76 protein-coding genes and 1 tRNA gene (2 of these 77 cut by a window edge) are annotated in these 50,709 nt (G+C 65.7%); 31 read left to right on the top strand and 46 right to left on the bottom strand.

Annotated elements, in window-relative coordinates; all coding sequences use genetic code 11:
- Window positions 1-628: the 3' portion of a TIGR03862 family flavoprotein gene (locus VG556_RS07035; RefSeq protein ID WP_049404328.1), read on the top strand. 620 nt of this gene lie to the left of the window's left edge; the window shows 628 of its 1,248 coding nt (coding positions 621-1,248); its start codon lies off the left edge, out of view; its stop codon occupies window positions 626-628.
- Between the two features lie 92 nt (window positions 629-720).
- Here VG556_RS07035 and VG556_RS07030 read toward each other — a convergent pair whose 3' ends face one another.
- From VG556_RS07030 to VG556_RS07015, 4 genes are all read right to left on the bottom strand, one after another.
- Window positions 721-1,182 carry a GNAT family N-acetyltransferase gene (locus VG556_RS07030; RefSeq protein WP_032959291.1) on the bottom strand — a complete coding sequence of 154 codons (462 nt, stop codon included), beginning with the start codon at window positions 1,180-1,182 and terminating at the stop codon, window positions 721-723.
- Window positions 1,183-1,287: 105 nt separating this feature from the next.
- A complete protein-coding gene (locus VG556_RS07025) occupies window positions 1,288-2,910 on the bottom strand; it encodes an FMN-binding glutamate synthase family protein (RefSeq protein ID WP_100449783.1) in 1,623 nt (540 codons plus the stop codon).
- A gap of 55 nt (window positions 2,911-2,965) precedes the next feature.
- On the bottom strand, window positions 2,966-4,252 hold the full coding sequence (locus VG556_RS07020) for a nucleotide sugar dehydrogenase (RefSeq protein WP_014646680.1): 1,287 nt from the start codon (window positions 4,250-4,252) through the stop codon (window positions 2,966-2,968).
- 134 nt (window positions 4,253-4,386) lie between these two features.
- On the bottom strand, window positions 4,387-4,821 hold the full coding sequence (locus tag VG556_RS07015) for a BLUF domain-containing protein (RefSeq protein WP_014646679.1): 435 nt from the start codon (window positions 4,819-4,821) through the stop codon (window positions 4,387-4,389).
- Window positions 4,822-4,952: 131 nt separating this feature from the next.
- On the opposite strand from VG556_RS07015, the gene VG556_RS07010 reads away from it, so the two are divergent.
- Window positions 4,953-5,039, top strand: a tRNA-Leu gene (locus VG556_RS07010).
- Window positions 5,040-5,164: 125 nt separating this feature from the next.
- Here VG556_RS07010 and VG556_RS07005 read toward each other — a convergent pair.
- Together VG556_RS07005 and tmk are read right to left on the bottom strand one after the other, a co-directional pair.
- Window positions 5,165-5,668: a hypothetical protein gene (locus VG556_RS07005; protein WP_100449782.1), complete on the bottom strand. Its 504-nt coding sequence runs from the start codon at window positions 5,666-5,668 to the stop codon at window positions 5,165-5,167.
- A gap of 54 nt (window positions 5,669-5,722) precedes the next feature.
- Window positions 5,723-6,397 (bottom strand): dTMP kinase, encoded by a 675-nt coding sequence (tmk, locus tag VG556_RS07000; protein WP_065177559.1) that lies wholly within the window; start codon window positions 6,395-6,397, stop codon window positions 5,723-5,725.
- 153 nt (window positions 6,398-6,550) lie between these two features.
- Between tmk and VG556_RS06995 the strand changes: the two genes are divergently transcribed.
- Complete coding sequence (locus VG556_RS06995; protein ID WP_100449781.1) at window positions 6,551-7,216, top strand: SOS response-associated peptidase; 666 nt, start codon at window positions 6,551-6,553, stop codon at window positions 7,214-7,216.
- A gap of 3 nt (window positions 7,217-7,219) precedes the next feature.
- On the opposite strand, the gene VG556_RS06990 is transcribed toward VG556_RS06995, so the two are convergent.
- Both VG556_RS06990 and VG556_RS06985 read right to left on the bottom strand, forming a co-directional pair.
- Window positions 7,220-7,555: a tail fiber assembly protein gene (locus VG556_RS06990; protein ID WP_202909961.1), complete on the bottom strand. Its 336-nt coding sequence runs from the start codon at window positions 7,553-7,555 to the stop codon at window positions 7,220-7,222.
- Window positions 7,556-7,557: 2 nt separating this feature from the next.
- Window positions 7,558-8,841 (bottom strand): hypothetical protein, encoded by a 1,284-nt coding sequence (locus VG556_RS06985; RefSeq protein ID WP_100449780.1) that lies wholly within the window; start codon window positions 8,839-8,841, stop codon window positions 7,558-7,560.
- 26 nt (window positions 8,842-8,867) lie between these two features.
- Between VG556_RS06985 and VG556_RS06980 the strand changes: the two genes are divergently transcribed.
- Window positions 8,868-9,263 carry a hypothetical protein gene (locus VG556_RS06980; protein ID WP_157806041.1) on the top strand — a complete coding sequence of 132 codons (396 nt, stop codon included), beginning with the start codon at window positions 8,868-8,870 and terminating at the stop codon, window positions 9,261-9,263.
- A gap of 38 nt (window positions 9,264-9,301) precedes the next feature.
- Here the strand turns inward: VG556_RS06980 and VG556_RS06975 are convergent, their stop codons facing one another.
- The 3 genes from VG556_RS06975 to VG556_RS06965 are packed head-to-tail and all read right to left on the bottom strand — an operon-like array spanning window position 9,302 to window position 10,288.
- A complete protein-coding gene (locus VG556_RS06975) occupies window positions 9,302-9,775 on the bottom strand; it encodes a lysozyme (RefSeq protein WP_100449778.1) in 474 nt (157 codons plus the stop codon).
- Window positions 9,765-10,010, bottom strand: a complete 246-nt coding sequence (locus VG556_RS06970; RefSeq protein WP_146257706.1) for a hypothetical protein — start codon at window positions 10,008-10,010, stop codon at window positions 9,765-9,767. The genes VG556_RS06975 and VG556_RS06970 overlap by 11 nt, the downstream gene beginning before the upstream one ends.
- A gap of 50 nt (window positions 10,011-10,060) precedes the next feature.
- Entirely contained in the window at window positions 10,061-10,288 is a 228-nt protein-coding gene (locus VG556_RS06965) for a hypothetical protein (RefSeq protein WP_100449776.1), read from the bottom strand.
- A gap of 115 nt (window positions 10,289-10,403) precedes the next feature.
- Here VG556_RS06965 and VG556_RS06960 point away from each other — a divergent pair, with 115 nt between their 5' ends.
- Window positions 10,404-10,604 carry a hypothetical protein gene (locus VG556_RS06960; RefSeq protein WP_100449775.1) on the top strand — a complete coding sequence of 67 codons (201 nt, stop codon included), beginning with the start codon at window positions 10,404-10,406 and terminating at the stop codon, window positions 10,602-10,604.
- Between the two features lie 4 nt (window positions 10,605-10,608).
- Here the strand turns inward: VG556_RS06960 and VG556_RS06955 are convergent, their stop codons facing one another.
- The 4 genes from VG556_RS06955 to VG556_RS06940 form a co-directional block, all read right to left on the bottom strand.
- Window positions 10,609-10,887: a hypothetical protein gene (locus tag VG556_RS06955; protein ID WP_100449774.1), complete on the bottom strand. Its 279-nt coding sequence runs from the start codon at window positions 10,885-10,887 to the stop codon at window positions 10,609-10,611.
- Window positions 10,888-10,962: 75 nt separating this feature from the next.
- Window positions 10,963-11,469 (bottom strand): hypothetical protein, encoded by a 507-nt coding sequence (locus tag VG556_RS06950; protein WP_100449773.1) that lies wholly within the window; start codon window positions 11,467-11,469, stop codon window positions 10,963-10,965.
- Window positions 11,459-12,226, bottom strand: a complete 768-nt coding sequence (locus VG556_RS06945) for a phage antirepressor KilAC domain-containing protein (RefSeq protein ID WP_100449772.1) — start codon at window positions 12,224-12,226, stop codon at window positions 11,459-11,461. Before VG556_RS06945 ends, VG556_RS06950 begins: the two co-directional genes overlap by 11 nt.
- Window positions 12,223-12,387, bottom strand: coding sequence for an Arc family DNA-binding protein (locus VG556_RS06940; protein ID WP_100449771.1), 165 nt, complete (start codon window positions 12,385-12,387; stop codon window positions 12,223-12,225). Before VG556_RS06940 ends, VG556_RS06945 begins: the two co-directional genes overlap by 4 nt.
- A gap of 96 nt (window positions 12,388-12,483) precedes the next feature.
- Here VG556_RS06940 and VG556_RS06935 point away from each other — a divergent pair, with 96 nt between their 5' ends.
- A complete protein-coding gene (locus tag VG556_RS06935) occupies window positions 12,484-12,999 on the top strand; it encodes a hypothetical protein (protein ID WP_100449770.1) in 516 nt (171 codons plus the stop codon).
- Window positions 12,996-13,214, top strand: coding sequence for a hypothetical protein (locus VG556_RS06930; protein ID WP_100449769.1), 219 nt, complete (start codon window positions 12,996-12,998; stop codon window positions 13,212-13,214). Before VG556_RS06935 ends, VG556_RS06930 begins: the two co-directional genes overlap by 4 nt.
- Here VG556_RS06930 and VG556_RS06925 read toward each other — a convergent pair.
- From VG556_RS06925 to VG556_RS06790, 28 genes are all read right to left on the bottom strand, one after another.
- Complete coding sequence (locus VG556_RS06925; protein WP_100449768.1) at window positions 13,179-15,323, bottom strand: hypothetical protein; 2,145 nt, start codon at window positions 15,321-15,323, stop codon at window positions 13,179-13,181. The genes VG556_RS06930 and VG556_RS06925 overlap by 36 nt on opposite strands.
- Window positions 15,323-16,573 carry a hypothetical protein gene (locus tag VG556_RS06920; protein ID WP_100449767.1) on the bottom strand — a complete coding sequence of 417 codons (1,251 nt, stop codon included), beginning with the start codon at window positions 16,571-16,573 and terminating at the stop codon, window positions 15,323-15,325. The genes VG556_RS06925 and VG556_RS06920 overlap by 1 nt, the downstream gene beginning before the upstream one ends.
- Window positions 16,573-17,217, bottom strand: a complete 645-nt coding sequence (locus tag VG556_RS06915) for a hypothetical protein (protein ID WP_100449766.1) — start codon at window positions 17,215-17,217, stop codon at window positions 16,573-16,575. Before VG556_RS06915 ends, VG556_RS06920 begins: the two co-directional genes overlap by 1 nt.
- A gap of 3 nt (window positions 17,218-17,220) precedes the next feature.
- Window positions 17,221-17,931 (bottom strand): hypothetical protein, encoded by a 711-nt coding sequence (locus VG556_RS06910; RefSeq protein WP_100449765.1) that lies wholly within the window; start codon window positions 17,929-17,931, stop codon window positions 17,221-17,223.
- The gene (locus tag VG556_RS06905; RefSeq protein WP_100449764.1) at window positions 17,931-18,419 is read right to left on the bottom strand and encodes a hypothetical protein; all 489 of its coding nucleotides are present in this window, start codon (window positions 18,417-18,419) and stop codon (window positions 17,931-17,933) included. Before VG556_RS06905 ends, VG556_RS06910 begins: the two co-directional genes overlap by 1 nt.
- Window positions 18,416-21,178 carry a hypothetical protein gene (locus VG556_RS06900; protein ID WP_238381425.1) on the bottom strand — a complete coding sequence of 921 codons (2,763 nt, stop codon included), beginning with the start codon at window positions 21,176-21,178 and terminating at the stop codon, window positions 18,416-18,418. The genes VG556_RS06905 and VG556_RS06900 overlap by 4 nt, the downstream gene beginning before the upstream one ends.
- Entirely contained in the window at window positions 21,178-21,978 is an 801-nt protein-coding gene (locus tag VG556_RS06895) for a hypothetical protein (protein ID WP_100449763.1), read from the bottom strand. The genes VG556_RS06900 and VG556_RS06895 overlap by 1 nt, the downstream gene beginning before the upstream one ends.
- Window positions 21,975-22,721 (bottom strand): hypothetical protein, encoded by a 747-nt coding sequence (locus tag VG556_RS06890; protein ID WP_100449762.1) that lies wholly within the window; start codon window positions 22,719-22,721, stop codon window positions 21,975-21,977. Before VG556_RS06890 ends, VG556_RS06895 begins: the two co-directional genes overlap by 4 nt.
- Before the next feature lie 66 nt (window positions 22,722-22,787).
- Complete coding sequence (locus tag VG556_RS06885; protein ID WP_100449761.1) at window positions 22,788-23,333, bottom strand: hypothetical protein; 546 nt, start codon at window positions 23,331-23,333, stop codon at window positions 22,788-22,790.
- Window positions 23,334-23,383: 50 nt separating this feature from the next.
- A complete protein-coding gene (locus VG556_RS06880) occupies window positions 23,384-23,626 on the bottom strand; it encodes a hypothetical protein (protein ID WP_100449760.1) in 243 nt (80 codons plus the stop codon).
- A gap of 79 nt (window positions 23,627-23,705) precedes the next feature.
- Window positions 23,706-24,752 carry a phage major capsid protein gene (locus tag VG556_RS06875; protein WP_100449759.1) on the bottom strand — a complete coding sequence of 349 codons (1,047 nt, stop codon included), beginning with the start codon at window positions 24,750-24,752 and terminating at the stop codon, window positions 23,706-23,708.
- A gap of 212 nt (window positions 24,753-24,964) precedes the next feature.
- Window positions 24,965-26,122, bottom strand: coding sequence for a hypothetical protein (locus VG556_RS06870; protein ID WP_100449758.1), 1,158 nt, complete (start codon window positions 26,120-26,122; stop codon window positions 24,965-24,967).
- A gap of 70 nt (window positions 26,123-26,192) precedes the next feature.
- The gene (locus tag VG556_RS06865) at window positions 26,193-26,492 is read right to left on the bottom strand and encodes a hypothetical protein (RefSeq protein WP_100449757.1); all 300 of its coding nucleotides are present in this window, start codon (window positions 26,490-26,492) and stop codon (window positions 26,193-26,195) included.
- 12 nt (window positions 26,493-26,504) lie between these two features.
- A complete protein-coding gene (locus tag VG556_RS06860; protein WP_100449756.1) occupies window positions 26,505-28,832 on the bottom strand; it encodes a hypothetical protein in 2,328 nt (775 codons plus the stop codon).
- A 51-nt stretch (window positions 28,833-28,883) separates the two neighbouring features.
- A complete protein-coding gene (locus tag VG556_RS06855; RefSeq protein ID WP_100449755.1) occupies window positions 28,884-30,251 on the bottom strand; it encodes a PBSX family phage terminase large subunit in 1,368 nt (455 codons plus the stop codon).
- Window positions 30,248-30,784 (bottom strand): hypothetical protein, encoded by a 537-nt coding sequence (locus VG556_RS06850; protein WP_100449754.1) that lies wholly within the window; start codon window positions 30,782-30,784, stop codon window positions 30,248-30,250. Before VG556_RS06850 ends, VG556_RS06855 begins: the two co-directional genes overlap by 4 nt.
- Window positions 30,774-30,947 carry a hypothetical protein gene (locus VG556_RS06845; RefSeq protein ID WP_157806040.1) on the bottom strand — a complete coding sequence of 58 codons (174 nt, stop codon included), beginning with the start codon at window positions 30,945-30,947 and terminating at the stop codon, window positions 30,774-30,776. Before VG556_RS06845 ends, VG556_RS06850 begins: the two co-directional genes overlap by 11 nt.
- 107 nt (window positions 30,948-31,054) lie before the next feature.
- A complete protein-coding gene (locus VG556_RS06840) occupies window positions 31,055-31,261 on the bottom strand; it encodes a hypothetical protein (protein ID WP_100449753.1) in 207 nt (68 codons plus the stop codon).
- A 163-nt stretch (window positions 31,262-31,424) separates the two neighbouring features.
- Window positions 31,425-31,865, bottom strand: a complete 441-nt coding sequence (locus tag VG556_RS06835) for a hypothetical protein (RefSeq protein ID WP_100449752.1) — start codon at window positions 31,863-31,865, stop codon at window positions 31,425-31,427.
- 35 nt (window positions 31,866-31,900) lie between these two features.
- Window positions 31,901-32,098, bottom strand: coding sequence for a hypothetical protein (locus VG556_RS06830; RefSeq protein ID WP_100449751.1), 198 nt, complete (start codon window positions 32,096-32,098; stop codon window positions 31,901-31,903).
- Window positions 32,095-32,565, bottom strand: coding sequence for a hypothetical protein (locus VG556_RS06825; RefSeq protein ID WP_100449750.1), 471 nt, complete (start codon window positions 32,563-32,565; stop codon window positions 32,095-32,097). Before VG556_RS06825 ends, VG556_RS06830 begins: the two co-directional genes overlap by 4 nt.
- The gene (locus tag VG556_RS06820) at window positions 32,562-32,864 is read right to left on the bottom strand and encodes a nuclease domain-containing protein (RefSeq protein ID WP_100449749.1); all 303 of its coding nucleotides are present in this window, start codon (window positions 32,862-32,864) and stop codon (window positions 32,562-32,564) included. The genes VG556_RS06825 and VG556_RS06820 overlap by 4 nt, the downstream gene beginning before the upstream one ends.
- Before the next feature lie 340 nt (window positions 32,865-33,204).
- Window positions 33,205-33,501, bottom strand: coding sequence for a hypothetical protein (locus tag VG556_RS06815; protein ID WP_100449747.1), 297 nt, complete (start codon window positions 33,499-33,501; stop codon window positions 33,205-33,207).
- A complete protein-coding gene (locus VG556_RS06810; RefSeq protein ID WP_100449746.1) occupies window positions 33,501-33,968 on the bottom strand; it encodes a recombination protein NinB in 468 nt (155 codons plus the stop codon). The genes VG556_RS06815 and VG556_RS06810 overlap by 1 nt, the downstream gene beginning before the upstream one ends.
- Window positions 33,969-34,116: 148 nt before the next feature.
- Entirely contained in the window at window positions 34,117-34,296 is a 180-nt protein-coding gene (locus VG556_RS06805) for a hypothetical protein (protein WP_100449745.1), read from the bottom strand.
- Window positions 34,296-35,567 (bottom strand): replicative DNA helicase, encoded by a 1,272-nt coding sequence (locus VG556_RS06800; protein ID WP_111144175.1) that lies wholly within the window; start codon window positions 35,565-35,567, stop codon window positions 34,296-34,298. The genes VG556_RS06805 and VG556_RS06800 overlap by 1 nt, the downstream gene beginning before the upstream one ends.
- On the bottom strand, window positions 35,564-36,298 hold the full coding sequence (locus VG556_RS06795; RefSeq protein ID WP_100449743.1) for a hypothetical protein: 735 nt from the start codon (window positions 36,296-36,298) through the stop codon (window positions 35,564-35,566). The genes VG556_RS06800 and VG556_RS06795 overlap by 4 nt, the downstream gene beginning before the upstream one ends.
- Window positions 36,299-36,316: 18 nt before the next feature.
- Window positions 36,317-36,823, bottom strand: coding sequence for a hypothetical protein (locus VG556_RS06790; RefSeq protein WP_100449742.1), 507 nt, complete (start codon window positions 36,821-36,823; stop codon window positions 36,317-36,319).
- Window positions 36,824-37,156: 333 nt separating this feature from the next.
- On the opposite strand from VG556_RS06790, the gene VG556_RS06785 reads away from it, so the two are divergent.
- The gene (locus VG556_RS06785; protein ID WP_146257707.1) at window positions 37,157-37,378 is read left to right on the top strand and encodes a hypothetical protein; all 222 of its coding nucleotides are present in this window, start codon (window positions 37,157-37,159) and stop codon (window positions 37,376-37,378) included.
- Between the two features lie 284 nt (window positions 37,379-37,662).
- On the opposite strand, the gene VG556_RS06780 is transcribed toward VG556_RS06785, so the two are convergent.
- Entirely contained in the window at window positions 37,663-37,878 is a 216-nt protein-coding gene (locus VG556_RS06780) for a hypothetical protein (protein WP_279923138.1), read from the bottom strand.
- A gap of 85 nt (window positions 37,879-37,963) precedes the next feature.
- Here VG556_RS06780 and VG556_RS06775 point away from each other — a divergent pair, with 85 nt between their 5' ends.
- The 21 genes from VG556_RS06775 (at window position 37,964) to VG556_RS06675 (ending at window position 47,895) form a co-directional block, all read left to right on the top strand.
- Window positions 37,964-38,425: a helix-turn-helix domain-containing protein gene (locus tag VG556_RS06775; protein WP_052304226.1), complete on the top strand. Its 462-nt coding sequence runs from the start codon at window positions 37,964-37,966 to the stop codon at window positions 38,423-38,425.
- Between the two features lie 10 nt (window positions 38,426-38,435).
- Window positions 38,436-38,798: a hypothetical protein gene (locus VG556_RS06770; RefSeq protein ID WP_052304225.1), complete on the top strand. Its 363-nt coding sequence runs from the start codon at window positions 38,436-38,438 to the stop codon at window positions 38,796-38,798.
- The gene (locus VG556_RS06765; RefSeq protein ID WP_157355488.1) at window positions 38,795-39,166 is read left to right on the top strand and encodes a surface-adhesin E family protein; all 372 of its coding nucleotides are present in this window, start codon (window positions 38,795-38,797) and stop codon (window positions 39,164-39,166) included. The genes VG556_RS06770 and VG556_RS06765 overlap by 4 nt, the downstream gene beginning before the upstream one ends.
- 140 nt (window positions 39,167-39,306) lie before the next feature.
- Window positions 39,307-39,780 (top strand): hypothetical protein, encoded by a 474-nt coding sequence (locus VG556_RS06760; RefSeq protein ID WP_100449738.1) that lies wholly within the window; start codon window positions 39,307-39,309, stop codon window positions 39,778-39,780.
- A gap of 109 nt (window positions 39,781-39,889) precedes the next feature.
- Window positions 39,890-40,141 (top strand): hypothetical protein, encoded by a 252-nt coding sequence (locus tag VG556_RS06755; protein WP_100449737.1) that lies wholly within the window; start codon window positions 39,890-39,892, stop codon window positions 40,139-40,141.
- Window positions 40,128-40,277, top strand: a complete 150-nt coding sequence (locus tag VG556_RS06750; RefSeq protein WP_157806039.1) for a hypothetical protein — start codon at window positions 40,128-40,130, stop codon at window positions 40,275-40,277. Before VG556_RS06755 ends, VG556_RS06750 begins: the two co-directional genes overlap by 14 nt.
- Window positions 40,270-40,419 carry a hypothetical protein gene (locus VG556_RS06745; RefSeq protein ID WP_172412131.1) on the top strand — a complete coding sequence of 50 codons (150 nt, stop codon included), beginning with the start codon at window positions 40,270-40,272 and terminating at the stop codon, window positions 40,417-40,419. The genes VG556_RS06750 and VG556_RS06745 overlap by 8 nt, the downstream gene beginning before the upstream one ends.
- 80 nt (window positions 40,420-40,499) lie before the next feature.
- Window positions 40,500-41,438 carry a hypothetical protein gene (locus tag VG556_RS06740; protein ID WP_100449736.1) on the top strand — a complete coding sequence of 313 codons (939 nt, stop codon included), beginning with the start codon at window positions 40,500-40,502 and terminating at the stop codon, window positions 41,436-41,438.
- 7 nt (window positions 41,439-41,445) lie between these two features.
- Complete coding sequence (gene bet, locus VG556_RS06735; RefSeq protein WP_202909960.1) at window positions 41,446-42,408, top strand: phage recombination protein Bet; 963 nt, start codon at window positions 41,446-41,448, stop codon at window positions 42,406-42,408.
- Entirely contained in the window at window positions 42,405-43,184 is a 780-nt protein-coding gene (locus tag VG556_RS06730) for a lambda exonuclease family protein (RefSeq protein ID WP_100449735.1), read from the top strand. The genes bet and VG556_RS06730 overlap by 4 nt, the downstream gene beginning before the upstream one ends.
- On the top strand, window positions 43,184-43,399 hold the full coding sequence (locus VG556_RS06725; RefSeq protein WP_087786640.1) for a helix-turn-helix domain-containing protein: 216 nt from the start codon (window positions 43,184-43,186) through the stop codon (window positions 43,397-43,399). Before VG556_RS06730 ends, VG556_RS06725 begins: the two co-directional genes overlap by 1 nt.
- Window positions 43,396-43,617 carry a hypothetical protein gene (locus VG556_RS06720; protein WP_032962321.1) on the top strand — a complete coding sequence of 74 codons (222 nt, stop codon included), beginning with the start codon at window positions 43,396-43,398 and terminating at the stop codon, window positions 43,615-43,617. Before VG556_RS06725 ends, VG556_RS06720 begins: the two co-directional genes overlap by 4 nt.
- A complete protein-coding gene (locus VG556_RS06715) occupies window positions 43,614-43,820 on the top strand; it encodes a hypothetical protein (protein ID WP_100449734.1) in 207 nt (68 codons plus the stop codon). The genes VG556_RS06720 and VG556_RS06715 overlap by 4 nt, the downstream gene beginning before the upstream one ends.
- Window positions 43,817-44,035, top strand: a complete 219-nt coding sequence (locus VG556_RS06710; protein ID WP_100449733.1) for a hypothetical protein — start codon at window positions 43,817-43,819, stop codon at window positions 44,033-44,035. The genes VG556_RS06715 and VG556_RS06710 overlap by 4 nt, the downstream gene beginning before the upstream one ends.
- The gene (locus VG556_RS06705; protein WP_100449732.1) at window positions 44,032-44,400 is read left to right on the top strand and encodes a hypothetical protein; all 369 of its coding nucleotides are present in this window, start codon (window positions 44,032-44,034) and stop codon (window positions 44,398-44,400) included. The genes VG556_RS06710 and VG556_RS06705 overlap by 4 nt, the downstream gene beginning before the upstream one ends.
- Window positions 44,397-44,903: a Lar family restriction alleviation protein gene (locus tag VG556_RS06700; protein ID WP_100449731.1), complete on the top strand. Its 507-nt coding sequence runs from the start codon at window positions 44,397-44,399 to the stop codon at window positions 44,901-44,903. The genes VG556_RS06705 and VG556_RS06700 overlap by 4 nt, the downstream gene beginning before the upstream one ends.
- Window positions 44,904-45,105: 202 nt before the next feature.
- Entirely contained in the window at window positions 45,106-45,672 is a 567-nt protein-coding gene (locus tag VG556_RS06695; protein ID WP_238381424.1) for a hypothetical protein, read from the top strand.
- Window positions 45,665-45,817, top strand: coding sequence for a hypothetical protein (locus VG556_RS06690; protein ID WP_181452926.1), 153 nt, complete (start codon window positions 45,665-45,667; stop codon window positions 45,815-45,817). Before VG556_RS06695 ends, VG556_RS06690 begins: the two co-directional genes overlap by 8 nt.
- The gene (locus VG556_RS06685) at window positions 45,810-46,604 is read left to right on the top strand and encodes a hypothetical protein (protein WP_100449730.1); all 795 of its coding nucleotides are present in this window, start codon (window positions 45,810-45,812) and stop codon (window positions 46,602-46,604) included. The genes VG556_RS06690 and VG556_RS06685 overlap by 8 nt, the downstream gene beginning before the upstream one ends.
- An 11-nt stretch (window positions 46,605-46,615) precedes the next feature.
- Window positions 46,616-46,864: a DUF4224 domain-containing protein gene (locus VG556_RS06680; RefSeq protein ID WP_100449729.1), complete on the top strand. Its 249-nt coding sequence runs from the start codon at window positions 46,616-46,618 to the stop codon at window positions 46,862-46,864.
- Between the two features lie 2 nt (window positions 46,865-46,866).
- A complete protein-coding gene (locus VG556_RS06675; RefSeq protein ID WP_100449728.1) occupies window positions 46,867-47,895 on the top strand; it encodes a tyrosine-type recombinase/integrase in 1,029 nt (342 codons plus the stop codon).
- A gap of 198 nt (window positions 47,896-48,093) precedes the next feature.
- On the opposite strand, the gene hemN is transcribed toward VG556_RS06675, so the two are convergent.
- Window positions 48,094-49,503, bottom strand: a complete 1,410-nt coding sequence (gene hemN, locus VG556_RS06670) for an oxygen-independent coproporphyrinogen III oxidase (protein ID WP_041864131.1) — start codon at window positions 49,501-49,503, stop codon at window positions 48,094-48,096.
- 44 nt (window positions 49,504-49,547) lie between these two features.
- Window positions 49,548-49,988, bottom strand: a complete 441-nt coding sequence (locus VG556_RS06665; protein ID WP_053494909.1) for a group III truncated hemoglobin — start codon at window positions 49,986-49,988, stop codon at window positions 49,548-49,550.
- Between the two features lie 180 nt (window positions 49,989-50,168).
- Between VG556_RS06665 and VG556_RS06660 the strand changes: the two genes are divergently transcribed.
- A complete protein-coding gene (locus tag VG556_RS06660; RefSeq protein ID WP_032959293.1) occupies window positions 50,169-50,456 on the top strand; it encodes a hypothetical protein in 288 nt (95 codons plus the stop codon).
- Window positions 50,453-50,709 carry the 5' end (the start) of a 4Fe-4S dicluster domain-containing protein gene (locus tag VG556_RS06655; RefSeq protein WP_049442294.1) on the top strand. 799 nt of this gene lie beyond the right edge of the window, so the window shows 257 of its 1,056 coding nt (coding positions 1-257); its start codon is at window positions 50,453-50,455; its stop codon lies off the right edge, out of view. Before VG556_RS06660 ends, VG556_RS06655 begins: the two co-directional genes overlap by 4 nt.

The following is a 50,709-nucleotide window of genomic DNA, read 5'->3' as shown; positions in this document are numbered from 1 at the left end:
CTGGACGCCGTTCTTCGCCCAGCGCAATGCAGGCGCACCGTTGAAGCCGGTGGTCGCGCACTGGCTCGACCTGGCCGGACAACCGCAGTCGCTGCAGGGCGAATGCGTAGCCAGCGAGTACGGCATCGAAGGCAGCCTGATCTACGCGCTGGCCGCAGACCTGCGCGAGACCATCAACCGTGATGGCCATGCCATGCTGTGGCTGGACCTGGTGCCGGGACGCGATGAAGCACGCCTGCTGGCCGATCTTTCGCGGCCGCGCAAGGGTCGCAGTTTTGGTGAGCATCTGCGCCGCCAGGCCGGACTGGATGCGGTGAAGGCCACCCTGGTGTTCGAGATCCTTGGCAAGGATGCGGGCCACGACCTGCCTGCCGTGGCTACCACGCTCAAGCGCCTGCCGTTGCGCCTTCTGCGTCCACGGCCGATGGCCGAGGTGATCAGCACTGCCGGCGGCGTGCGCCTGGATGCGCTGGATGATGGCCTGATGCTGCGGGCAGTACCCGGCGCGTTCTGTGCCGGCGAGATGCTGGACTGGGAGGCCCCCACGGGGGGCTACCTGCTGACGGCGTGCTATGCCAGTGGCCTGCGCGCCGCCGAGGGCGTGATCGGGTGGCTGGCTGGGCGGTGACGCCCGCATTGTGGAGTCTAGCCATCCTCGACTGCCTTTGATTCAGACGATGAAGCAGTCGAGCATGGCTCGACTCTCCAATCCCCGGGCGCTCACCACGGCCTGCGCATGCTCACCGAAGCCAGCGCCACGCCGCTGGGATGCGGGTAGGCTTCCTCCCGCACGGCAATGAATCCCTGCCGTTGGTAGAACGGCACGGCGTTTAGCGAGGCTGACAGCACCACCTCGCGCTCACGATCGGCCATCGCCAGCAGACGCTGCATCAGCGCCTGGCCGATGCCCGTGCCGCCACGATCCGGATCGACGAACAGCGCATCGACTTCATTGGCGTCGGTATCAAACACGCCGAACCCGAGCAGGACACCCTGCCCGTCCTCGGCCACCACGCAGCCTCCCTGCCCCAGCAGCCGTGCGTACTGCGACGGCGGCGGCGAAGCAGACCACGGATCGATCACCTCCGCCGGATAATGGCTGCTGCACGTCTCGCGAACGCAACGCGTGCGCAGTGCCCACAGCATGGCGACATCGTCGATGGTGCCGGTCCTGAACCGCATGACATCCCCCTGTAGGGCCGAGCCCATGCTCGGCTCGGCTGTTCTTCGTTCCAATATTGCGATGAGAGAAGCAGCCGAGCATGGGCTCGGCTCTACAGCAACACATTATCGCGACTTGCTGGCGCGCAGCGCCTGGATCTTCGGCGGCGGCTGGAACGAATCGCTGCGTGCATCGGCCCAGAATGCATGGAACACCGCATGATCCGGCACCTTGTGCAGCAGCTCGCCCGGTTCCAGGTAGCGGTACAGCGACGCCAGCGAGCGGATCTCGACAGGCGAAACACGACGCAGGATGTGCTCCGGCCCCAGTTCGGCCGGATCGTTCAGGCCGGCCGCACACAACAGCTCCTTCAGGGCGTGCAGCGTGTGCTCGTGGTAGCTGTACACGCGGGTGGCCTTGTCCGGCGCATCCAGGTGCTTCCAGCGCGCCGGGTCCTGGGTGGCGATGCCGGTCGGGCACTTGTCGGTATGGCAGCTCAGCGACTGGATGCAGCCCAGCGCGAACATGAAGCCACGGCCGGCATTGCACCAGTCGGCACCCAGCGCGATGGTGCGCGCGATGTCGAAGGCGCTGGTGATCTTGCCCGCCGCGCCGATGCGGATCCGCTCGCGAAGGTCCAGGCCGACCAGCGTGTTGTGCACCAGCAGCAGTGCTTCGTGCATCGGCACGCCGACATGGTCGACGAACTCCGCCGGTGCTGCGCCAGTACCGCCTTCGGCACCGTCGACCACGATGAAGTCCGGCAGCAGGCCGGTTTCCTGCATCGCCTTGGCAATGCCGAACCACTCCCACGGGTGGCCGATGGCCAGCTTGAAACCGACCGGCTTGCCGCCGGACAGTTCGCGCAGACGGGCGACGAACTGCAGCAGTTCGACCGGCGTCGAGAACGCCGAGTGACGCGACGGCGATACGCAGTCCACGCCCATCGGCACGCCACGGGTGACCGAGATCTCGGCGGTCACCTTTGGCGCCGGCAGCACGCCGCCATGACCGGGCTTGGCGCCCTGCGACAGCTTGATCTCGATCATCTTGACCTGATCATGGGTGGCGTTGGCGACGAAGCGCTCTTCACTGAAACCGCCCTTTTCGTCACGGCAACCGAAGTAGCCCGAGCCGATCTCCCACACCAGATCGCCGCCCATCTCGCGGTGGTATGGCGAAATCGAACCTTCACCGGTGTCGTGGTAGAAGCCACCACGCCGCGCGCCTTCGTTCAGTGCGCGGATCGCGTTGGCCGACAGCGAGCCAAAGCTCATCGCCGAAATATTGAACACGCTCGCCGAATACGGCTTTGCACAATTGGCGCCGATCAGCACGCGGAAATCGTGCTTGGCGATGGCGGTCGGCGCCAGCGAGTGGTTGATCCACTCGTAATCCACCGCGTAGGTGCTGCGCAGGGTGCCGAACGGCACCGTGTCCATCTCGTTCTTGGCCCGCTGGTAGATCAGTGCACGCTGCTGGCGCGAGAACGGCACGTCCTCCAGGTCGCTCTGCACGAAGTACTGGCGGATTTCCGGACCGATCGATTCCAGGCCGTAGCGGAAGTGCGCCATCACCGGATAGTTGCGGCGCAGCGTGCTGCGCTTCTGCAGCAGGTCCCAGGTCCCCAGTGCCACCATCGCGGCGGTCAGGCCGACGCCCCAGTACCAGGCCGGCCAGATCGTGGCCAACCACAGGCAGATGGGGAACATCAGGATGGCGAGCAGGTAGACGATATACCGGTGCATGGCGTTCCTTGGTTGCAACTGCCTGCGAGTCTACCGTGCTGCCCGCCGCCCGGGTTTACAGGCGATCGTCAACCACGTTGCGTGGCCAGGCCGATTTGACGTCGTAGACCAGGCCGCCCGGCGCCAGCAGCGACCGGATACCCGCCTCATCCATCGCCTTGAAGCGGGCATGGGCAACCGCCAGCACCACCGCGTCATAGGCCCCTGCCACGGGTTCGGCCAGCCACTGCACGCCCTCATCGGCCAATGCCGCCGGGCCGACCCAGGGATCACTGACCTCGACCTGAGCGCCGGCATCACGCAGGCGCTGCGCCAGCTCCAGCGCGCGGCTGTTGCGCAGGTCCGGGCAATCCTCCTTGAAGGTCACACCGAGCACCAGGATGCGCGACTGCACTGGTTCACGGCCGCGTTCGGCCAGCATCGCCAGCACCCGCGACGCCACATGCTCACCGACGCGGTTGTTGACCTGCCGCGCCGTGTGGATCAGGTCCGGGTGGTAGCCCACGCTCTCGGACTTGTGCAGCAGGTAATACGGGTCCACGCCGATGCAATGGCCGCCGACCAGGCCCGGCCGGAATGGCAGGAAGTTCCACTTGCTGCCGGCGGCATCGAGCACATCCTGGGTATCGATGCCCAGCCTGTCGAAGATCAGCGCCAACTCATTGACCAGCGCGATGTTCACATCGCGCTGGATGTTCTCGACCACCTTGGCCGCCTCGGCCACGCGCATCGATGGCGCGGGGAACGTGCCGGCGGCAATGATGCGCTGGTACAGGCCATCGATCACCGCAGCCACTTCCGCTGTCGACCCCGAGGTGATCTTGCGGATGTCGGCCAGGCGCCGCTGGCGGTCACCGGGACTGACCCGCTCCGGGCTGTAGCCGCAGTAGAAGTCTTCGTTGAAGCGCAGGCCCGAGCCTTCTTCCAGCAGCGGCACGCAGACTTCTTCAGTGGTGCCGGGGTACACCGTGGATTCGTAGATCACCAGGTCACCCGCGCGCAGATGGCTGGCGATCAGCCGCGTCGCCGAACGCAACGGCTCCAGATCGGGCTGCTCATAGGCATCGATCGGCGTCGGCACGGTGACGATGTAGACGTTGCATGCATCAAGCAAGGCCGGATCGCTGCCGTACTGCAGCTGCCGAGCACTGGCCAGCTCGTCGGCCTCCACCTCCAGCGTATGGTCCTGGCCATCGCGCAGCTCGGCGATGCGATCGGCATCGATGTCGAAGCCCAGCGTCGGCCAGTGCCGACCGAAGGCCACCGCCAACGGCAGGCCGACGTAGCCCAGGCCGATCACCGCAAAACGCGGGGTCTCCGCTGCCGCAAGGGACGCGCTCACTGGCATGTCCCGCGCAACGGCATGCATGCCGCCATGGATTCGGCCGACCTGCTCATTCGCTGCACCACTCCGTGTAATTCCACGCCAGAAAGGCAACAGCGTAACGGCCCGGGCGCCTGCCCGCCAAGATGGGATCAGGAGCCCAGTGCGACCGCGGCCGGTTCCAGTTCGCCATCGGCGCCGGTCCAGGCCTGCCGCAGGCGCTCGAAGCCACCGCTGCCAAGCAGGAAGCCCGGCCACGCCGATTCAACGATCTGTGCCAGCAGCTCCGCATCAATGCGCCGGGTTCCCATCGACCAGCGCGGAAACGCCCGCTGCGCCACCGGCGCGCGGCACAGCACCTTCAGCTGGCCATGGCTGCGCGCATTGACGATGCGCTGGTACACCGAATCGATACCGTCCTCCGGGCCTTCCAGGTACTGCAGGAAACGGCTGCCATCGAACATCAGCACACCGGTGACACCGGCTACACGGTTGAATGCCGTGGCATCGGCCAGCAGGCGGTCAAGATCGGTTGTCTGCAGATCGGCGCGGGCCTCACTGGCATAGGCAATCGCGTGCAGCGACATCGTGCGGCTCCCCCCCTGGGAACGATGGTTGGGACTATGACATGAATGGGAGCGACAGTTAAACACGCTGCCGCCCCACGGCAATCCGGCTGCGATTCTGCAGCTGGGCTACAATCGGCGCCGCGCTGCAGGCCCGGATGGCGAAACTGGTAGACGCATCGGACTTAAAATCCGCCGGGGGCAACCCCATGCCGGTTCGATTCCGGCTCCGGGCACCAAGGCTTTTACGACGATCATCGATCGCGTTTTCGCTCCGCAATTTTGTCGACGCTCCGCAATCTGCTCAGACGCATGATGCCAAGCGAGCAGCAGATGATGTCTGCGACGCAATGTCGCGGATGCCTCAAACGCCGCGCCGCATCTGCTGCAGCCCTGCCCTCACCCACGCCTTGCTGCGGGCGTCCCTCGCTCGGGGTTTCGTCTCTGCCGGCGGCTTGCGCGGTTCAAGCGCCGCCTTGATCCGCTCGACCTCCTTCGCCCCTGCCTCGGCCAGGCGCCGGGCCTGTTGCTGCTGCTCACGGGTCGGCGGCAGGCCGGGCAGCGGCGGCGGCGGCTGGATCGGCGTGCTGTCGGTCAGCCGGGCGACTGCCTGGCGCAGGGGCAGATCGGGATAGAGCCTGGCCGCACACCAGCGCTCGGCGTACCGCTTCGCCTGCCGGACGTTGGCCGCGCGCACTTCCTTCACCTGCCACATTTTCTGGCCTTCCATCCATAGCCGGACCCCGGGACCGCCGTCGGGAGTCACGCTGGCCGTCTCCCGGCCGTTGTACCAAAGCGCCCAGCGCTCGCCGGTCTGGACCCAGCCAGAGGGGATCGGGGCGGTGCGGAAGCCGTAGGAAGAGCGCATGGCCGGAAGGATACGGCCGGCGGTCGCAGATGCTGCGATTGAATCCTGACCGGATTAAGCCAGCCGCCCTTCCATGAGGGTGCCGACCTTCTCGATGTTCTCCAGCGACAAGCCGCCGATGTTCTGCGCGAACTGGCGGATGAGCTGGGCATACGAGTCTTCCAATACATCCGCCTCCGACTTCGAGGCATCGATCACACACTTCGTGCGCTCGGCCATGCCCAAGAAGATCTGCCGGCACAGGGCCAGATTCTCTTCGTTCTCGAAGTGGTTCGGCCTGTCGCCACGTGCGCGGATACGTTCCAGGCCAGTGGCCGGCTCAACGTCGAGCAGGAGCATCAGGTGTGGCCGGGGCGCGAAGTCGTTGGCCTTCGACAGGTCCTCCACCGGCAGCCCGGCAGCCCCCTGGTAGGCGACCATCGACGGGAAATAGCGGTCGAGGATCACCACCTCTCCGCGCTGCAGAGCCGGTTCGATGAACTGCTCCACGTGATCGCGGCGGTCAGCCAGCAGGTATTCGACCTCCTGCTCCGGGCTCAGGCGGCCCGATTCAGCGGACTGACGAAGTTTGGTGCCCCACGGCCCATTGGTCGGCTCTTTACTAGTCGAAACGGCCACGCCATGGGCGCGAAGCCGCTCGGTCAGGCCCTTGGCCAAGGTCGACTTGCCGGCCCCATCGATTCCCTCGATGGCAACCAGCAGGCCACCGGGGATGGTGATGCTCGTCATGCGGGGTAGTGTATCCAATTGCCCCGGCACCGCCAGAGGGGGACGGGATGCTAACGCGGACGGGCGCCACAGGGCCAGTCTTGACAGTGATCCGGTCATGCGACGGCACGCTCTACACGCCCCGGCCACGGCCGGCAGGGCTACCCTCCGGCCATGTGCGGCCGATTCGTCCAGCTCCCCGTGATCGACTTCGGCCAGCCGGGGCTGGCTGACCTTGCCCCCGGCCTGGCCGAGATCCAGCCGAGCTACAACCTCGCGCCGACACAGCGCGCCTCGGTGATTCTGGACAGGGGCGAAGGCCGGCAGGTGACCCGATTGGCGTGGGGCCTGCTGCCTTTCTGGGCCAAGGCCAAGGGCCTGCAGGGCTCGACCATCAACGCGCGGATCGAGACGGTGGCCACCAAACCGGCCTTCCGGTCGGCATTCAAGAAGCGCCGCTGCGTCATCCCAATGGCCGGCTACTACGAGTGGTCGGTGAGCCCGATCGACGAGAAGAAAGATCCCTGGTTCATCCACGCCACCGGGCCGCTGCTGGCGGCTGGCCTGTGGGAGGACACCAGCCCTCTGCTGCCCGAGGGCAACCTGGGCACCTTCACCATCATCACCGGCGACAGCAGCGGCGTCTCGGCCGACATTCACGACCGCATGCCGGTGTGGCTGCAGGCCAACCAGATCGATGACTGGATGGCCGCGAGTCCCGACGACGCCATGGCAATGCTGCTGGCCAGCGAGCCGCCGGCGATGGAGGCGTACCGCGTCAGCCGCGCGGTGAACACGCCTCGCAACAACCGCGAGGATCTGCTGCAAAAGATCGCCTAGCGATCAGGAATACACAGCGCCCTCTCCAGAGCTGGCCGTGCCGTCCCTGATGGTCGGTAACGTCGGCCAGGGCACGTCGGGGAACCCTGGAACGCTGGGCAAATCTCGCAGCGCCTGTCGGTAGGTCTGATAGGCGGCCTTCTCCAGCGCGGTCAGTGGCGCGTCGGGCATCTGGGTCCAGTCGGTGCCGCGCAATGCCATGTCACGGCGGCGGCGTATCTTTCCCGTCTCCAGCGCCTCTTCCAAAGGTGGCGGGATAGCCATTGCGAATTCTTCGCCGGCCTCCAGCTCGTCAAAGGAAGAGATCGTCCTGTAACTACCTCCTTTTATGGCGTACATAGCTATCTCTCAAAGTAGTATCCAAGGCAGTCCACGTATAGGCCGCCAGTAGGTGTCACAATGTAGTTGTAATTGAAGGAGTTTGATGCATCGAGTGGAACTGGGATAGCAGCGAAGCTATTGGGGTTCGAGGTGTATGCGAATGCATCGCTATTTATCAGCGCTGCCACTGCGGCGTCGATATTGGTTATGCCGAAATTAGCGATACTACTGGTTGTCGGCACAATAGAAGCTACGGAAACAGTTGCAGCCGTTGTTTGCTGGCCATTTGCAAGGACACGGAAAGGTGCATTCTCCAGCGTAACCATGTATGTGATTTGCGCACCTACATGCATGAACATGTAAACATCGCCAAGTGAATCAGTTAGAACAGTTCCTAGATAACGACAGCTGCTGTCCCCGGTTTTCGTCCTAGCCGTGCCGCTATATGCAGCAGATGGAGATGTCGAATCTACCTCCGTACTTCCATCGGCACGGAGATAGACATGGCCAAAAGCGTTCGTGCCTACAGACACCGAAGGCGCGGATGGCAGGGCGGAAACGATCCCCCCGACACTGGGTACATACGCATTCCCGCTGGAAACTGATACTTGCCCAGCCCCGGAATATGAAAGTTTGAAGCCATCGATATAGCCATCGGGAGTACCCATTGCTGAGACAATCGGCCGACGCGGGTCGGTGTTGTCCACGGTCACGTTCGCCCCTGGGCGGACCTCCTGCACGGCGCTGTCGGCCTTCCCCAGCGAGTCAAGTACTTCGGAAGCCAGCTCCAGCGTGGGCATACCGGCCGCCGCGTTCCCATTGGCCACGTCGATCTGCTGAGCGGTGCCGGTGATCGTGGCCGGCCGTGTTCCGGTCACCCTGCCCTTTCCGTCGCGCGTGACCGCCAGAAGCGTGCCAGTACCCGAGTTCGCGACGTCCTTCAGCCCGATCGTCGGATTCCCTGCATCGCCGTCGGGGTTGGCGATGTCTATACCGGTACCTTCCTGGAGCGACCGCAACGCCCAATCACCGTTGCTCTGCCTCGCGGCGAAGCCGGCGCCGATCAGCGCGGCCAGCTTCTGGATGTTGGACGGGACCTCCCTGATCAGCTTCCAGATGGTCGACGCGATGCTGCTCGGGCCGCCGCTGCTGCCGCCGGTGGGGTTGATCACCTGCGCCGCCGTCAGGATCTGGCCGTCTGGCCCCCGAAGGTTCACGCCCACCTGTGCGCCGTTGGTTGCGTCGGGGTCGACGTCAACGAAGCCGCGGGGATTCTGGTGCAGCGGTACGCGCTTCTTGGCCATTACCGCCCCAGCGCGCGGACTACGGCTTGGCAGGCCGCGAGTTGGTCGTCGGCGTCTCGCCCGACTCGAACAACAGCGCCCGCAAACTTTGCTCGGCGCTCGGCGGCCGCATCACGTTCGCTGGCGGCGGCGACGGCATCGGACAGACGCTGGGTCTCGCAGCTCGCCCACCCGTCGCGCAGCCGGAGATCGCCAGCACGCACACCAGCCACAACAACATCAGCGACGGCCGGGGCCGCGGCACGATCTTCTTCATGCTTCTCTCCGATGGCGGCCAGAGCGTCGGCCTGTTGGTGTTCAGTCGTCCGCGTCTGATTGACCTGCTCAACCTGGGCGGCACTGGCGCCGGCCTGCTGCCTGGCTTCCGCGCCCTCTGCGCGATCGCCGCGCCACGCCCAGCCCGCGCCGAACATCGCCGCTGACCAGAGGGCGAAGGCACAGATGGCGATCACCGCGCGGTTCACGACTTGCCCTCACACAGGCGGCGCTCCGCCGCGCGACGGTTGGCCAGGCCCTGCACACGCTTCCCGCCTGCGTACACCCACTTGTCCAGCTCAGGACACCAGGCCGACGCCGGCTGGCCAGTGTTGATCTTGCGGACCAAGGTCGACTTGCATGCGGCATCCACGCCGACGTTGTAGGTCCAGCTCAGCACCGCCGCCCACTCGTTCTCGTGGAGTGGCAGGACGATGCAGCTGCTGATGCCGGCCATGTACTGCCCTAGCCTGCTGTTCAGCCGCTGGGCACACTCCTGCTCGGTATATCGGGCCTTTTCCGGCCGACCGGTGTCGCCGTAGCAGTAGGTCGCCACGCCAACCATGTCGATGTAGGGAGTCGGCGAGTAGCCCTCCCACGGACGGACCAGGGCGGTGCTGGCCAGGGCAATCACACTGGCCACCGTCCCGCCAATCACCACGCCGCGCTTAGTGGCCACGGATCCACTCCCAGAACCGGCGCAAGGCCGCGAAACGGGCGCCCAGCCACTGCGACCAATCGCCCCAGTTCCGCATCACCGTCGTGGCAGTCAGGACGCACGTGTAAACCAGCGTCGAGATCGCCACCAGGTCAGCCCACGACAGTCCCTGCGCCGTGGTGGTGATCGTCCCCACCACCGGTGGCACGAGCTTGTAGGCGGCCGCAGCCACCTCTTGGGAAACCGGATCTTTCATTGCACGCCCCTGTGGAAGTCAGGGCAATGCTCGCGCTCCGCGCAGATGCTTCAACGGAGCGAGGCTCCCCGCCAAGCATCGTCATTCGCCCGGTCGGCGGTGATGCGCTGCAGCTCCGAAAGCTCCTCGCTCCAGCTCGGCTCACTTGGCAGCGCGTACTTCTTGCTCCTGCTACCCAGCGGGAACCCCTGGACATGCACCAAGACCCCAACCGCCTTCGCCACGATGTGGATCAGCCACAGGCGCCAAGTCGGGATGTGCGGCGTGTTGTTGTACACGTGACCTCTCCTCTAGCCAGGAGAGGTCACCCTACCCCCGCACCGGGCGGCTTCAACGGAGGGTGATACCCTGCACATAGGCCCCGGATTGGCCGTGGCCCACAAGGAGATTGTGATGAATCACGTAGAACAGTTGGCTGCCGAGAAGATCGCTGAGCAAATTTACATCCGAATTGTCAGCGAGGGGCTTTCGGTTATTGGCCAGAGCGTCGACCTCTCTGAGGCCACTAAGGCTGCTCGCGCTGCTGGACAGGCTTACATAACCGGGGGCTCCGGGAAAGTTAACTCGCCTGTCAGCCTGCCAATCAAGCGCTAGGGAGCTATGCCGCCTTTCTCAGGACATCGTTGACCGGCGAGCTGAGAAGTCGTTCAACATCCAACTGAGCAGAGTCGGTAATTTCCTCCCACTCATTGGCCACGTATCGGCCAAGCGCAGCAAGTTCCTGCGTCTCGCCGCCGCACTTCTGAATGGCTTGAAACAAGGCCGACAGCTGGCGGAACAGGTCGCTTGCGTGCTGCAATGACCCCTTTGATTCATGCAGCATCTCGACCAACTGAACCTCACGCTCGCTGTTAGCGGCTACACTGGTTCTCGCCATGATCAATCTCCACTGGATGGGTTTTGGCACTGAAGCCCCGGGGTTGCCTCCCTGGGGCTTCTCTTTTGGGATGTATCACGCCGGTTTCTTCTGCGAATCAGCGTGGATCTTCAGGATTACTGCCCAGGCAGGGTCGTCGCCGGACATTTCGAAGCTGACCTCGCGGACCTCATAAACTGCGGCCTCAATGCCTTCGAAGTTCTTCTCCCAGCCTGCAACCATCTCTTGCAGCCAATCCACGAAATGCACCGCCCGTTCAACTGCAACGGTGAACGAGATGCTTCGAGGATCGGCAACGTAGGGCTCTTTCTTGCTCCGCTCATACAGTGCTTCCATGCCGCTGATGGATTCCTGCATGACGAACTTGACGGCGTCAGCCTCTTCCAGAACCCGTTCTTTCAGGCCGCCGAGAGTGAGATTTTCGCTTTCGCTCACACCCCACAAAACGTCCCCTGACCACCAGATCTGCGTGTAGATCTTGCCTACATGCCCTGTGTAGTCGCGGGTACACAACCTTTCATCCCGGGGCTTGGCTCGGGAGCGACTGGGAAAGTCGATGACCTTGCTCTTGTCAGTGGACATCGCGGCTCGCCCTCTCGTCAGCCTTGGTTACCAGGGCTGCGCTATGAGCAGTACCCGAGAGCGGGAAATGCTCGTCGGTCAGGAGCTTGTGCAGCCTGGCAAGCCCCTTTCCAGTGACAAGCGGCGTCATCGAGCGCTGAACCCCACGCTTGGGATGCGTCCATTCCTTGCTGACCTTGAAATCAAGCAGGCCGGCGTTGATCTTGTCCTGGTATGGCTGATTGTCGCGGCGCAGCCAGCCAGATCGGCGCATCCACTTCATCAACGTGTTGCGCCCTGTTCCAAGCAGCTTGGCAGCCTCGTCCATCATCAGCACGTCGTCGCCTTCAACCACCCTGTCGTGGAATTCGACCTTGGGGGCCTGCTCGGCCACTTTGTCTTCCAGAGCAATGACCTTTTCCGTGTAGGTCAGCAGCAGGCCGCGCATCGCGGCCGGGTCAGCCAGCACCCTCATTGGGTCCGGGGCGACCACATTCGACTCCAGCTCCTGCCAGCGGTCGACCAGCCGTGCCGTGAACTCGGGGGAGAGCTGGGCAACCACAACGATGCTGTCGCGCTTGCCCTGCTCGCCGGAGAAGACGTATTCGGAGACAGGGCGGCCTGCTGTGGGCTTTTCCGCCATTGGCGGAGAACCAATGACCCCTTTTGCGACCAGCCTTTCAATGGACCGCTTCACGTCGTCGTGCCGGGAGTCGACCAGATCGGCGATTTCTCGGCTGGTGATCGAGGCAGTCCCATTCAGGATCAGTCCGTTCATGCGACTGCCCTCCGCTCTTCTTGCGCGCGCGTACCTGCAAGGCGATGCTCGATTTCGCTATTCAGGGAACGCCGGTTGTCAGCCGCCTTGTCCTTCAGCCACTGCTTCAGCTCCGGGGAGAGCCGCAAACCGAAGGGGGTAACCAGTCGCTTCTGCTTCATATTGCCTCCAATGGCTTCACCATGAAGCCCGCAGCTTCACTATGAAGCCGCTCCTCCCGGCTGTCAACACCAATTTGAAGCCGATAGACTCTCCCCATGAAAAAGAACACCCAAGAGGACTACGTCCGCACGGCCCTCCGGGTTCCCCCTGAGCTTCACGCCCAGGTCCACGAAGAGGCCCGCAAGGCTGGGCGCACCTTTAACGCCCAACTGGTCCACATGCTTCAGGGGTACATGGAGCAGGAGCTGGAAGAGTCCGAAGAGCGCGAACGCGGCATCGAACTGGAGAGAAGCATTGGCGTTAGCTATGGGCTGACCGATCCGCTCGACCGGGCTGCAGTTCTGAAGGTGCTACTGTTCCCAGAGCGTACGGTTCTGCGTCAACGCGTGGCGGAGCTTGGCGGCAAGGACGCTGTGTTGCAGCTGGACGATGCCGAGATCAAGCGGCGTGTCACTGGCCCACGCATCACTGGCACGGACGCCGAGAAGCGGTCGCACATGTCCAGGGCGCTAGAGACGTTCCCGCTCACTACCCTGCTGACCGACGGCGAACTGGAAAAGCTCGCCGAGCGCGTCATCACCATCCAGAAGGCCATGGGGCAGCTGAAATGACCGACGACCGATTCAAAGACGCAGGGCAGTTCCACCCGGACAAGACCTGGGCGAAGCTTGATCGTGAGGCCAAGGACCGAGCATTCGACGCCAAGCATCCTCCGAAGTGGTGGCATTCCCTTGCCTTCCCGTGGGGCGTGGCCCTGTTGCTCCTCGGCCTGGCCGGTTGCGTCATCTACCTACTGCTGTGGGCCTTCAGCGCTCCGTTCGCCTGACGCTTCCAACGCTGCGGCAACCTCGCCGATCGAATCATCATCGTTCTCTGCGCTCATGCGCTTCAGCACGTTGATCTGTGCGGGGATAGCTCCAATCGGAAGCTCCGTCGACCGTGCAAGCCACTTCACGAAACGGGGATTCGTCATAGCGCGTGCCAACACGTTAGCTCCTGCGCCGCCGCCGACGGCAACCGCCGCAGGCCCAACCTGCCCCGTGATGAGAAGGCCGCCGATGGTGGCTGGGTACGCAAACGCCGCGCCTCGGTTGGCGGTGCCGCTGGGATTCCGGAACACCTCGGACCCCTCCTTGATCCTCTCCGCCACGCGAGCGATCTTGTCCATGTCCTCGCTGAAGCCGGCGCCGTATCGCCCGAACAGGGTCCGGCGCGCTTCGGGGCTCAGGCTGCCCCAGTTCGTCAGGAAGGTGTTCGGGCTGAAGGCATCGCCGGCCGCGTTCTGCGCCCCCGGACTGGCCAGGCCCATGCGCTTGATTACTGCAGCGCTGACCGCCTTCTGGCCGTCTTCAGGCAGCGAGCGCATCACCGCGCGCAGCGTCGTCGCACCGTCCTTCGTGCCAGACATTGCCGCCTGGAACACCTTTTCGGGGCCGCCGTTCTTATCGACCACGCGCTCCAGCGTTTCCAGACGGTCGGCCGACGCCTTGAAGTAGTTGTTGGCGCGGCGGACTGCGGCCACCGCGCTCGGGCCCTGTGCCTGAGCGGCAGCCTCCAGGTCCTGAGACAAGGATCCGTAGAGGCGCTTCAGCTGTGCCGTCGGCCGGTCAGTGGAAAGCGAGAAATCAGACAACTCCTCACCGATCTGGGTGCGAATCCGCTTCACGGCCTCATAGGGGATGCCGGCGAGACCGGCCTGCTGCGCTGCTGCGACGTCCTGAGCCAGGTTCTCGGCCATCTGCTGGATCTTCGGGCTGATCTGGGCACCGGTGGTGGCCTCAGCACCTGCAATAGGCGTAGTGAGGTCGGCAAGCGCCCGCTGGGTGTTCGACACACCGATCGGCGTGTCGCTGGGGATGTGCTGGTCAGCCTGCCAGTAGAGCGCCTTGCGCATGGCGTTCGTGTTCTTGGAGAACGTCTGGACGCCGCGCTCGATCGCGCGGCCAGCACGCTCGCCGCTGATGTTCCTGGCCAGCTGATTGCTGACGTCAGCCAGCCCGCTGCCGATCTGCTCGTTCTGCGCCTCAGCAAAGCGGCGCATCACGCCGCCGCTGGTCGGACCGCCGCTCAGCAGGCTTTCCGCCCCCTGCATCGACCACCTGCCAGTCCCCTGTCCCACTGATGGGGTCGCGCCCAGGACAGCAAAGTCATCGATGGCCTGTTCCAGCTGCTGGCGACCAGCCTCACCGCCACGCATCAGGCCACGAACGCCGGACTGCGCTCCGGTCAGGGCCGCAGAGGGGGCCAAGCCGCCGAGCAGGCCCGCGACTGCCTGAGCACCGGCGCCGCCGCCCGACTCCCGGGTGACGCCGGCGGCAGTAGACCCACCCAAGGTGCTCGCAACCTGCAGAGCAGGCTGAGCAGCCAGCAGCTCTCCGGCACGCTCACCGAGGGTAGCAATCGCTCGTGGAGCCGGCGCTGCCTGCGCAAGCGTCGGTGCTACCGCACGGCCAGCAGTGAGCGCTCCACCACCGCCAAGGGTCAAAGCGGTACCGGTCAGCGCTTCGCCAATGTCACCGAGGACGCGATCGCCGGCGGTCTGTGCCTTGGGCAGGCCCAGGGTGTCCCCCAGCGTCGCGGCGTTGTCGCGGAAGCTGGCCACGGGGCGGCCTGTGATCTTGGTCTCCAGCGCGCCGAGGGCGTCGCCGCCGACCGCACCCAGCAGGCTGCCGATGCCCTGCAGCACCGAACGAGCGCCGAACGCCAGGTCGCGCGGAACGCCGGCTTTCCAGCCGTCAGCCTGTCGGCCGTCTGCGGTGCTGGAAACGCTGCCGGTGACCTCGGAGAAATCCGGCGGCAGCGCCTTTACGGCCCCGAGGGTCGGGATGTCCTGGTACTCCGTCCAGGGGCCAGCGTCCTCGGCCGGCTGCGGCGCGCGCGGCGCAGGCTTGGCCTGCAGCTGCTGGTACTCCTCCCACGGCAGCGGACCGGCCATCAGATCTTCTCCCACGCGTTACGATCGGCGGGGTTGCCGCCCCGGAAACGGTAGCCATTGCGCACGGTTCCTGGCGTCGGGCCGCCTTGGGCCGGCTGGCCAGGGCCACGGGCGGCCGGCGGATCGCCGAGTGTCCCACCGAAGCTCCTCGGCTCAACACCAGGCGTGCTGGAGCGCCCGTAGTTTGCGTTGATGATGTCCTGCTTGCGGGTATGGAGCTCCACAGCCTGCCGGTTGAACTTGGCAAGCCTCGCGAGCGCAGCAGCAGCCGTGCGGGGGTCGTTGGCAGACATCAGCTCGTTTGCTGCACGCTGGGCGTCGCCCTCAGTCTGCACGCCCTTGTTGAGCCGCAACGACTCATTGACGATCTTGGTCAGGTCCGACTTCCACTCATTGAGAGCGACGTCGCCCTCGGTAGCGATGCCCAGACCGGTGCGGCCCCAAGAGAGCGCGGCGTTCTGTGGGCTGATCTTCAGGGTGCCATCCGCCAAGCGCGCAGCATTCTTCTGGATGATGTCATTGAGGACGGCCGTGCCGCCCAAGGCATCTTCCACGGCCAGCAGGTCCTTCAGCGCTCCGACCGGCAACGGCTTGCTGTCCCCAAGCGTGCCGGCAGACTTGCCGCCAGGGTTCCACTGGCCGCTGCGCTCCAGCCCGAACTTCGCCGCGTCGATGCCGGCCGCCTGACGGGTGCGTGCCGCGCTGGCATTGGAGCTGTTGGCGCTGGCATAGGAGGCGGCCGCGCGGGCAGCGTCGGCAGCGATACCGGCCCGGCCCTGCTCGGTGGTCGAGATCCCGCCGCCGCCCTCCTTGAAGCGGTTCTGCAGCAGGTTCTGACCCTGCACGGCCCCCAGCTCCTGCGGTCCGTTGGCCACGGCCATGAGGTTTGCATTCGCAGCCTCCCAGTTCCCGCCCAACGCGGCATCACGGGCGGAGCTGCGCGCAGCGGCACCGAGTACGTCGTTCAGCTGCCCCGCGTCGAATCGATCGTTGGCCAGCAGCGCGATGCTGCCAAGCGTTGCGCGGGCGGTGTCGTCGCCGCCCAGCACGCCGCTGACCAGCTCCGGATTCACCAGCGCCCGCTGCTCGTTGATCTGGTTGGCCAGCACGGCCTTCGAACGCGCCTGACGGGCCTCCTGCAGCGCCCGTTCGACCTGGTAGTTCCGGCCCAGCTGATCCGTGTAGGTATCGCGCGTGTTGCCGAACAGCGCGGCGCCGAGAGCCTGCCCGGCCTGGTATGGATTGGCCATCAGGCGTACCCCGTGGTGAGTGGATCGTAGGACCCGTAGAAGTTGGCGCCTGCTCGTGGGGCTGCCGCGGCGAACCCGCCGCCGCCTCCAGCCATCGCGCCGCCGGCGGAAGTGGCGAGGCCGGCCAGCAGATCGACTTCGGGCCGCCGGCGGATCTGCCGCAGGCGCAGCTGGTCGATGAACTGCTGCCCGCGGCTCGCGCGCGCTTCCATGTCCAAATCCGTGGCCAGCTTGCCGTACCCGAATGCCTCCTGCTGCCGCTGCAGCTGCGGCGCGTCGATGCGCGACATCAGGCCGGCAGTGGTCGCCGCGGCGTTGTCTGCGCCGGCGCGCGCGGCGCCGGCATCAGACTGGAAGGTCGCACCGCCGATCGGGCTGTTCAAGCCCGACAGAGCCTGCCGCTGGCCGCGCTGCAGCTGCTGCATGTACTGCCCCAGCCGCTGGGCTCGGTCATCGGCTGCCGTGCTGGTCTCCAGCTGGGCGATCTCGTCGTTCACGCGGCGATCGGCCTCCTGCTGGCGGCGCGACTGGTTCAGCAGGCCCTGTGCGGTCGCCTCGTCCTGCTTGCGCTCGACGCGCTGCGTTTCTGCTTGCTGCGCCGCCGTGCCGGCCAGAGCGATCGCGATGGGAATGAACTGGCCCATGAGTTACCCGCCGTATGCGGCACCGCCGCCGTAGAGGTTGAAATTCGCGTCCCGATTCGCCTGGCGCCGCGCCGCTTCCTCCCGGCGGTTCTTCACGAACCCGCCGATGGTCGCGAACTGGTCGCCCAGCTGCTCGCCGAAGGCCTGAGACCTCGCGTTCTCGAAGTTGGAGCGCAGACCGGCCGCAGCCTGCGACGCAGCTGTGGTTGCGTCCAAGCCAGACGTCGCCAGCTGGATGAGGCGCGCACGGGAATCCTGATCGGCAGCTTCGAGCTGCGCGCCGGCGCCCTGCGCCCTGCCCTCCACGTTGATCAGGCCCCGGTTGTATTCGTCGGTGAGCCTGCGGTTCTGGTCGACGTTGACACTGCCGCCGGACAGACCACCGCGCGCCAGCGAGAACTTCAGTTCGCGCGCCGCGTCGGTGTTCTGCCGGTTGAGGTCTTCCATCAGCTTCGAACGGGTTGCCGATACAAAATCGGCGATGTCCTTGGCCCGACGCGGGTTGTCGAACACCTGGTTGATGCGGCCCTGAGCCTCGCGGATCCGCTCCTGGCGCTCCATCTCCATGCGCGCGGCCACGTCGGCAGCGGACTCGCCCTGCTTGGCCGTCTTGGTCAGGCCCAGCGGGTCCAGAATCTTGCTGGCGCCCGACTTCTGGATCAGGCCCGTCGGGTCTGCCCAATTGCCCTTGCCGATATTGCCGCCGCCGGCCATCAGCCTGCCTCCTTGACACGTGCGAACAGGACCGCGTCGTCGCCATTGGCGCAGTAGCGGCTCAGGGTGGCTTCACGGTGGTAGCCCAGCGAACGCTCGTACCACTCGAACGTCTTGTCGCGGCCGGCCTGGCCGTAGAGCTGCAGGCGGTGCACGTTCGGCTCGGCGAGCATCCTGTCGTTGAGCCTGCGCGTGATCTTGGTGATGGCGCGCCAGTGTTTCTCCCAGCCGGCCATCGTGCCCAGCTGCCAGCCCTCCCACACCCCCGGGCGGACCTGCCAGAACCCGCCGGCAACCACAGGCACGCCGTCGGCCAGCAGGACGAACTTCGGGCCGGGCACGGCCGCCATCTTCAGGATCGCCTGCTGAGGGTCGTACTCGGCCGCGCCGGTCATCGCCAGGTCCTGCGCGATCTCGTCCGGGCGCATGTTGCGCGCCAGGTAGGCCAGATCCTCAATCAGGACGTCGCTGGAGGCGGTGACAGTCATGGCCCGTTGCCCAGGTCGAAGAAGCTCAGCGACGCCTGCGTCAGCGCCCACTTCTTGCCCGGCGCGAAGTCGACGCGCAGGCTGAAGGTCGGCGCCGACATCGGGAACGGGATCACCCCGCCCGGCAGCGTGTCGGGGTCGACCGTGTACGGGTCGGTGAACGCGGCAAGGTTCCGCTGGTCGTAGCCGATGCTGATGCTGGGCGTGCCCTGGCTCACGATGTCGAAACCCTCCATCATCTTGGTGACGCTCGGCGTCCCGAAGTCCAGCCACGGCCACCAGACCGTGCCACCGAACGGGATCGTCTGGCCGCCAACGTCGTCGCCCAAGGCAAAGTCGCTGACCGCGCTGATTTCATCCCCGTGTCGAATGTAGAGATCGTTGCCGAGCTGGCTGAAGGCATCAACGGCGAACGGGAACAAATAGCGGCTCCAGGCTCCCTGCTTTCCGGTTCCCCTCATCGTGTAAACGAAGACCGTACTGGTGTGCCTATACACCTTGATCTCGGGCGAGTACTGCACCCGGCCTACCCAGTTTCGGCACTGGATGTAGCAGGACTGGTCATCGAACAGCACGCGCGTCGACTCATTGCCGCTCATGGCTGCATTTAGGATCTTGGAGCCCTGCAGCGACCAATCTTCTACCCGTGCGAACTGGCATCCTGCCGAGCTTGTGGAGGACCCACCGTATACGGCGCAGATGATTCCCCTGTCGACGCCGAAGCCCCTGAACCCATCCAGAGACAGGCCAAAAGGCCGATCATCCAGCAGCTCCAACGCTTCGTTGAACGTCTTAAAGCGACTGTCTTGCGTGACGACGTGGATCTCGCCAGAGCGAGCGCGCGTCATCCAGAAGTAAGGCGTGGTGGCAGAACCCACTGGCGTATAGGAAGCGCTATTCGCTATGCCAGCCCCACCCGCCCCGATCGGGAAACGGTAGATAGCGTTGAATGCCTGGGAGGTGCGCCGAACGCCGATGTATACCGAATCATCGGAGAACCAAACCAATCCGCCGAATTCCGGCGCATAGCCCTGCTCGTTGTACCACCATGTCGGAACAAGCCCGGTTGGCTGGAAGTAGCCCTTGTAGGTTCCACCGGCCAGCTGCTTGCAATATCCAAAATTGTCATCGGCGCTGATCGCCGCGAGATCTTCACGCATGCCGCGAAGGAACAAACGAGAGTCGCCCGTCGACGTTCCTCCCCAGATCGACTGTTGAAAGTCTTCCTTGGGCGAAAGAACGCTGTTGTACTTCCGGTGGCCAAAAATTCCACCGCTGTCGAGTCCATCTGGCGCGGAGGCGGCACCTATGCCTCCATCCGCGAGTGGGAAGATGTACGCCGACTGATACGCGTCGGGGATGGTGATCGTGTGGCTGACCTCGGCCCCGATCACGGCCGGGATCACGCCTGTCTGCTCCGGAGCCGGGACTTCCGAGGCCGACAGCCAGTATTGCCCGGCGCTCGGGTAGTACGTCCCGAGCATCTTCCCATTGTTGGCGTCACTCTCCTGCATCGCCTCTTGGACCAGCACGTCAATCGGCGCGCCGACGTCTCCAGCCGACAGGTTCTCGGCCGCGTTCGCGATACCAACCGTCCGCACGCCAAGCGTTGCAAGGTAGAACAGGTCATTCGCCACAGGAACGGCAGCTTTCGGCCACACAGAGCCGACGCCGTCCATCTGGTCCAGGATGTCCATGGAGGCCGGATCCGGGTCCACCTGCCAGTTCTGGAAGCTGCTGGCGTTGAGCGCAACCAGATTGGCGCGGTACTGCTGCAGCACCGCCATGTTGTTCGCGTTGGCCTGCTGCAGGCCGGTCGGCAGGTAGCCGGCGTCGTCAGCCGTGGACCAGTCCAGCGGATTGGCCGTAGCGCTGTAGCGCACGATGTCCTTGTCTGCCGCGAACACCTTGCTGGCGACGATAGCCACCACCTTCGATTGGGGGCATTTTTCGTCTTCAACCCTGCGTGAGATTGCTCGCCAGTTGATCGTTCCGTCACGGACCATCGCGCCAATATCGACTGGCCACACTGGCTCGGTGGCACCGCTCACGTAACGCGGTGAGGCCGTCCACACCACACGGCTGGTGGTCACCGCCTCCCAGATCACCTCGTTGTCGATGACCTGCTGGCCGAGGATGCCCGGCCAGGCCGGCTCGCTGCTGCCCGATGTGCCCGACTCGGTCTGGACTGCTTTGTAGACCAGCCCTTCGGGCAGGCCTGCGGTTGCGCCGCTCACAACGAGGTTGTCGCCGAAGATCTCGTGGTTGTGGTCGGCCACCGAGGTCAGGTGGATTGCGGCACGGGCATAGGCCGCCGAGGCCGGTGCCGTCGCGGTGACCGTGGACTGGTGCCATGCGCCGCCAGAACCACTGTCGACCACGTTGCCCTTGTCCGTCTGCAGCAACGTGTTTAGCGAGTCATACCAGCGAATCTCGGTCCAGCCTGCCGTGGCGCCGGCGACCGACGCCCCCTGCTGGATCATCGAGTTTGCAGTCAGCTGCCCGCCGACTGGCACGACGAGCTGCGCGTTGTTCAGGGCGACACCGTCTGGCTTGTTGCCAGGCAGCTGGACGCAATTCGGGCTGCCGTAACCGTGCGACGTCGAGAGCGAAGCGTCGCCGGAGAACGTCCAGCCTGTGGTCCCTTGCTCGAAGTAACCGTTGATGACCTGCGGGTTGTTCGGTGCCGGCTGGGTGATGGGCTGGACCAGATCCCCGGGCAGATACAGGGTGCCGGGCTGCCAGAAGGGAGCGGCCATTACTGCGCCTCCTGATTGGCGTAGCGCCAAGGGCTGTTACCGCCGCTGCTGCCATAGCGGTCCGTCACATCCGGCGGGAGCTGGTTGCCGGACTGTTCACCGGGGATCGGCGTCGGGTTGGCCACATCGCTGTCTTCGAACACGGTTGCGCCCGGCGATGCCGGCCAGGACGGCTCGGTGGCGCCAGAACGGGGTGCCGGCCCGAACGCGTCGGTGACCGTGTAGGAATAGCCGTTGTCGACGGTGGGAACGACCTTGTCTCCCAGCGCGCGCGCGACGTTGCGCACCCACACCTGGAACTGCTCGGTGCCGCTGTCGAGCTGGTAGGCGATGCCGTTGGGCGATGCGGGCGTCACCAACGACCCTGGCAGGTAGATTTTCGCCGGCTCCCACGTTGTGCCGCGCTGCAGCCAGTAGTGGAAGACGTCGCCATTGACGAACTCGGGCACCACATACAGGTAGCCGAGGAACGGGCCGGCGAAGTGGATTTCCTTGATCGGCAGGTCTGGGGTGTTCGGGTGCTTCAGCACCTCACACTCGACCACCGGTGTGCTGGCTGCGATGGTCTGCGGCTCATGGCTGAAGACGATCAGCTTACCGTCGTAGGCGCACAGGCCCTTCGTCGCCCCGGTGGGGAGCGTGTTCTTGTTCTTGGTGCCCGGCCGCGACCGCGGCACGCCGTCCTGATCGACGTAGCCGTTGACCAGGTCGTACAGGGTGTTCGGGTCTGCCCCGCCCTTCGTCCGGAGCCGGTTGATGCCGCCCTTGGAGGCGTTGAGGGTGACAATGCGGCCGGTCACGGGAACGGTACCTCCGGGCGAGGCGGCACATAGACGCCCTCACCCGCCGGCGGCCCGGGGATGTACCGCGCCGTGGCGTGGGTGCCTGCAACCAGATTGGTGATCATCACCTCCAGCTGCTGGATGTAGGCCTGAGCGTCCGCCTGCCGGTAGTGCGCCTTGCCGTTGGCCAGCGCCAGCAGGAACACGATCTCGCTGTCGATCGTGGTCCGATCCGTGTCCTCGGTGAACCGGTTGAGGTCGAACTTGCCCTTGATGACCAGATTGCCCAGCGTCTCGTCGGGCGCCGGCCAGATCTCGATGCAGTTGCGGAACTCGTAGCGCTGCGGCAAGCCGGTCAGCTCACTGGTCGTGTAGCTGCGCGGGTTGATGCCCTGGTGCATCTCGGACCAGACGCCATCACGCTCACGGCCGACCCAGGTCACCTTGCGCGGGTCCAGCGTCGCCGGGCAGGACTGCGGGGCATTCTTCTCGTCGTTGTCCGGGTAGTCGTACAGCCGCTGGCCGGCCACCAGCGGCCAGGAGAACCAACGCTCGTTGCGGAACTCACCGGTGGGGCGCCGGAACAGCGCCACCTGCGCGCTCTGCAGGAAGTCGTTGAGCAGCTCCTTCATGCCCGGCGGCGGGTTGTTCGCCTGCGCGGCAAAGCCCAGCCGGATCATCAGCCGCTTGCGCAGTTCTGCCAGCGTGGCGTTCCCGTCGGTGCTGGAGCAGGCGCATTGGATGCCGTCGGTGATGCTCATGGGAGCCCTCTTGTGGAGACGGGCCGGGTTTCCCCAGCCCGTCGGGTTACCGCGTGGTGCTGGCGATCAGCCGCCCAGAGTGCCGGCGCCGGCCTGCGCGGCGTCGTACAGCGCCTGCAGCTCGGCCTTCGGCGCGTTGCCCTTGTGGTCGATGCCCAGGCGGGTCAGCTCTTCGCGCAGCTCGGCATGGGTCAGCTCGGGCTGGTCGTCGCCATCGTCTTCCGGCGCGAGACGGCTCAGGCTGGCGGCAGCGGTCGGGCGCGGCGGCAGCCGGCTTTCGATCACAGCCTCGGACTGCTTGCTGAAAGTGTCCTTGCCGACATCCATACCCAGCTCGGAAGCGACGTCGCGGGCGCCGCGCGGGAACACCTGGTCCACCACCGGCCGGTACTTGTCGGTGTACTTGGTGTAGATGCGCTGCAATTCCTGCGTGGCGTTGTTCGGAAGCTCGAATGCGAAGTAGTCCGGGTCGGTCACGACCACGTTGTCCTCGCCGTGGATCAGCTCCAGGATCGGCAGCTCATGCTTCGGGAACGAGTCGGAGATCGTGACGTACTCGCTGCGCTGGATCGTCGCCTGCACTACCGGGACGATGATGGTTTCCTTGCTCATGTTCCCTCCTCGGGAATGGGTGAGCGGCCCCGTGTAGAGGCCGCGGAAGGTCAGCCAGCCGCCATGTAGACGGTGCCGGCAGCGGACAACTTGATCCACTGCGGCAGGTTCTGGACCTCGGTCTGCCCGTTCGCAGCCAGGGTTGCCAGCGTGGTGTACGTGCCGGTCTCGGTGTCCGAGCCCTGCAGCGTTGCGGCGGTGTCGGCGAAGTTGGAGAAGGTGGCGCTGCCGCCGCGCAGGAACGGGCTGTTGCCGGTCTTGAACGCGGTGTTGGTGATCGGGGTGGACTTCATGGGGATGGCTCCTGTAGCCGGATGGGGTTCCCATGAGCGCCCGGCCGGAGCCGGGACACTCGGATCAGGCCATGCCCGATCAGGCGATGGACAGCACGGCGTGGACGTTGCGCTTCTTGGCCGTCATGCCGTACTTGTTGGTCTGCGCGTAGTAGGTCACGTAGCGGTCCGGCAGCTTTTCCGGCTTGCGCTTCTTCATCCAGTGGCCCTTCAGCGGGCGGAACTTGATGAAGTTGCGGTTCAGCAGGTAGCAGCGCTTGGTCCACGGGTAGGTGATCGCGCCCAGGCGAGCGTCCAGCAGTTCGAAGGTCGGATCCCAGATCAGCTCGATGCCCTTGTAGAACACGCGGGTGATCGACGGATCCATGCCGGTGCCGCCCTGCTGGTTGACGATGATCTGCCGGTCAACCTTGGTGGTGGTCTCAGCCTTGTAGGCGTTGAGGAACGCCTGGCCGCAGCGGATGTCGGTCGGCATGGCGCCGCCGTAGCGGATGCACGCGTCCCACATGGCGTCCAGCGCTGCGACGATGCCGCCCGAGGCGATAGCCATGCTGGCGTTGTTGCGCCAGTAGGTGCTGGTGCTGGCATTGATGCCGCCGACGATGTCGCCGGTGCCCGGGGTGGTCGAGACGATGTGGTCCAGGCCCGGAACGGCCTTGGCCGACTGCGAACCGTTCTGCAGGGTTTCCAGCGCCAGGCCTTCCTGCAGGCCATTCTTCATGGCGGTCCAGCTCGACTGCAGCAGGTTGACCAGCTGCTCCTTCTCCGACGAGGAGGGAACGCCGGCGCCGGAGTCATCGATGGTGATGCCGGCCGCGATCAGGCGGTCTTCATCGAACCAGAAGCCCTCGTGGTTGCTGTAGTACTGGAACTTGGCGAAGCGGTTCGGGTCACGCTCGTTGTAGGTGACCTGGTCGGCGCCGCTGTAGTTCTGGTAGTTGCTGTCGTTCGAGATGAACAGCTTCTCGTTGTAGATGCCGTTACCGAAGTACGACACCTCCTTATTGCTGACCAGCAGGTCCAGGGTGGTGTGGGCGATGTTGATCTGGTCGATCGGATCGTTGGTCGCGTAGGACTCGAGCGAGTAGTTCGCGCCCTGCGCAATCTGCGCGGTGGTGAACGGCATGAGGGTGTCCTCGAAGGGGAATGGGTGTCTTGCTTCCATCCACGTCCGAGGGGGGCGAGGCCTCTCACTGCCCTACCGGGCGCGACTCCGGCGTACTGCTGCGTGGCGCGGTTGTCAGCCGCAGGGCCAGATTGCCCTTGTTGCGAGATGCGTCAACGGACACAAGAAACCCCGCCGGAGCGGGGTCTTGTCAGGACAGAGCTTGGCTCTGCTCAGCGGTTGGTGGCCTGCTGGATACCGTACTCCAGCGCGTCCATCGGGCTGGCGAAGGTGGTCGGGTCCATCGCCGGACGCGGGCCGCTCGGGCGCACCGGACCCGGGCGCGGCTGGACCGGCGCGGCGGGCGCGGCAACGGCCGGCGCTGCCGCCTCCGGCGTCTGGATGCGCGCATAGGCCAGCGCCGTTCGCTGTGCCCATTCGCTGGGGTGGTACTGCTCGCGGATCTGGCGAACGGCCTCGTTCAGCTGCGGGCGCTTTGCCGCATAGCTGGGGTCTTCCTGCGCCATCTCGGCGTCGAACTGCTGCAGCCACTGGATGCCCCGCTGTTCGGCCTGCTCCGCCGCCTGCTGGCTCTCGGTGCGCTGTCGCTCGACGTTGCCCGTGTAGGCTGCACGGTCCCGCTGGCCGGCAATCTCGACGGCACGGGCGCGCGGCAGGTCGCCGGCCTCGACTTCGGCACGAAGGTCCTGGTGGTTGGCCAGCGGGTCGTGGATGCCGGGCGCCTCCTTGCCCAGCATCTTGGCGAGCGCGGCATACTCCTTGCCCATGACCTCGTAGGCCTTCTCGGCTGCGACCAGATCGCCCTGCTGCGCCTTGCCGATCAGGCCCAGGTAGTCGAGCGCCATGCCGTACTGCTCGGGGCTGGCGCCAGTCTCCACGACCATCTGCACCATGTCTTCGCCGACCTTCGAGCGCTGGACCAGCTCCGGCAGGCGGGCCACGTCCTCGATGCCCGCAGCCTTCATGGCCTCGCGCAGCGGCGCCAGCTCCTTGATCTCGGCGGCCATGCCGCGGAACCGTTCGGCCGACTTCTCCTTCAGGCCCAGCGACGCGATCTCCGCCTCGGTGTCGGCGTCGGGCTGCGGCTCATCCTCATCGGCAGCGGCCGGCTGGTCATCCGCCGGGGGAGCGCCTTCCTGCGGCTGTGCCGGAGGATGGCCGTCAGCGGGCGGAGCAGCGTTCGGGTCGTCTGCCGCGGGCGCATCCGCATCGGCGACCGGGGCGGCATCCGACGGTACTGCATCAGCGGCAGGCGCAGCCTCAGCATCGGCAGCGGCAATGCCGGCGTCCAGTGCTGCCATGACGTCGGCGGCCTGGTCGGTCGGGGTGGTGTCCGGCGCAGCGGCCGGGGTGTCTGCGTCGACGTTCATCACTTGCTCCAGGTTGCGAATACCCGCCAGATGGCGAGCGTCAGTGGGTGGTGACGCGGGGTGCTACCCATCACAGGGCAAGCCGCTGTTCGATGGAGTGCAGGTCGCGGTGCGCCTGGTAGATGCGCAGGCCCTGTCGGTGCGCTTCCTGCGCCAAGGGGCTGCGAACCGGCTGGGGCGTTGCACTGCATGCCTCGGACTTCGGATCGGCCAGTTCCGGGCGCAGAACTGGTGACAGTCGGCTGGCGAGCTGACCGATGGCGTATTCCAGCTGCGCGATCTGGCTCTCGGTAATGCGCAGGCGATCACGCAATCCTTCGGCTTCGAACTCTTCTGCCGGGGAACAAGCGGAATTGATGCTCTCGTTCATTTGTTGCTCCTATCAGGCTGCTGCGAGGGGAACGCCGGCCGGTGAGCCACCGGGAGGCGCGGGCGGTACCGGCGGCTGCTGGCCGGCGTTTCCACCCTGCGGAGGCGGCGCGCTGCCGGGCACGGCCTGTGCGGGCAGCGCCGGCTGCGTGCCGTCGTTCTGGGGAATGAGCTGGTCGATGTCGAAGCGCTCACCGCTGCGCTCGGCGGTCAGGCGCATCAGCTGCTCCAGCGCGTCGGCGATCGCGTCGGGCGACGCGCCGCGCAGCTGGCCGATCTGGGTAATGCCGGTCTGCAGCAGCGGTAGCAGGTTGGCCCACGACTGGCGCTCCATCGCGGTGTTCGGCTTACCCGACGAACCGGCGCGAATCTCGATGCGCACGAACTCGGCCAGGTCATCCGGCCCCATGTAGGGCGGCCAGAATGCGGTCGGACCAGCGATAAAGCGCACGTCCTCGTCGGTCAGGTAGACGCGGGCGATCTGGCAGGTGTATTCGGCCAGCTCGCTCAGGACCGATTCCATGTTGTCGCGGCGGCTGCTGCTGCGCGCTTGGAAACCCTGCTGCTGGATGTCCGCCTCGGTGGCGGTCTTGGCCGTGTTGATGGAGCCCGTCAGCGCCTCCTGCACGCCCCAGATGCGCTCCAGCTCGGCCAGGATGCGCGTGCGGTCGTAAACCGCCGGGTCCATCGGCGGGTAGGTGATCGGGACCAACAGCGTGCGCAGGTCTGCGCTCGGCTGGGTCACGTTGAGGGGGACCATCTCGCCGGTGTCAGCCTTGGCGAGCTTCGTCGCCTCTTCCGCCTCCATCGCGCCTGCGTGGAACGCCGTCTTGGGCTTGATGCGGCGGCGGTGTTCAGTCTCGGCCGAGCCGATGCGGTTGTACTCGTCCATGAGCTTGGTCGAACGGCTGACCAGGCTCTGCGGGTGGCGCTGGCCGTCCACTTCGGACGTGCAGATCACGAAATACGGGTAAAACCGGGTCGTGGCTGGCGGGTTGAAGGCGGGCTTGACCCAGAACGGAACGCCGGTGATCGCGGTCAGGACGGTGTTGCTCTCCGCGTCCCAGATCTCGATGCGGCGCACGTAGCACCCATTGGCGCCGCCGTCGGTGTTCGTGGTGTAGGCATCGGCCTCCTCAGCCGTGGCCGCGTTTCCGGTCAAGCCGACGCTCTCGTTCTTGCCCATGCACGGCTTGCGCGGTGCGTAGCGCACGGCCTTGCGCAGGATGTTCTCGGCGTTGCCGTCCTTGTCGAACTGCGCCAGGTACGGACCATGCTCGGCCAGCGCGTCCTCGTAGGACGGATAGGAGATCTCGGCGTTCCAGGGCGCATCGACGTGGTTGGCGATGGTGAAGCCCGGTGCCACCTGGAAGTTCTCGCCGGCCACGTTGTCGATCGCGTAGCCGCGGGCGACCACGCGCTCGGCCCCGTTCTGGATGGCGGCCAGCTGTCGCTCCAGGTCGGCGATCTTGGCCTCCTCGTTGTTCCCGAACACGCCCTTGACCGTGTCCCACGCACGGGCGCCATAGCCGGCGGTGCCGTCTTCCAGCTCCTTCTGCAGCGCCTTGGCCCGGGCGATGTTCTGCTGCAGGTCGTTGATCGCGGTCTGCGTCTCGGGCGAGATCTCGGTGCGCTCCTGCCACGTCGCCTTCAGCACCCCGGGGCCGATGGTGAGCGACGAGCGGACCCACGGACGGCCGCGGCGCTTCAGCTGCGCGTCCTTCCACATCTGGGTGCCGACGGCCTCCAGCGTCTCGGCGAACTGCTTCATCTCCCGCGAGCGCTTGGCGTACTGCTTGCGCAGCTTCAGGACCTCGTCGGCCACCAGCTTCTCCACTACGCCGGTGGCCAGGTAGCTCTCCTGCGCCTGCTGGCCCTGCTCGAAGGCCTGTTCCGGTGGCACACCCATGGCCGTTTGCTGCACGGCAATCTGCCGGCCGACCTCCATCGCGTCCTGCTCGGCCTGCTGCTGGATACCGGCCATCACCTGCTCGTCGGACTCGATGATGTCCCGCAGCTGCTCAGGCGTCGGCATGCGGTGCGCCGGGCCGGGAGAAACGTCGAAGTCCGGGTTGCGGGCGTAAAGGAACGCCTCCTGGATGTCGATGTAGGTGCCGATCAGGTTGGCGTCGACCAGGAAGCCGGAATCGCCGCGCGCCTGGCGCCGGTCCTTCACGTACTGCTGGCGGGCGTCTTTGTCGAACTCGCGGGCCTCCTCGAAGCGGGCCATCCAGCGCTTCACGTCGGCCTGCATGCGGCTGATCTGCTTGGCGCGCGCCGGATCGGGATCAGCGGCGGCCGCGATCCCGGTTTCGAGTGCTGCGATGGGTTGGTCTGCCATGGTCGGGCCGGTGTGCGAACTGGCCCCAAGGTGCCCGAGCTGCCAGAGGCATCAACGGTAGTAGCGCGCCGTCTTCTCGTCCTCGTCGCGGTCGGCGGCGTCGCGCTGCTTGAACCACGGGTCTGTGAACGGTGCAGGCGGAGCCGGCTTGGCCTCGGGCGGGAGGCTGCCATCGGCCATCAGATCGATTCCACGGCCGAACAGGCTGCACACGTCCACCATGTCGTCGCGGCGCCCGTCCTCACCGGTGAAGGCGCACAGCTGGTCGATCAGCCGGTCGCCCCATTCGGTGTTCGGGATGTGCACCGACCCGGTGGCAGCGCGGGCAGCGAAGCCCAGAGCGCGGTCGGCCTTGCTGCCGGCGCTCGCCAGCGGCACCCGGTGAACGAACGTCTGCGTGGCCTTGGCCGCGCGGCGGATGGCGCCATCAGTGGTGCGCAGGATGACGCCCATCTCCTCGAACGCCATCACCGGCTTGTTGCGCCTGCCCATCTGCATCAGGGCGGCGATCCACACCGACGGGTCTTCCTGGCCGCTCCACCAGTCCACGAACCACATGTCGCCCACGTGGTCGAGGCCGGCACAACCATGCTCGGTCCAGTCGGGGTCAGCCTCGGGGTCGTCCGGGTCCGGCGCGCCGGCGTAGTCGCTGGCCAGGTACTTGCGCAGTCCCTTCGGCTCGTCGCCCAGGTTGAAGCGCTTGAACCAGTGACGCTTGAACAGGATGCCGGCCTTAGCCCGGGGTTGGCCACCGAAGATGTGGTCGTGAAGGTCCTGCGACACGGCCAGCGTCTTCAGCCGCTCCGTCTCCATCGCCGGGTTCCACCACGGGTTATCCAGCCAGTTGATCTGGATGACGATCGCGTCCGGGTCGTTGCCCAGCACCCAGCGCTTGTAGGCGTAGTCGTCCTGCTGGTCAGGGTTGAAGGTCACCCAGATCTCGGCGCCGGTCGTGCGGACGATGGTCGGGATCAGCTTGTTCCAGCTGTTGGCCGAGACGTTGGACGCCTCCTCCACCCACACGATCGTCGCGCCCTCGAACGACTTGATGCTGTCGGCGGTGTGGTCCTGCAGGCCCGTGAAGCTGAACGTGGAACCGGTCAGGATGCAGGTGATCTGGTCCTCGCCCTGCTTGTTGATCTTGAAGTAGGCCGACAGGCCCATCCGGTTGATGTAGTCCTCGATGACCCGCTTGGAGGACTGGGCGATCGACTTCTGGATCTCGCGCACGCACAGGATGCGGTGCTTAGCCTGCATCGACAGCATCACCAGGATCTGCGCCACGGTGTGCGACTTAGCCGAGCCACGGCCGCCGTACAGCACCTTGAACTGCTTCGGCTTCAGCACCGGCAGCAGCTTGGCCGGGATGTGCACCGGAGTGTGCCGTGCCAGCGGGTTCGGCTGGGCCGACACGGTCACTCGCCCTGCTTGGCCGGGGTAACGCCCATCACGTAGAACGGCGGCGGGGCCGGCAGCTTCTCGCCATCAGCATCGGCCAGCTGCATTTTCTCCCCGTAGCGCTTCGGGTCCCACTTGGCCAGCAGCTTCAATCGCGTCTCGATGCGCAGCTTGGAGCGTTGGATATGGTCGTGGTCGGGGACGATGCGCCCGTCCGTGGTCTGCGTGTAGTCGCGGCTGCCATCATCAGCGATCTCCAGGCAGTCGGCGGCGATCGCATCGAAGCCTTCCTCGCGCGCGCGCGCGATGGCTGCGGATACGAGGCGGCCCCTCTCGCTGTCCTCGTCCATCCAGTCCTTCACGGTCCGGTAGGCAGGCATGCCGTCCTGTCGGCAGATCTGGGCCATCGGCACACCGGTGGCAAGCTGCTCGCAGATGGATTCGACCACGGCCTGGCTGTACTTGCTGGGGCGCCCCGGCTTGGCGGCGGCAGACTTCGGCTTGGCCTTCGCCCGCTTCTTGGCCGTGCCGGCCTTGGGCTGCTTACCGGCCAAGGGGCATCTCCCGCCAGCCATCCCAATACCGAATGCCGCCTCCAACCCAGTCGTAGTACTTCTGACCGTTTTCGGTCGGCAAGCTCTCGTAATCGATCCCGAGATCCACAACCACGCGCTTCAGGAACCCCTTGTGGAGGAAGACGCTGTGCAGCTCACTCATGGCGCCCTCCTCGTCCGACCATGGTGCCAACCCACACGGCCAGTCCGAGCACCACCATGCCGCAAGCCATGCCTGCGGCGAACGCGAGACTGACCCAAGGCCCACAGCTATTCACCGGCCACCTCCGCCTGCAGCCGCACCTGCCCCTGCCGGGTGATGCCGAAGCGATCGTTCTGCTCCTGCGCGTAGCCGTGGCTCACCAGCGCGTCCAGCAGCGAGTCACCGCCGCAGTGGTGGTCTCGCCACTCCTGGCGGGTCAGGCTGAACTGGCCGGCCAGGTGCTGCAGGCCCTGCGTGATCGGGTCCAGGCTCACGACAGGGCCTCCTCGGTCCCACAGGGGAAAGTGGTCACGGCCCCGGCGTGGCGTCCGGTTCCGCCGCCGCAACGCGGCACCCTGCTCCCTCGGTGCTGGCTGTTACCCACCTGCCAGCTGGGGCTACCGATACCTGCCTCGGTAGAGGGCCGCATGTACGCGGTCACGCGGCGTGCCCAGACAGGTCGAACAGGTCGAGCTGCACGGGCAACGGCCGCTTCCGTGGCGCCGGCGTGGCGATGCCCAGATGCTCCAGCATGTCCTCCAGCACGTTCGCGAAGGCCTCGGCGGTCACACGGGGGAAGCTGTACTTGCCCACCAACCACGGCCAGTACGGAGACTTCTCGCCCTTGCGGGCCATCTCCACGGCCACCGGCTTGTCCTCGGCCAGGACGAAAGCCTGCGAGGTCTCCGGGTTGATCAGTAGGAAGCTGGCTACCGTGCATCCGCGCTGGTTCTCTGCGATTCGTGGAAGGATGGCGTTCAGGGCATCTGCCGGGTTGGTCGGGTCGACCACGCAGACCACGCGCGGCTTCCAGACCTGCCGGAACGGAACACCCTCAGTTGTACCGGTGCGGCGCGGAGCTTCAACGGATGCGGCCATGTTTCGACCTCCGGTGCGGGGTTGGGATACCTGGCTCATGGGCGTGCCTTCCTGCGGTTGATCTCGCGGCGCATCAGCTGCGCCTCGGTCTTGAACGCGCGGGCCTCGTGCAGCACCTCGCGCACGTCGTAACCCTTCCGGTGCAGGCTGAAGATCTCGTTGGCCAGCTCGTGATCGATCCTGGCGACGATCTCTAGCTCCGGCGTGGTGTACTGGCTGAAGGTCGGGGTCACGCCGCCCTCCTCGACTCGGGCGTGATGCCGGCCACGGTGACGGCGACACCCAGCGCAGCCCACGCGTGTGACTTGACGCCGTAGGTCGGCCCGGGCGCCTTCTTGGTCCCCTGCGGCCCGATCAGATCCAGCAGCGCCTTCCGGATGTTGGCGTCCTTGGCCTTGGCGTTGCCGCACAGGTGCAGCTTCACGTCGCGTCGGTAGACGAGGCGGACGGCGTCCGGGTGCCGCCACACCTGCTGGAAGCGCCCGACCCACACGCAAGTCTCGAATACCTCCCGGCCTACTGCCATGCCGTAGCTGGCGATCATCTCGATGGCCAGTTGATCCTCGCCGTAGCGGCGATAGCCAGCCACTACACCCAGCAGCTCCTGGTTAGGCATCACGCCAGATTCGAGAACACTGCCGTTCTGCAGCAAGCACCACCCGCTTTCCTCGGTGCCGGGGTCTATGGCCAGGATCCTCATGCGCGCACCCGCAGGTAGCCCTGCTGCCACAGCTGCAACATGGTCAGGTCGTGGGCCCGCTGCCAGATCTCGGCCTTCTCCTCGCGGGTGAAGCGCTTCCCCTGGTCGAGCTCGCGGTGGCAGCTCCGGCAGCCGCTCGCGAAGAAGCAGTCGTGCGCCTTGATGCTGCCGCCCTTGCCGTGTCGGGACTGGTTGCTATGGCATGGCTCGCCCGGGCCGCCCTCGCACACCCCTTCGATCTGGAGGGTGCAGTTGAGCTGGTAGGCGAGGTCCAGCAGTGCGCGGTCGCGGTAGTTCATCGGCGCACCTCCCACCGGTAGCGAGGCTTCCTCATCCTCGAAAGCTCCTCACGCGTTACGCGCTTCCCGCGGAATAAGGCCTCTCGGCCGGCGAGCATCTCCAGCTGCGCTTTGGCCAAGTCAGATTTACTTCCGAAATAGCTCGGGCGCAGACGCCACCGGGCCGTCTGACAAACCTCCCTGTCGGAACGAACAACCGCGCGAAGCCGGTGCTTCGCCACCGTGGCGGAATCAAAGTTCCACGGGTGATCCAGCGGATTTAGGGAGTTCGCCATCCCGCGACTGCGGATCGCCAACTGCATGGCAATATCCGTTCGCAAAGCCTGTAGAGGGAACGGCATCACAGCTTCACCTCCGGGCGAGCGGCGAGCATGGCGGCCCAAATTTCTGGAGCTTCATAGCGGATCAGCCATGGGTTGGCTTTCTCGACTGCAATCTGCATGGCCTCTGTTGGCTCCACCGGCACCAGCACGTAGCCCTCGGGCGGCGAGAGGGCGGCGGCGATGGCGCTGATCGCGGCCTGATCGTTCCTGTCGAGGCCAGCACCGCATCCAACGTGATAGGCGTCCTCGTGCAGCCCAAGCTTTCGCAGCTCGGCATCCAGCAGCTCCCGCGCCCGCTTCTCGATGGCGTCCATCACGCTGCCCTCCTGTTGGTCGGCGCGAACTGCGCCAGTCGTTCCACCGCGCTGTCCGACCAGCGCACCCGGTCCGAGAACTCGGCGTGGATGAAGGTGAGGAAGTCGCCCATCTTCCGGCGGCTGTACTTGCTGGTCCGGGCGCCGAGCATCACCACGCCACCGCGCAGGCCGGGTGCCCACTCGGTCTCTTCCTCGAACGCTGCGGTCAGCACGTCCTTCCAGTCGTAGGGCGTGGCCTGCCTGGTGCTGCCGTCGCGGCGGGTGATCACGAGCGGCACCTGCCTAGCGATGTCGCTCAGCGCCGGCCACATCGCCGCGTTCTGGTCCAGCGTCCGCTTCGGCTCGTCCAGGGTGATCTGCACCGGGCCGCCTCTGATCCAGTCATTGATACCGCTCACGACGTTGGACAGCACCTGCGGCCAGTTGCGGTTGGTCTGCGGGTCGATCAGGAAGGTGCGCTTCATTTCCTCTCCTCGCAGTAGTCCCACAGCGCGAACACGGAGAACGCTCCACACAGAAAGGTGTTAACCCCAAAGCCTGATAAGGCGAACGGGGAATTGATCAACACCATTGCAACGCTGATCCCCGTCTTCGGGTACTTCCGCAGAAACCTCATCCCCGCTTCCTCCTGATCTGCTCGTCTCGTTCGTCGTAGCCGGCTAGCCATGCTTGGCGCAGCGCCAGCCCGTCCTCGCCCATGGCGTAGAGCGGGACCGAATTGCGGTCCTTGTGCGCGTCGCGCATCCACCGGCCGGTCTGGCGGGCGCGTTCCAGTTCGTAAGCCGGGACCATCAGAACTCCCTCCCCAGGTCGGCGAAGCGCATGGTTTCGCTGAGGAAGGCCACCTTCTTGAACCCGGTCGGCCCGTGCCGGTTCTTCTCGATCAGGATCTCGGCGATGCCGCGGTCCTGCGTTTCGCGGTTGTAGACCTCGTCCCGGTACAGCATCAGGATCTGGTCGGCCTCGCGGGTCAGCTCGTCGCTGTTGGCCAGGTCGCCGGCGGTCGGACGCTTGTCCCCTACCCGCTGGTCGACGCCCTTCACCACCTGTGCCAGCGCGACGACCGGGATCTGCAGGTCACGGGCGAGATTCTTCATGCCGCGCGCCACCTGCGAAACCTCGGTGATGCGGTCCGCGCGGGGCACAGTGATGCGTTGTGCATAGTCGATGAACAGGCAGCCGATGCCGTGGGTGTGCTTCCACTTCCGGGCGATACCGACGAGCTCGTCCAGCGTCACGGCCGAGCGGTCGTAGATCCACATGTCGCGCGCTATGGCTTGGCCCATGCTCGACTGCAGCCGGCCCCAATCCTCGTCCTCCAGCTGCCCGCTGCGAAGGCGAGAGGCGGCGACGGACGACACCAGCGACAGGCGGCGCAGGGCCAGCTGCACGGCCGGCTGCTCGGCGCTGATGACGCCAGGGCGCTTGCCGGCATCCGCCGCCGCCTCGATCAGGCCACCGAGGAACGCTGTCTTGCCCATGGCGGGCCGGCCACCGATGATCGTCAGGTCGCTGTCGTGCCAACCACCCAGGATCTCGTCCAGCGCGGCCAAGCCCGTCGGGATGCCCGGCAGACGACCGCCGGATGCGTGGTTGCGCTCGACCTCGCGCCATGCCTGCTGCAGCGCCTGCTTACCGGTGTACTCGCACGCAGTCACCACGGCGTTGAGCGCTAGCAGCCGGCCGGCGGCCACGTCGACCGCGTCCTCCTCGCCGGCGCGGGCAGCAGACACCAGCTGCAGGCCAACAGCCACGGCCTCGCGGCGGCGCCAGTTCTCGCGGACGATCTCGGCATAGGCCAGCGCGGCCGAGGCGCTCGGAACCGTAGACGCGAGGTGGACGGCGTAGTCGAAGTCTTCCGGGGAAGCCTCACCGATGGTCACGGTGTCGGCGTCTTCGCCGGCCAGCACGCGATCGCGGATCAGTCCGAAAATCCGAGCGCGCTGCGGGCTGGTGAAGTGGTCTGCGCCGATCAGCGGTGCCACGTCGTGGAACCGCTCGTTCTGCAGCAGCAGGCCGCCGATCACGGCCTCCTCGGCGAAGGCTGGGGCAACGTTGCTCACAGCGCCCTCCTTCCGCCGCCAGCCTGCTGCGGCTGGGTCAGCTGCAGCACCTGCGCCGGCACTCGCTCAGTCGCCCGGCTCAGCCAGCCGTTGATGAACTTCGGCGTGCCGCGCCGCGTCTTGCGGTTCTGCGGGTTGGCCACCGCCCACGCCCTGGCCTTGCGGATCTCGCCCACCACGTCGATCCGGGGATAAGCGGCGCGGAACTCGGCCAGCTCGGCATCGGTCACGGCGTACTCGGAACCGTCGGCCAGCGGGATGGTCAGAACCTCCCCTTGCATCCCCTCCGGAGTAGAAACAGGAACAGGAGCAGGAACAGGAGAGTTTCCTAACGGTTTGGAAACCGTTTCGGAAACTCCGATCGATGCGAGGATTTCATCCTTGAAAGCCAGCGAGTCAGGCAGAGCCTGGGCAAGCTTGGCGATCGACTTCTGCTGGTTCGGATTGTCCGGGCGGTTCCACTTCACGAACTTGACGATCCAGACGACCTTGGTCGCGCGGTCGTACTTCACGAACCCGGCTTCCGAAAGGGTTTCCAAACCGTTCTGGAACCGTTCCGAATCCCAGCCAAGATCCTCACAGGCATAGGCATCGGGCAGCCGGAATGCACCCAGCATCGTCGTGTGCTGGCTCGTCATCAGGTAGATCGCCAGCAGGCGAGCATCGGATTCCAGCCCCAGCATCGTCTCGCTGGCCCAGAACCCGGTGTGGATCTTTCCGTAGTCGCGCATTACGCCGCTCCCAACAGGTCAGGCTGCGGCGTAGCCGTGCGCCGGGCTTCCACCCTGGCCTGCTCGGCCGCGCATCGGGACAGGTGCGCGACGATCTCCTCGCGCGTCATAGGCGGGCTGGACTCGATGACCCGGATGCACTCGTCCAGATGCTGCAGCAGCTCGCGGTTCTTCATTGGCGGACCTCATCAGGTCGGCCAGGCGCTCGACCTCGCAGATGCCGTCCAGAGCGGCCTGCAGGTTGAGGAACTGGCGCAGGAGGTTGGAGCCGGTCGCGGCGCACAGCGGGCCGACCAGCTTCTCGGGGATCGGGCGGACGCCGTTCTGCATCCGCGAGATGTAGGACTTCGACTTGCCGATGCAGGCCGCCACGTATTCCAGCTTGTGGTGGCCAGCGCGGATCATCACGGCCAGCGCGTGCGCCGCCGATTCGATCTGCCGGACGATCTGCGAGGACGCGTCTTTCGGGGCGTGGTGCACGCCGAACGCGAGCCTCAGTTCTTTTTGGTTGCCAGGGGTTGCCATGCGTTGCCTATCGTTGCCAAGCCCTCTCGGGCGGAATAAAGGCCCAACCCACAACGGATTGAGCCAAGTGAATTCAGAGGTGACGCGGTCGAGCGGTGTCGTTGAACTGGTGCCGGTTGCCGGCCGGCTGTTCGTGCTGAGGCGCTACGGGGATCGGGTGCGAATCACCCAGGTGGAGCGAAAGAACCCGCCCGCTCCCGGCAGCGGCACCGTGGTGCCCTTCCCTGCCCGGGGTCGGTGAGGTGGTCATGTCATGCGCTCAAGGCCAAGGCGGGCGCCCTCTCGCGGTAGGATGCGAATGCCAGTCCGCAACCTGCCAACGAGAGGGATCCCATGAGCATTTGCCCGCACTGCAAGAAGAGCTTCAGCACCGTGACCATTGGCGAAGTAAGCGCGAGCGTTCCGTTCGGGCGAAGGACGTTCAAAGCGCTGTCGTACAACTGCCCGCACATCGGATGCGGGGTTTCCTTGGGCGTCGAAATCGACCCCATTGCAGTTCGCACAGAAATCGTGGCGCAGGTCATCGACGCGCTCCAGGATCCGAAACGGAAGTAGTTCGCCAGCACCCGCATGCACCCGGGTCGCCGCTACCGAGGCAGGTGGCGGCGTGCCCCTTGCAAGGGGCTGTGCCGGTGGCCGTGCTGTCCGACTCGCCGTGGCCGAGGACGCGGTTCAATAGGTCGATTTCCGCAACCTCAGCCACCTGGGCCAGGGTCAGCGCACCGTGCGGACTTAAGTCCTTCTCGGCGTGCAGCACGACATGGGCGGAGATCGCGTTGCCGTCGGCATCTGCGACCACTCTCAACGCAATCCATCCGAGGTGGATGGTCTTGTTGTCATCACGCTGCACGGCTGGCCCCCTTCTTGCGGCGAGCGGCTTTGCGCTCGGTAGCGGTGGCAAGGTCAACCAGCGCCTTCCCCACCTCGTAGGTCGGCTGCATCAGGCCGCGTCGGATCCGGTTGATGGTGGACTGCCGGGCGCCCACAGCAGAGCCAATGCTCTGTTCGGTCAGCCCAGCAGCGCGGAGACGTTCAATGGCGAGTGATGGGTTCATAGCGTCGGAAAATATCCCATTCGGGATACCATTGGAATCCCCAAATGCATTTTGTCCGACGAACGGTATGCGGGATCATCCCCATATGCATGCCGATGACCTGCCCCGCCGAAATCTGCGACACCTGATTGCCATCAACCGAACGACCGCTGCTGACGCCGCAGTCGCCTCGGGGGCGGGCCAGTCCTGGGTGAGCCGCTATATGACCGGGAAGATCAGCAAGCCCAACCCCGAGAAGCTGGCCCAGCTTGCAGCGCACTTCGGAGTTCCGATCAGCGACCTGATGTGGAAAGACCTGTCGAGTTCAGGTGCGCCGTCACAGTCTCAGCCGGTGGGATCCGAGCGCGCCATAGTCGAGGCCGCAGTGAAGCTGGTGCGCGAGCTGGAGGCCATATCCCCCGATGCCCCCTCCCCCGACACCTATGCGGAACGTCTCTACGTGGCCATGAAGGTGGTCCGGGATGAGGGTGCCGAAGGCGTCTTGGACGATAGCAACGTCATCGTCGCGCTACGCCGCTTTGCTGCCGAACTCCGCAAAACAGGGTGAGGACGATGACATGGCAATCAGCGACGAGCGGCTGAAGGAACTGGCAATGGAAATGGCTGTGGCGATGGGCGTCCAGCCACGGGCAAAGCCCTCACCGACTCTTGTCCGGCGAGGCCAAGTGATCGCCTTCCAGCGATCAGGGATGGATAGCGCTTTGCGTGACGTTGTCTGCGCCAGGATCAAAGACCTCGCCAGAATGTACTGGCTCGCTTGGCTTGTCCGGCAAGAGACTGCACATGTGCGCGGCGTCATTGAGTGCTTGACCGACGATGAGCTGATGGATTTGAAGGACAAAATGGAGCGAGCCAGGGAATGCCGTGTGGAAGGCATCGGGTTCGATGAAGCAGGCCTGGTCAGGGAGCAAAGACTGTGATCGCAGCAATTCTTGCACTAGCGTTAGGCACCACGGCGACTACCGATCGATGGGTAGAGGTTGGCGCAACTGTGGTGGGCGGTAGCGTGTATGTGGACAAGTCAACCGTTCTGAAATCTGAGGACGGCACCACGGTTTGGGTCAAGTTCGTCGGCGGTGGTGAACGTGTCCTAGGCTCGCCACTCGCCGCCGAAGCGATGGCCCGCGTTTCATTCTCCTGCTCCAAGATGACCTACTCCGTCCATGAGGTGGTGCGCCGCGATGGCGCTGGACGTCCTCTACCTCCGCAGGCGAACGACAAAGTCGAGGGGCGCACTGTGGTGCCGGATACGATCTACGAAGCCCTGTGGAACGCCACCTGCCGCTGACTAGGTAGGAGTTCTACCTACCGTTCGTCGGCTGATGCATAAAAATATCCCGTTCGGGATTGCGTCAGTATCCCGTTGTGCATATCTTAGTCGCCAACGCCCCACCACAGCCCATCCCGGGCCGGGGCCTGGAGACGAAGATGGCCGCCATCGCATTTGGACTGCCCCGCTCGACCACCCGGACCGGCTATGCGTCGGTCCGCGACCACAAGCGTTCCATCGAGCTGACCCGGGAAGAGCGCGGCCTGCCGCTGCACCCGGCCAATGCCTTCATCACCTGCTCGGACTGTGACGGCACCGGCGAACACGTCCGCAACGACAGCGCCAGCGGCGATCCGCAGTGCGAGTACGGCGTGGCCTGCGGCCGCTGCGGCGGCGAAGGCGAGATTGCCGACGGTCTGATCGACCCGCTACTGCTGGTGGCGAAGTACCGCAAGGGCCGCTTCGGCTGGGCCATGAGCGAGCGCCGGGCGGCTGACCGCCGGCATTCCTACAACCTGTACCGGATGCGCGCGATGCGCCCCTGCAGCGGTCTGGCTGCGGTCGACATGCGGGCCCGGGCGCAGATGTGCGCCAACGACGCAGCCCGCGCATTGCAGCAGGTGGCCGCATGACCGCCGCTGACCGAGCCCTGCACTTCCAGGCGCTGAAGCTGGCTTCGGGCTACCTGCTGGCCTTCTGCATGGGCGTCGCGTTCGCCGTCATGGTCCAGGCGGTGCTGTCGTGAGTCGGCGCCTCACGGATGCGGAGCGCGTCGCACACAGCGACTTCCTGGCGTCGACGTCTGGCATCACCACCAGCACGGACCACTTCCTGGCCGGAATCGACTACGCGCGGTCGCTGTTCGCTGAGGTTCTGGCCGCCGCCCGCGCATCCCTCGCGGCCCGCGACCTGGCAGAACAAATGGCCGCCGACGACCGCCTGCACGCCGCTCTGGCCGCGTGCGAACCGGAGACGCGACATGAACCCGTTTGACCGGCTGGACGCGGCCTTCGCCGACCAGTTCTGCCTGCCGCCAATCGCCCCGCCGATGTCGCTGGCGGAAGCCCGAGAACAACGGAACCGCGAGGCCGTGGACGGCCTGTGCGTGGAGGAAAACGACCATGAGTAGCCGCCTACGCATCGCCTGGGCCGCCGTCGCGCTGTTCGCCGCCGTCGTCGTGCCGCTGCGCATCGCCGAGATCCACCAGGCCCACACCGACCGTGACGCTGCGAAAGCCCGATGGGCTGCAACCAGCAGCGTGCGCGGCTGAATTCCCCCGCCCTCACGGGCCCCGCGCCGGCCGGGATTCCACGACGCCGGCATCTATTCCCACCCGACAAAGGAACTGCCATGTCCGAAGCCCTGATTCCACTCGAATCCGTCAATGCCGTCGAGGCCTTCACCGGCGGCGGACTGGACGACCTCCTGGCCCGCATTCGCGCTGAGGCCGTCACCCTGGTACCGAACGTCAAGACGGTTGCCGGCCGCAAGGAAATCGCCTCGATCGCCTACAAGGTGTCGCGCTCGAAGATCGCCATCGATGACGCCGGCAAGGCGCTGGTGGCCGACCTGAAGAAGCAGACCGGCGACATCGACTCGGCCCGCAAGAAGGCCCGCGACACCCTTGACGCGCTGCGCGACGAAGTGCGCAAGCCGCTCACCGACTGGGAAGAAGAGCAGGCCCGCATTGAGCGCGAGCGCGCCGAGGCCGAGGAACGCGCCCGTTCTGAGGCCGAAGCGGCCCGCCTGGCCGAGATCGCCCGGAAGGAAGAAGAGATCCGCGCCCGCGAGGAAGCCGTGCGCGCCGCTGAAGAGGCAGAGCGCCAGCGCGTTGCAGCTGAGCAGGCCGAGCGTGAGCGCGTCGAGCGCGAGGCCCGCCTGCAGGCTGAGGCCGCAGAGAACGCGAAGCGCGAGGCAGCTGCTGCCGTGGAGCGTGCCGAACGTGAGGCGCGCGAAGCCACCGAGCGCGCAGCCCGTGAGGCAGCCGAAGCCGAACAGCGTGCCAAGGATGCCGCCGAGAAGGCCGAGCGCGAAAAGGCTGAAGCCGTCGCCGCCGCTGAGCGCCGCGCGCAGGAAGAAGCTGAGCGCGCCGAGCGTGAGCGGCAGGCCCAGGCCGATGCCCAGCGCAAGGCGGACGAAGCACGCGCCGCCGACGTCGAACACCGCCGTTCGATCAACCGCGCCGCCATGGCCGCGCTGATCGCCCAGGGCATCAGCGAAGACGATGCCGCCACCGTTATCACCGCCATCGTGCAGGGCAAGGTCCCGGCCGTGGCCATCCGCTACTGAGGCACCCATGAACCAGATGACCACCCGCGCCGCTGTCGGCGCCCTGATGACCAGCGAGCAGGCCGAAGCTATCCGCGGCGCGTTGAAGTCGAGCCTGTACCCGGGCGCCAGTGATGCGTCCATCGACATGGTGCTGAGCTACTGCCAGGCGGCCGGGCTCGACCCGATGACCAAGCCGGTGCACATCGTGCCCATGAAGGTGAAGATCGGCGAGAACCCCGACGGCACCCCCGTCAACGGCATGCGCGACGTGGTTATGCCCGGCATCGGCCTGTACCGCATCAACGCCTCCCGCACGGGTCAGTACGCCGGCTGCAGTGAACCCGAGTTCGGACCAACCTGCACCATGGAGTCGGTGCGCGACGTGTGGTCGGATGGTCCCAATGGGCGCAGGCAGAAGACGCAGAAAGCTATTCAGCTGCTCTACCCAGAATGGTGTCGCGTAACGGTCCGCAAGCTGCTCGGCAACCAGGTGGTGGAGTTCTCCGCCAAGGAATACTGGCTGGAGAACTACGCTTCCAAGAGCGATGGCAGCCCGAACGCCATGTGGGAAAAGCGCGCCTTCGGCCAGCTGGCGAAGTGTGCAGAGGCCCAGGCGTTGCGCAAGGCGTTCCCGGAAGCGGTCGGCTCCCAGCCCACCGCCGAGGAAATGGAAGGCAAGGAAATCATTGACGGCGAGACGGTGCGCGCTGATCGCCGCCCCTCCACCGCTGGCGCCATCACCCGCCAGCAGCAGGCCGAGCCGCAAGACACCCCGGAGCGCCAAGCGCTGTACGCCAGCCTGAAGGATTTCGCCGACTGCGGAATGGAGGAATACGAGGGCGCCTGGGGCCGCCTGACCAAGGAGCAGCGACAGCTGATCGGCAGCGCGGGCCATGAAACGCTGAAGGGCATCGCCGAACGCGCAAGCGCCACCGTAGTCGAAGAAGGCGACCAGCAGCCTGCAGCCGATGAAGAGGTGCCGCTGTGATCGTCATCGGGTGCGACCAGGGCAGCGAGGCGTGGCACCGCGCCCGCGCCGGCATCATCACGGCCAGCATGTTCGCCACCGCGCGCTCGCGCGTGGGCGAGCTGACCGGCCAGCAGCGCACCTACGTGGACGCGGTGCTGTCCGGCCTGGCCGAGAAGACCGCAATGGAGCGCGCCGGATACAAGGCCGTGCCGCGCTCGGCAATCATCGAGAAGGCCATCGCCGGCGAGCCCATCGGCGATTTCAGCGAGGCGTCGAAGAACTACGCCTTCCGGCTGGCTATCGAGCGAATCAGCGGCGAGCCGCTGGGCGAAGGCTTCGAGACGTTCGCCATGCGCCGCGGCCATGAGCTGGAACCGGAAGCTCGCGCCGAGCATGAGGTGCAGTCCGGCCTGCTGGTGAAACGCGCTGGGTTCGTGTTGAGCGACTGCGGCGACTACGGCTGCTCGGCTGACGGCTTCATCGGCGAGGACGGCGGCAGCGAATACAAGTGCTTCATCAACCCCGAGAAGCTGCGCGCGTTCCACATCGACAACGATGCGAGCGAGGTGTTCGAGCAGGCCCAGGGCTGCATGTGGCTGACCGGCCGGCAGTGGTGGCACATCGGCCTGTACTGCCCGGCGCTGGCCGCCGTGGGCAAGCAGCTGTGGTGGCGCCGCTTCGACCGCGACGAGGCGTTCATCGCCAAGCTGCGCGCGGACCTGGAACCGTTCCGGCAGATGGTGGCCGGGTTTGAGCACAGTCTGCGTGCTGGCGATCACCAGGAGGCCGCCTGATGGACGTGACGATCTACCCCAGCCACGCCAAATGCCTGCGCCGTGCCGGCCTCGCCCGCGCCCAGCTGTTCGCGCAGGTGATCGAGGGCAAGCGCTACACCACCAGGCAGGTGGCCGAGATTCTGGACGTCTCGCGCAGCACGGCCTACGACCGGATCAAGCGCGGCCCCTACCCGCTCACCTGGGCCAACCTGATGAAGGCTCGCCTGCCATGAAGACCTGCACGAAGTGCGCGGCCCGGCTGCCGCTGCGGTTCTTCCCTCTGATCAACGGCAAGGCCACCGCCGCGTGCGCGCCCTGCCGGAACACCGAGCGCCGCCTGCATGACCCGCTGCGCCCCCTGCGCCGCGATCCGCTGCAGGTGCGCCTCAACAACCTCACCAACCTGTGGCACGGGCCAGTGCGCCGCGTGCCGCTCAGGAGCCACGCATGACGAATCGAACCAAGCCGGCCTACCCCTCCGAAGGCCGGATGAATGCACCGAGTGGACTGACCAAGCGCGAGCTGTTCGCCGCGATGGCGATGCAGGGGCTTCTCGCAAGCGGCAAGGCATGGAATGGACCGATGGGTTGGATCGGTGAGGAGTCTGTCCGCGTCGCGGACTCGCTACTAGAAACCTTGGAGAAGACCGCATGACCAGCATCCACGTACAGCCGACCTTCGACCTGGCCACGCAGGCCGAGAAGGACCGCCAGCGGGCCGAGATCGCCGGCGACGTGGCGCAGTTCCTGCGCTCGGGCGGCAAGGTCCAGAAGCTCGGCAACAGCCCCATCGACCGATCCACCATCAGCCGCCGCCAGGTGGTCGAGGGTGGCCACGACAGCCGCACGAAGAAGGGAGCGCGCGCATGAAGACCATCGAGTACTCCATCAGCGAAGCCGACGCCGTGCGCCACCTGATCGTGTGCGACACACAGTTCACGTGGGCTGGCGTCACCAATCTCACGTTGCCGCAGATGATGGATCTGCAGGCCCGTGGCTGGGTTGTGGAAGGCGCTGAAAACGACGAGTTCCAGCTGACCGAGGCTGGCGAGGCAGTCGTTGCCAGGGCGCTACAGGCCGGGAGTGGCAGCGACGATGCGCTACAGGAAGTGGCCCGCAAGATTCGCGCACGCGCCGCCAGCGAGGGCACGGCTCAGCAACACGGAAAGCAGTACGTGGCAGGCCTTCGCACCGCTGCGAACATGATCGACGCCGCAATGGGAGCATCCGCATGACCACCGACAACAAGACCCTGGCGGACGTGCAGCCCGGTGGGAGGGTGAGGCTGGGGGATCAGGCCGAGCTGGATCGGCATGAATTTCAGGCGTGGACACGCGAGCTGCTCCCCTGTCCGCTCTGCGGAAACGTTGCCGAGTTCGTGCCGTACAAGGACAACGGGCTGACCCTGAAGTGCAAGAGCATGGGATGCATCCAGCGGAACCAGCGCACCCTCCGCTACGGAATCGATTGGCTGCGGACCTCGATGGCAGAACACTGGAATACGCGCGCCCTCTCCGCCCAGCCATCCCCGGGTGGTCAGGGGGATGCTCGCAGGCAATGGCTGGAAATCCGTGGGCTGGCCGCAGCCATCGTGAAGAACCTCCAAGCGTTCGCTGATTCGCCACACAAGGCGGCGTGGTGCGGAGCGCTTGACGACTCGCTGTTGTTCGCAGATCAGATCGAAAAGGCTGCCGCTGCCGCCTATGAAGCCGACCTCGAACGGAGGCGCATGGCATGAAATGGGATAGATCGCGACCGGATTACACACGGCGGTTCCTGTGGCTTCCCCGATGCGTGGAGGGCACTTGGTACTGGCTGATTTGGTGTTGGACGCGCTTCTGCGGTGACTGCACTGAGTTCTATTTCGAGGAGCCAGCCTGTCGCCACTGCGGTGGCGGGAAGGTCTTCTGCAACCATTGCATGCGATGGAGGAAGAAGTTGTGATCGACATCGAACAAAGAATCACCGCAGCCATCGAGCGTATCACATCGGGCAACGCTCCCATGAGAGTTCCTGCGGACGAAACTGATCCTGACTTGGTTCTAGCTGATTGCCTAGCTGAGATACGCCGACTGCGCGCCGCCCTCTCCGCCCGCCAGCCGGCGTATGTGCAAGGCTGCGATGAGCTGCGTGCGCGGACCGAGGGCGAGCGTGCCGCGTACATGGAAGGGTTGGAGGAAGGCAAGAAGATCGCCGCCCGTCAGCCGGTGGGGGAGCCGGTGGGCTACCTCTACGACTGGACCCACAGCAGCGCACTCGGTCGAGGCGATGAAGAGTTCACCTCTTTCACGACGGACATCGAAGTGGCTCGTAGCAGCAAGGGCGGAATCAACATTCGTCCGGTCTACGCCGCCCCGACCGCGCAGGCCGTGGACCTGGGGCAGTTCCGGGACTTGGCCGAGTTCGCGTTGCGAAACGCGAAGCTCCACAACTGCTGGGAGAAGCGGGAAGCACTGGCGCGTGAACTGCTGGACCTGATCGGCAGCCGGGATCCCCGCCATGGCTGACCAGCTGCTCACCGCTGCAATGGTCCATCTGCTCGCCCTGGGCGGGTTTGCGGCCGGCATCGCCACCCTGTGGGCGATCAGTCGCGCATGCCGCGCCGCGCGCAATGGGCTGCGCTGGTGCTTGCGGAGGTGCGCTCATGGCTGAGCGACCGATGATCGCGGTGTGGTTCTCCTGCGGCGCCGCCAGCGCGGTTGCCGCGAAGCTGACCATCGAGCGCTATGGCGCTACACACGATATCCGCGTGGTGAACAACCCCGTGGCTGAGGAAGATCCGGACAACCAGCGCTTTGCTGCAGACGTGGCGGCGTGGCTGGGAGTGCAGATCGAGCGAGCCATAAACCCCAAGTGGCCCACCTGTTCGTGCGAAGACGTGTGGGAGAAGGAGCGGTTTATGGCGGGTGTTGCTGGCGCACCCTGCACTCGGGCGCTGAAGAAGCAGGCGAGGCAGCACTGGGAGCAGCAGAACCGGCCAGACTTCCATGTCCTTGGCTTCACAGCTGAGGAAAAGGCCCGGCACGCCCGTTTCGTGCTGACCGAGCGGCCCAACGTCCTGCCGGTGCTGATTGAGGCCGGGATGACAAAGGACGACTGTGCACGGCGGATTCTGGCCGAGGGAATTGCGCTGCCGGCCATCTACCTGCGGGGCTACCCAAACGCCAACTGCGTCGGATGCGTGAAATCGCAATCGGCGACGTACTGGAACCATGTGCGCCGCCAAGACCCCGAAGTGTTCCAGCGGCGTGCGGAGCAGTCCCGCAGGATCGGCGCAAAGCTGGTCAAGGTTCGCGGTGAACGTCGCTACCTGGACGAACTGAAGCCCACGGACCGTGGCGGCGCCATGAAGACACTCAATTTTGATTGCGGCCTGTTCTGTGAAGAACCGGAGCTGCAGGCCACCGAGCAGCTGCGCGCTGCGCTGGCCACTGACTGAAGGAGGACAACATGGCCACGAAGAAGCAGGCCAACCCCAGCGCAGGCGCACTATGCCTGTCCCGGGAGTCGATGCGGGAGCTGTGCGGCACACCCTATAGGGAACGCCAGCAGGAGTTTCTGGTGCTGAACGGGATTCCCCACTACAAGGGGCTGGATGGTTGGCCGCGTGTGCTGTGGGCCACCCTGGAAGGGGGCGCGGATGCGGCAACTGAGAAGGCCGTCGCCGTTGCCGAGTGGCGATCGAACAAGGTGGCATGACGATGGGTAGGAAGCCGAAGAAGCCAGGGGCGATTCCCCGGCTGCGCCAGCGCAAGCAGAAGTCGGGCGTGGTGTTCTACTACTACGACAAGGGCGGCAAGCCGCGTGTCGAGATCCCGCTGGGCAGCAACTACGCGCTGGCGGTGAAGAAGTGGGCCGAGCTGGAAGGCACGCGCGAGGCGCAGGCCGTGGCCGTCATCACCTTCCGGCAGGTGAGCGATGCCTACCGAAAGGAGGTCATCATCCACAAGGCGCCGCGCACGCAGCTGGACAACGGGCACGAACTGGCCAAGCTGCTGGAGTACTTCGACGACCCGCCGGCACCGCTCGACTCGATCAAGCCCATCACGGTTCGCCAGTATCTCACCTGGCGCACCGCCAGCGGCAAGGGCATGGTGCGCGCCAATCGCGAAAAGGCGCTGCTGTCGCACATCTGGAACTTCGCGCGCGACAAGGGCTACACCGCCCTGCCCAACCCATGCGCCGGCATCAAGGGGTTCAAGGAGACCGGTCGGGACGTCTACATCGAGGACGACCAGTACCAAGCGATCCGCGCAGCTGCCGACGTGGTGGTGCAGGACGCCATGGACCTGGCCTACCTGATCGGCCAGCGGCCGGCAGACGTGCTGTCGCTGACAGAAATGGACGTGCGAGACGGGGTGATCAACATCCGCCAGGGGAAGACCAAGGCCAAGCTGCGCATCGCGGTCGAGGGCGAGCTGGCGGTGCTGCTGGAGCGGCTGCGCGCGCGCAAGGCTGGCCATGCCGTGCGCAACACCCTGCTGATCGTCAGCGAGCGCGGCGATGCCGTGAGCGTGGACGGCATGTCCAGGCGCTGGGCGAAGGCCTGCGCGGCTGCCGGAATCGAGGGTGTGCAGTTCCGCGATCTGCGTGCAAAGGCGGCCACCGACAAGGCCGAATCGTCGGGCGACATTCGCAAGGCGCAGCAGCAGCTGGGCCACACCACGGTGTCGATGACCGAGCATTACACCCGCAAGCGCCGCGGTCACAAGTCCACGCCGACGCGCTGAAATTCCGCTCCGCAACGGAACTGGGGCGCTTGTGCGCCAAGGCTTTCAAGCCATCAGGATTTCGTGCATTGCGGAGCGGAAATCACCCCGAAACCCTTGTGGCACAATGAATTCTGTGCGGACTTAAAATCCGCCGGGGGCAACCCCATGCCGGTTCGATTCCGGCTCCGGGCACCAACCGCGCTGCGCGAGTACACCTTAGATTGCACGCGAGTAACGCGGCTGTTCATGCGCCGCGCGCAGGTAGGGGTCGAAACACATCGCCAGCAGCCGCAGCAGCGGCCGACCCGGCTCGCTGGCGCGCACTACACCGTCGCGGTATTCGGCCAGGCCGTCTTCCTGCAACCGCTGCACCGAACGCAGGTCCTCGGCGAAGTACTGCTCGAAATCGACGCCATGGCGCTGGCCCAGCACGGCGCCGTCCACCTCGCCCTGGCACATCAGCTGCTGGATGAGTTCAGCGCGCAGCTGGTCGTCGGCGCTCAGTGCCACGCCGCGCCAGACCGGCAGCTGGCCCTGGTCCACCGCGTCCTCCCACGACGGCAGGTCACGCGGATTCTGGCTGTAGGTGGCACCGATATGACTGATCGCACTCACGCCCAGGCCGAGCAGGTCGGTATCGGCGTGGGTGGTATAGCCCATGAAGTTGCGATGCAGCTGGCCGGCACGCTGCGCGCGCGACAGGTCCTCTTCCGGCAGCGCGAAGTGATCCATGCCGATGTACTGGTAACCCGCAGCAGAAAGCTTCTCCACCGCCAGGCCCAGCAGCGCCAGCTTGTCTTCCGGTGAAGGCAACCGGCGCTCGTCGATCTGCTTCTGCGCGCGGAACAGGTGTGGCAGGTGTGCGTAGCCATACACCGCCAGGCGATCCGGTCGCAATGCCAGCACTCGTTCCAGGGTGCGGCCGAATCCCTGCAGGCTCTGTCCAGGCAGCCCATAGATCAGGTCGACGTTGACAGAGCGCATGCCGCTGTCGCGGCAGGCATGCAGGATGTCCAGCGTCTGCTGCACGCCCTGTATGCGGTTGATCGATTCCTGCACATGCGGATCGAAATCCTGCACGCCCAGGCTGGCCCGGTTGAAGCCCAGCCGCGCCAGCATGGCGACATCGCGGGTATCGATGAAGCGCGGATCGAGTTCGATCGAGAAATCGCGCTGCGGCGAATCGCTGAAATCGAAGCGCCGGCGCAGCCCCTCCACCAGCGTGGTCATCGCCTCGGCCTCGAGGAAGTTCGGCGTACCACCGCCCAGATGCAGCTGGATGACCTCACGGCCGTCCTCGAACTGCGGCGCCAGCAGGTCGGCCTCGGCCAGCACGCGCGCGACGTAGCTGTGGCCCCGACCGCGGTCGCGGGTGATCACCCGGTTGCAGCCGCAGTAGAAGCAGGGGCTGGAGCAGAACGGCACATGCACGTACAGCGACAGCGCGCGCGCCAGCTGGTTGCTGTCGGCGATCGCCTGGCGCAGCGCCGGCGCGTCGAAGCCATCGTGGAAGTGCGGCGCGGTCGGATACGAGGTGTAGCGCGGCCCCGGCCGGTCATGCCGGCGCAGCAGGTCGGGGTCGAAGGTCCAGGCCAGGCCACCGGCGGCGGGAGAGAACGTGTCCATGACGCCAGCATCGCGCCGGACGGCCATGACCGCCTTGACCCAGATCAATCGCGGGTGGGGATTCCCAGCACCGGCAGGCCCACCTGCGGCCAGCGCAGCATCTGGTAGCGCTTCCAGAAGGTGTCACCGATGCGCGCGGCGACGTCGTTGGCCAGCTCCTGCATCAGCGGGTTGCCGCACTCGGCGGTGGTGATCCGGAACAGCACCAGCCAGCGATCGAACAAGTCCTTGTCCAGCTCGATGGCCATGTGCTTGGACATCGGCGAGCCCTTGAAGCGGCGCGTGCCGCGCAGCATCGCCGACCAGAAATCGACCAGCTGCGCCAGATGTTCCGGCCAGTCGTGGACATGCGCCTGGAACACCGGCCCCAACCGCTCTTCCTCGCGCACGCGCGCATAGAAGTCGTGGACCAGGCGGGTCACTTCCTGCTCGGTGCACAGCCCGGGCGAGGCGACGGGCAGGACAGGTGGCGGTATTGCGTTCATCGGGGGTACCCAAAGCGTGCCGGCAGTGTGCCGCAGCCGGCCGGCACCGCCGTTGATCCAGATCAATGTCGGCGCAGTCCGCTGCACCTAGGCTGCCACGATTGCAGGAAGCATGCCCTGCGGATGCTGCGCCGGCCTCGGCGGAGTATACGCGCCGCCCTCATTCCGATCCGGGACAGCATGAACAGACCCTCTCCCAGCCGCCGCCAGCAGCTGATCCAGCACTGGGGCGCCATCCTCTGGCCCAGCTTCATCGCTGCCGGCCTGGCCAGCGTGGTGTTCTTCGCCTTCGTCGACCCGCTGCGGTTGCAGGCGATCAGCTTCCCGGGCACGGCGATCAGCCGTGAACTGGGCTATACGGCAGGATTCTTCATGTTCTGGTCGGTGACCGCACTTTCCAGCGCGGTCACCTGGTACCTGCAGCGGCCCCTGCCGAGCGATGACGACGACGAGCTGCCGCTGGGATGAGTACGCCCTGTACCGGAACCGGAACCCCACGCCCCTGGCGTTGGCGCGGCGCGCTCAGCGCGCTCTTGCTGGTCCTGTTCTATGCCCTGCCATGGCTGCGCTGGAATGGACACCAGGCTCTGCTGCTGGACATCAACGCACGGCGCTTCGACCTGTTCGGCTGGACGTTGTGGCCCGGCGATGTCGGCGTGCTGATCGGGTTGCTGGCGGTGCTGGCGGTGGGCCTTGCGCTGCTCACCCACCTCGCCGGCCG

Source organism: Stenotrophomonas sp. CASM106 (assembly GCF_049384825.1).
Classification (GTDB): Bacteria; Pseudomonadota; Gammaproteobacteria; order Xanthomonadales; family Xanthomonadaceae; genus Stenotrophomonas; species Stenotrophomonas muris.
This window is presented reverse-complemented; position numbering and strand designations above follow the sequence as displayed.

Coding starts and splice junctions, on each gene's coding strand:
- VG556_RS07030 (WP_032959291.1), bottom strand. CDS start 1,182: ATGCGGTTCAGGACCGGCACCATCGACGATGTCGCCATGCTGTGGGCA.
- VG556_RS06835 (WP_100449752.1), bottom strand. CDS start 31,865: ATGGCCGCATCCGTTGAAGCTCCGCGCCGCACCGGTACAACTGAGGGT.
- VG556_RS06885 (WP_100449761.1), bottom strand. CDS start 23,333: ATGAGCAAGGAAACCATCATCGTCCCGGTAGTGCAGGCGACGATCCAG.
- VG556_RS06995 (WP_100449781.1), top strand. CDS start 6,551: ATGTGCGGCCGATTCGTCCAGCTCCCCGTGATCGACTTCGGCCAGCCG.
- VG556_RS06955 (WP_100449774.1), bottom strand. CDS start 10,887: ATGGCGAGAACCAGTGTAGCCGCTAACAGCGAGCGTGAGGTTCAGTTG.
- hemN (WP_041864131.1), bottom strand. CDS start 49,503: ATGGACACGTTCTCTCCCGCCGCCGGTGGCCTGGCCTGGACCTTCGAC.
- VG556_RS06780 (WP_279923138.1), bottom strand. CDS start 37,878: ATGAACCCATCACTCGCCATTGAACGTCTCCGCGCTGCTGGGCTGACC.
- VG556_RS06920 (WP_100449767.1), bottom strand. CDS start 16,573: ATGGCCAATCCATACCAGGCCGGGCAGGCTCTCGGCGCCGCGCTGTTC.
- VG556_RS06935 (WP_100449770.1), top strand. CDS start 12,484: ATGAAAAAGAACACCCAAGAGGACTACGTCCGCACGGCCCTCCGGGTT.
- VG556_RS06775 (WP_052304226.1), top strand. CDS start 37,964: ATGCATGCCGATGACCTGCCCCGCCGAAATCTGCGACACCTGATTGCC.
- VG556_RS06875 (WP_100449759.1), bottom strand. CDS start 24,752: ATGCCGTTCACCACCGCGCAGATTGCGCAGGGCGCGAACTACTCGCTC.
- VG556_RS06685 (WP_100449730.1), top strand. CDS start 45,810: ATGGCTGAGCGACCGATGATCGCGGTGTGGTTCTCCTGCGGCGCCGCC.
- VG556_RS06930 (WP_100449769.1), top strand. CDS start 12,996: ATGACCGACGACCGATTCAAAGACGCAGGGCAGTTCCACCCGGACAAG.
- VG556_RS06870 (WP_100449758.1), bottom strand. CDS start 26,122: ATGAACGTCGACGCAGACACCCCGGCCGCTGCGCCGGACACCACCCCG.
- VG556_RS06810 (WP_100449746.1), bottom strand. CDS start 33,968: ATGAAGCGCACCTTCCTGATCGACCCGCAGACCAACCGCAACTGGCCG.
- VG556_RS06900 (WP_238381425.1), bottom strand. CDS start 21,178: ATGGCCGCTCCCTTCTGGCAGCCCGGCACCCTGTATCTGCCCGGGGAT.
- VG556_RS06865 (WP_100449757.1), bottom strand. CDS start 26,492: ATGAACGAGAGCATCAATTCCGCTTGTTCCCCGGCAGAAGAGTTCGAA.
- VG556_RS06880 (WP_100449760.1), bottom strand. CDS start 23,626: ATGAAGTCCACCCCGATCACCAACACCGCGTTCAAGACCGGCAACAGC.
- VG556_RS06890 (WP_100449762.1), bottom strand. CDS start 22,721: ATGAGCATCACCGACGGCATCCAATGCGCCTGCTCCAGCACCGACGGG.
- VG556_RS06750 (WP_157806039.1), top strand. CDS start 40,128: ATGAACCCGTTTGACCGGCTGGACGCGGCCTTCGCCGACCAGTTCTGC.
- VG556_RS06705 (WP_100449732.1), top strand. CDS start 44,032: ATGAAGACCATCGAGTACTCCATCAGCGAAGCCGACGCCGTGCGCCAC.
- VG556_RS06665 (WP_053494909.1), bottom strand. CDS start 49,988: ATGAACGCAATACCGCCACCTGTCCTGCCCGTCGCCTCGCCCGGGCTG.
- VG556_RS06940 (WP_100449771.1), bottom strand. CDS start 12,387: ATGAAGCAGAAGCGACTGGTTACCCCCTTCGGTTTGCGGCTCTCCCCG.
- VG556_RS06770 (WP_052304225.1), top strand. CDS start 38,436: ATGGCAATCAGCGACGAGCGGCTGAAGGAACTGGCAATGGAAATGGCT.
- VG556_RS06950 (WP_100449773.1), bottom strand. CDS start 11,469: ATGTCCACTGACAAGAGCAAGGTCATCGACTTTCCCAGTCGCTCCCGA.
- VG556_RS06790 (WP_100449742.1), bottom strand. CDS start 36,823: ATGGCAACCCCTGGCAACCAAAAAGAACTGAGGCTCGCGTTCGGCGTG.
- VG556_RS06845 (WP_157806040.1), bottom strand. CDS start 30,947: ATGAGTGAGCTGCACAGCGTCTTCCTCCACAAGGGGTTCCTGAAGCGC.
- VG556_RS06680 (WP_100449729.1), top strand. CDS start 46,616: ATGGCCACGAAGAAGCAGGCCAACCCCAGCGCAGGCGCACTATGCCTG.
- VG556_RS07015 (WP_014646679.1), bottom strand. CDS start 4,821: ATGTCGCTGCACGCGATTGCCTATGCCAGTGAGGCCCGCGCCGATCTG.
- VG556_RS06675 (WP_100449728.1), top strand. CDS start 46,867: ATGGGTAGGAAGCCGAAGAAGCCAGGGGCGATTCCCCGGCTGCGCCAG.
- VG556_RS06690 (WP_181452926.1), top strand. CDS start 45,665: ATGGCTGACCAGCTGCTCACCGCTGCAATGGTCCATCTGCTCGCCCTG.
- VG556_RS06725 (WP_087786640.1), top strand. CDS start 43,184: ATGGACGTGACGATCTACCCCAGCCACGCCAAATGCCTGCGCCGTGCC.
- VG556_RS07025 (WP_100449783.1), bottom strand. CDS start 2,910: ATGCACCGGTATATCGTCTACCTGCTCGCCATCCTGATGTTCCCCATC.
- VG556_RS06960 (WP_100449775.1), top strand. CDS start 10,404: ATGAATCACGTAGAACAGTTGGCTGCCGAGAAGATCGCTGAGCAAATT.
- VG556_RS06815 (WP_100449747.1), bottom strand. CDS start 33,501: ATGGACGCCATCGAGAAGCGGGCGCGGGAGCTGCTGGATGCCGAGCTG.
- VG556_RS06905 (WP_100449764.1), bottom strand. CDS start 18,419: ATGACTGTCACCGCCTCCAGCGACGTCCTGATTGAGGATCTGGCCTAC.
- VG556_RS06990 (WP_202909961.1), bottom strand. CDS start 7,555: ATGTACGCCATAAAAGGAGGTAGTTACAGGACGATCTCTTCCTTTGAC.
- VG556_RS06785 (WP_146257707.1), top strand. CDS start 37,157: ATGAGCATTTGCCCGCACTGCAAGAAGAGCTTCAGCACCGTGACCATT.
- VG556_RS06710 (WP_100449733.1), top strand. CDS start 43,817: ATGACCAGCATCCACGTACAGCCGACCTTCGACCTGGCCACGCAGGCC.
- VG556_RS06985 (WP_100449780.1), bottom strand. CDS start 8,841: ATGGCCAAGAAGCGCGTACCGCTGCACCAGAATCCCCGCGGCTTCGTT.
- VG556_RS06795 (WP_100449743.1), bottom strand. CDS start 36,298: ATGCGCGACTACGGAAAGATCCACACCGGGTTCTGGGCCAGCGAGACG.
- tmk (WP_065177559.1), bottom strand. CDS start 6,397: ATGACGAGCATCACCATCCCCGGTGGCCTGCTGGTTGCCATCGAGGGA.
- VG556_RS06700 (WP_100449731.1), top strand. CDS start 44,397: ATGACCACCGACAACAAGACCCTGGCGGACGTGCAGCCCGGTGGGAGG.
- VG556_RS06720 (WP_032962321.1), top strand. CDS start 43,396: ATGAAGACCTGCACGAAGTGCGCGGCCCGGCTGCCGCTGCGGTTCTTC.
- VG556_RS06925 (WP_100449768.1), bottom strand. CDS start 15,323: ATGGCCGGTCCGCTGCCGTGGGAGGAGTACCAGCAGCTGCAGGCCAAG.
- VG556_RS06745 (WP_172412131.1), top strand. CDS start 40,270: ATGAGTAGCCGCCTACGCATCGCCTGGGCCGCCGTCGCGCTGTTCGCC.
- VG556_RS06805 (WP_100449745.1), bottom strand. CDS start 34,296: ATGGTCCCGGCTTACGAACTGGAACGCGCCCGCCAGACCGGCCGGTGG.
- VG556_RS06740 (WP_100449736.1), top strand. CDS start 40,500: ATGTCCGAAGCCCTGATTCCACTCGAATCCGTCAATGCCGTCGAGGCC.
- VG556_RS06820 (WP_100449749.1), bottom strand. CDS start 32,864: ATGAACTACCGCGACCGCGCACTGCTGGACCTCGCCTACCAGCTCAAC.
- VG556_RS06825 (WP_100449750.1), bottom strand. CDS start 32,565: ATGAGGATCCTGGCCATAGACCCCGGCACCGAGGAAAGCGGGTGGTGC.
- bet (WP_202909960.1), top strand. CDS start 41,446: ATGAACCAGATGACCACCCGCGCCGCTGTCGGCGCCCTGATGACCAGC.
- VG556_RS06760 (WP_100449738.1), top strand. CDS start 39,307: ATGGCCGCCATCGCATTTGGACTGCCCCGCTCGACCACCCGGACCGGC.
- VG556_RS06910 (WP_100449765.1), bottom strand. CDS start 17,931: ATGGCCGGCGGCGGCAATATCGGCAAGGGCAATTGGGCAGACCCGACG.
- VG556_RS06715 (WP_100449734.1), top strand. CDS start 43,614: ATGACGAATCGAACCAAGCCGGCCTACCCCTCCGAAGGCCGGATGAAT.
- VG556_RS06945 (WP_100449772.1), bottom strand. CDS start 12,226: ATGAACGGACTGATCCTGAATGGGACTGCCTCGATCACCAGCCGAGAA.
- VG556_RS06915 (WP_100449766.1), bottom strand. CDS start 17,217: ATGGGCCAGTTCATTCCCATCGCGATCGCTCTGGCCGGCACGGCGGCG.
- VG556_RS06970 (WP_146257706.1), bottom strand. CDS start 10,010: ATGAAAGATCCGGTTTCCCAAGAGGTGGCTGCGGCCGCCTACAAGCTC.
- VG556_RS07005 (WP_100449782.1), bottom strand. CDS start 5,668: ATGCGCTCTTCCTACGGCTTCCGCACCGCCCCGATCCCCTCTGGCTGG.
- VG556_RS06660 (WP_032959293.1), top strand. CDS start 50,169: ATGAACAGACCCTCTCCCAGCCGCCGCCAGCAGCTGATCCAGCACTGG.
- VG556_RS06860 (WP_100449756.1), bottom strand. CDS start 28,832: ATGGCAGACCAACCCATCGCAGCACTCGAAACCGGGATCGCGGCCGCC.